We start from the raw sequence: 56,180 nt of genomic DNA on the forward strand, positions 1-56,180 counted from the left end.
CCGAGATACACCATGGTCTTCTTCAGCGGGTTACCCATCGTGTCCTCCGGTTCGAACGTTTCGGGCTGGTCTTGTCACAGGTTAACCCCGGGCGGGGCGCGGTCCCGTGATTGCGGAACCGATCCGCAGGTGTGTCGCGCCGGCGGCGATGGCCTCGGCGAAGTCGCCGGTCATCCCGGCGGAGATCCACGTCGCGTCGGGAGCGACGGTCCGCACGTCGGCGGCGATGTGGTGCAGACGGACGAAGGCGCTCGCGGGGTCCTCGTCGAGGGGCGCGACGGCCATCACGCCCCGGAGCCGCAGCGAGGGCAGGCTGAGCACGTGCTCGGCCAACGCCACCGCCGACGCCGGCGCCACCCCTCCCCTGCCCTCGTCCTCGGTGAGGTTCACCTGCACGAGCACGTCGAGCACCTCGTCGGTCTCTGCGGCACGATGCAGGGCATCGGCGAACCGGTCACGGTCCACGGAGTGCACGACGTCGGCGCTCCGCCTGATCGCCGCGGCCTTGTTCGTCTGTCCCTGTCCGATGAAGTGCCACTTGAGGTCGAGCGCGGAGAGCTCGCCCGCCTTGGCGGTGAGCTCCTGCTGTCGGTTCTCCCCCACCGCGTGCACCCCGAGTGCGTGCAGATCGCGCACCAGCGAAGCGGGGTGGAACTTCGTGACGACGATCCGGGTGATCTCCGCGGGAGACCGCCCGGCGGCACGCGCGGCGTCGGCGATCCTGTCGTCGATCGCCGACAGCCGCGCGGCCAGATCCGATGGCGCCGAGGCGCCGACCGGTGTCGTCACTTCAGGAATTCGGGGATGTCAATGTCGTCGTCGGCGAAGGCCGGCTCGATGCTCGTCGCCGGCGTGCGCGGTGCCGCGGGCGCCGGGGCGGGCTCGGGCGTGCTCTTCTCGGCCGCAGGCTCGCTGGTCTCCGACAGCGCCACCTCGGGAAGGGACGCGGTCGAGGGACGCGAGACGACCATCGGGTCCAGACGCAGCGAGGGCTCCCCGCCGTCGAAGCCCGCGGCGATCACGGTCACCCGCACCTCGTCGCCGAGCGTGTCGTCGATGACCGTACCGAAGATGATGTTGGCCTCGGGGTGCGCGGCCTCCTTGACGAGGTCCGCCGCGTCGTGGATCTCGAAGATGCCGAGGTTCGAGCCACCCTGGATCGAGAGCAGCACCCCGTGGGCGCCTTCGATGGAGGCCTCGAGCAGCGGCGACTCGACGGCGAGCTCCGCCGCCTTGATCGCGCGGTCGGCGCCGCGGGCCGAGCCGATGCCCATCAGGGCGGATCCGGCGCCCTGCATGACCGACTTCACATCGGCGAAGTCCAGGTTGATGAGACCGGGGGTCGTGATGAGGTCGGTGATGCCCTGCACACCGGCGAGGAGGACCTGGTCGGCGGTCGCGAACGCCTCGATCATCGAGATGCCGCGGTCGCTGATCTCGAGCAGACGGTCGTTCGGGACGACGATGAGGGTGTCGACCTCTTCCTTCAGCTTCGCGACGCCCGCCTCGGCCTGGCTCTGGCGGCGACGCCCCTCGAAGGAGAACGGCTTCGTGACGACACCGATGGTGAGCGCACCGATCGACTTCGCGATGCGGGCGACGACGGGAGCGCCACCCGTTCCGGTGCCACCGCCCTCTCCGGCGGTGACGAAGACCATGTCGGCGCCGGTCAGCGCCTGCTCGATCTCCTCCGCGTGGTCCTCTGCGGCACGACGACCCACCTCGGGGTCGGCACCGGCACCGAGGCCGCGGGTGAGCTCGCGGCCCACGTCCAGCTTGACGTCGGCGTCGCTCATGAGCAGCGCCTGGGCGTCGGTGTTGACGGCGATGAACTCGACTCCGCGGAGACCGAGCTCGATCATGCGGTTGACGGCGTTGACGCCGCCACCGCCGACGCCGACGACCTTGATCACGGCGAGGTAGTTCTGGTTCTGGCTCATGGCCGGCCTCCGATTAGTAGAGCCTGGAAGGGGGAACCTTAAACCTCAACTAGAGGTGTAAAGTATTTCCCGGTATTGCGTTCTCTCAGATCGAAGGTAAGCGCCGCCCGCCCGCGCGCCCGCAACGCCGTGGGCGTGTCGCGCCATTCCTGCGGAAAGCGTTCAGCCGACGACCGCGACGTCGGGCGAGGTCACGTCGATCGACGAGGCCGTGGGGTTCTTCACGAGCGCCGCGGAGAGCGCGAGCGCCTTCAGCGCGCTGTCTTCCTCGCTCCCCCACACGACCGTGAGGCCGGAGTCGAGGGTGAGGGTCACGTCGTCCGCCGTCGAGGCACGGACGCCGGTGAGGGCGCTGCGGATATCGGCGGGGAGGGCACGCACGACGAGCCCGGCGCTGCGGAACGCCGAGGAGTCCACGCCGCCCTCGACCTCGACGAGCGGCTGACCTGCCGGGCGCTCCTCGGTCGTCGAGAGCGCGACGCCCGCGGCGTCCACGAGGGTGAAGCCGGCACCGGACTCGATCACGCCGATCGGTGTGCGCTCGACGATGCGGACCGTGAGGTCGTGCGGGGGTCTCGCCTCCAATGCGTAGGTCTCGATGAGCGGGAAGGCCAGCAGCGCGGCCTTGACCTCACTGGTGTCGACGAGCGCGAGCGGCGTTCCCATCTGGTCCGCCAACGCACCCTCGATCACCGCCGGATCGATCGTGGTCGTCCCGGTGACCGTGATGCGCTCGACCGCGAAGAGCGGACTGTAGGCCGCCGCGACGCTTCCGCCGATCAGCAGCACGATCGCGCCGACGACGCTCAGCCAGGTGATGCGGCGCCGACGCGAGCGCTGGGTGAACCGACGGATCTCCGCGCGGAGGGCCTTGCGACGCGCGCGCGCAGCCCGCCAGACGTCCATCGAGGAGCTCGGGACGTCCGCTTCCTGCTCCCCCTCGACCCCGGGGGCGACGAGATGGTCCTGGACAGCCTCGTCCGCCGGCGACGGAGCGGCACGGCGGCGGCGGAGGCTGCGCGCGGATGCGGCGTCCGTCTCCTCCGGTGCATCCGGGGCGCTCGGGAGCGGGGGCGGCCGGCGCATGGGCTACGCCCCGTCGGTCCGGCGCAGCGAGTCCAGCACCTGCGGGATGATCTGATAGACGTTGCCGCAGCCGAGGGTCACGACGAAGTCGCCGTCGGTCGCCACGGATGCCGTGTAGTCGGCCGCCTCCTGCCAGTCGGCGACGAAGTGCACGCGGGAGGGGTCGTGGAACGCGCCGCTCACCAGCTCGCCGGTGACGCCGGGCACCGGATCTTCCCTGGCACCGTAGACGTCCAGCATCACGGTGTGGTCGGCGAGCTCCTCCAGGACGTCCGCGAACTCCTGGTACATGTGCTGCGTCCGCGAGTAGGTGTGCGGCTGCTGGATCGCGATCAACCGTCCGGAGCCGGCGATGCTGCGCATGGCTTCGAGCGCCGCACGCACCTCGGTCGGGTGGTGGGAGTAGTCGTCGTAGACCGTGACCCCGCGCTCCTCGCCATGACGCTCGAGACGACGGACGGTCCCCGCGAAGCCTTCGACGGCGCGCACGGCGTCGCGGAGCGGGTGGCCGAGCGCGAGCAGCACGGCGACCGCCCCGGTGGCGTTGATCGCGTTGTGCACGCCGGGGACGGCGAGCTGCATTCGCTCGGTCTCGCCGCCGTGCGAGACGACCGCGGCGACGGGACCTGCCGTGACGATCTCGCTGACCCGGACGTCGGCACCCTCGGCCTGACCGAACGTCAGGACCCGCGGGTGGGACAGTCCTGCCAGCACCCGGAGCGCGCCAGGGTCGTCGCTGGAGATGACGACCGCCTCCGACGCGGCGTCCGCGAAGCGCACGAAGGCGTCGTGGAAGGCCTCGTCCGAGCCGTAGTGGTCGAGGTGGTCGGGGTCGACGTTCGTGATGAGCGCCACCGCCGTGTCGTAGAGGAGGAAGGTGCCGTCCGATTCGTCGGCCTCGATGACGAAGAGGTCGCCGCTCCCGGTGGCGCTGGACGTGCCGAGCTGCTCGATCACGCCGCCGTTGACGAAGTGCGGATCGGCGCCGAGGTCACGCAACGCGGTGACGATCATGCCCGTCGAGGTCGTCTTGCCGTGCGCACCCGCCACCGAGACGAGGCGTCGCGTGCCGATCAGCCAGTGCAGCGCCTGGGACCGGTGGATGACGTGGAGGCCCCGCTCCTTGGCGGTGACGAACTCGGGGTTCTCCGGCCAGATGGCGCCGGTGTGCACGACCGTGTCGGCGTCGCCGAGGTGGGCGGCATCGTGACCGACGTGCACCGTCGCGCCCGCGGCGGCCAGCGCCCGCAGGTTGTCGCTGTCGGCACGGTCGCTGCCGGAGACGCGGATACCCGCGTCGAGGAACATCTTGGCGAGTCCGCTCATCCCGGATCCACCGATGCCGATGAAGTGCGCGGAGGTGATCGTGTCGGGGATGGGGAGGGAGAGGTCGGGTCTGATCATGTCCGCTTCAGTCTACTTTTCGTTCGCGTCCGGGCGGCGGCGTCACGCCGCACCGAGGGCACGATCGATCATCGCCACGACGTTCTCGGTCCCGGTGCGGGTGCCCACGGTCTCCGCGGCCTCCGCCATCCGCCGGATGCGGTCGGGATCGCCGAGCAGCGGCACGACGATCCGCCGGACGGCGTCGCCGTCGAAGGTCGCGTCGTCGAGGAGCTGCGCGGCACCGGCGGCCACGGCCGATCCCGCGTTCAGACGCTGCTCCCCGTTGCCCACCGAGTACGGCACGTACAGCGCGGGGATGCCGAGCGCGCTGATCTCGCTGACCGTCGCCGACCCCGAGCGCGACACGATGAGGTCGGCCAGGGCGAACGCCAGATCCATGCGGTCGACGTACCGCCGGAGGGCATAGCCGGCGACGCCCGGATCGGGAAGGTCGCTGCGCTCCCCCGTCACATGCAGCAGTTGCCAGCCCGCGGCGAGGATGTCGCGCCAGGAATCCGCCAGAGCGTCGTTCAAGCGCTGCGCTCCGAGCGAGCCGCCGAAGACGAGCAGCACGGGGCGATCGGGGTCGAGCCCGAAGTACTCCGCGGCCTCGGCGCGCCGTGCCACCCGGTCGAGCGTGATGACCTCGCGCCGCAGCGGCATGCCGACCACCTCGCTTCCGCGGAGGGGCGTCCCGGCGAACGCGACGCCCACGCCCGCGGCCGCACGGGCACCGAGCACGTTCGCCAGCCCGGGCTTCGCGTTGGCCTCGTGGACGACGAAGGGCACGCGCTCGCGACGCGCGGCGACGTAGGCGGGTGCGGAGGCGTAGCCGCCGAAGCCGACGACGACGTCGATGCCGCGCTGCCGGATGTGCGCGCGCACCTGCGCGATCGCCCGACGGAATCGCGCGGGGAACGCGGCGGCCTGCGCGTTCGGCCGCCGCGGGAACGGCACCTTGTCGACGATGAGCAGCTCGTAGCCGCGCTCGGGGACGAGGCGGGACTCCAGGCCTTCGGCCGTGCCGAGCACGAGGACCGTCGCGTCGGGGTCGCGCTCGCGGAGCGCGTCGGCGACGGCGAGCAGCGGATTGACATGGCCGGCGGTGCCACCGCCGGCGAGGAGGTACGAAGTCACCTCGCGACCCTACCCCGCTCGGCTGACTGCTTCTCGGCGACCGGGATGGTCCGCGCGAAGGCCAGCAGCACACCGCAGGCGATGAGCACGGCGAAGAGCGCCGTCCCTCCCTGGGACATGAAGGGAAGGGGCACACCCATCACCGGGAAGACCCCGATGACGACGCCGATGTTCAGGACGGCCTGGCCGACGATCCAGACCGTGATCCCCCCGGCCGCGACGCGGATGAAGGGGTCCGAGGTCTTGCGGATCACGTGGAACGCGCCCACCGTGAAGAACGTGAAGAGGGCGAGCACGACGATGCAGCCGATCAGCCCCAGCTCCTCGCCGACGATCGCGAAGATGAAGTCGTTGCCGGCGGCGGGCAGCCACCCGTACTTCTCCTGGGAATTGCCGAGACCGAGGCCGAAGACACCGCCGGAGGCCATGCCCCAGATGCCGTGGATCGACTGGTAGCAGTCCGTGTAGTACAGCGCCATGTCGTCGCAGGTGGCGGTGATGCGGCGCATGCGGTCCTCGCTGGAGAGCGCGTACGCCAGCACCGCGACCACGCCCAGGATCATCGGGATGATGAACAGCCGCAGCTTCACGCCGGAGAAGAAGAGGCAGCCGAGGAGGATGAGGACCATCACCATCGCGGTGCCGAGGTCCTTGCCCGCGAGCACGGTGCCGATCGCCAGCGCGCCGACCGGCACGACGGGGATGAAGACGTGGTGCCAGGTGCCGAGCATGGTCTGCTTGCGCAGCAGCACCGCGGCGATCCACAGGGCGAGCGCCAGCTTGAGGAACTCGGACGGCTGCATCTGGAAGCCCGCCACCTGGATCCAGTTCCGGTTTCCGCCGTCGGCGATGCCGAGCGGCGTGAACACCAGGAGCTGGAGGGCCACCGCGCCGAACAGCGCCGGCCAGGCCATGCGCTTGAGGAACTCCACGGGGAAGCGGCTGATGAGGAACATCATCGGGATGCCGAGCAGGGCGAACACACCCTGCCGGAGGGCGCCGTCCAACGGGTTCTGCGCGTTGGCCACGGCGGTGGCGCTCGTCGCGGACAGCACCATGACGAGGCCGAAGATCGTGAGGAGCAGGGCGGTCGACGCGATCAGCAGGAACTCGGTCGAGACCGGCGTGAACCGGCGCCCGAGCGAGACCCGGGCCGCGAGCCCGCCCGACTCAGACCGCGGAGGGCGAGCCACCTGCGTCATCGGTGCTCCCCCGATCGATCCATTCCTGCACCGCTTCGGCGAAGCGGTGGCCGCGATCCGCGTAGCTGGAGAACTGGTCGAAGGATGCGGCGGCGGGAGCGAGGAGCACGGTGCCCTCCCCGTCGACGATCCCCGCCGCGATCTCCACGACGCGGTTCATGACCTGTCCAGTGTCGCCAGCATCGACCTCGAAGACCGGCACCGTCGGCGCGTGTCGCTCGAATGCCGCGACGACGGCCGTGCGGTCCACTCCGATGACGACCGCCGCGCGCGCGGTCGAGCCGGCGTCCGCGACGAGATCGGCGATGTCGACGCCCTTGAGATCGCCGCCGACGACCCATACCGCGCCCGGGTACGCGCGCAGCGAGGAGGCGGCGGCGTGCGGGTTCGTCGCCTTGGAGTCGTCGATCCAGGTGATGCCGGCATGCCGCGCGACCACCTCGATGCGGTGCGCGTCCAGCCGGAAGCTCTGCAGCGCCCCGTGGATCGCCTCGGGCTCGATTCCGAGGGACCGGGCGAGAGCACTGGCGGCGAGGATGTTCTGCACGATGTGCGGGGCCGACAGGCCGGCGGCCTCCAGGTCGGCGACCGTCGTCAGCTCCAGGGCACTGCGGGCCCGGTCGTCGAGGAAGGCCCGATCGACGAGCAGCCCCTCCACGACGCCGAGGTCGCTCGGGCCGGGGATGCCCAGGTCGAAGCCGATGGCACGAGCGCCCTCGACGACCTCGGCCTCCTCGACCATCCGCCGCGTGGCCTCGTCGGCCTTGTTGTAGACGCAGGCGACGCGGGTGTTCCGATAGACCAGGGCCTTCGCGTCCCGGTACGCCTGGGCGCTGCCGTGCCAGACGAGATGATCGTCGGCGAGGTTGAGGCAGACCGCGGCGTGCGGGAAGAGCTCCCCCTCCGGGCGCGACAGGCCGAGATACCAGAGCTGGTGGCTGGAGAGTTCGACGACGAGCACGTCGAAGCCGGCCGGATCCCGGACCGCGTCGAGCACGGGGACGCCGATGTTGCCGCAGGGTGCGGCACGCAGCCCGCCGGCGACGAGCAGCGTCGCCGTGAGCTGGGTCGTGGTCGTCTTGCCGTTGGTGCCGGTGATGAGCACCCAGTCGGCCGGCGTGCCGTCCGCGCGGAGGACCTTGTCACGCACGCGCCAGGCGAGCTCGACGTCGCCCCAGAGCGCGATGCCCTCGTCCTGGACCCAACGGATGACGGGGTGCGACGGAGCGAAACCCGGGGAGGCGATGACGACCTCGGGCGCGAACGCCGTCAGCGCCTCGGGCACGGCGTCCAGCGGACCGAGCTCCAACCGGGCGCCGATGACGGGGAGCAGACGGGCGTACTCCTCCTCCGCCGACGCGCTGAGCACGAGGACGTCGGCACCGAGCTCGGCGAGGGTGTCGGCGACGGAGAAGCCGGTCATGGAGAGGCCGAGGACGGCGACGCGCAGGCCACGCCAGTCGGCGTGCCAGCTCGTCAGTCCGGCCAGGCGCTCAGCCGACACGGGTCAGCCATTCGACGTAGAAGAGACCGACGGCGGAGACGGCGAGCAGACCCGCGATGATCCACATGCGCACCACGATGGTGACCTCCGACCATCCCCGCATCTCGAGGTGGTGGTGGAACGGGCTCATGAGGAAGAGCCGCTTGCCGCGGGTGATCTTGAAGTAGGCGCGCTGCAGGATCACGGATCCGGAGGCGAGCACGAAGACACCGGCGATAATGAGGAGCAGCAGCTCGGTGCGGGTCATGACCGCCATCGCGGTGATGACGCCGCCGATGGCCATCGAACCCACATCTCCCATGAACACCTTGGCCTTCGGGGCGTTCCACCACAGGAAGCCGATGAGGCTGGCGGCGAACGACGCCGAGATGATGGCGAGGTTGAACGGGTCGCGCACCTCGTAGCAGCCGCCGAGGGAACCGGGGTCTCCGCCGATGCAGGGCTGCTTGAACTGCCAGAAGGCGATGAGGCTGTACGCACCGACGACGATCACGCCGGCACCGGCGGCGAGGCCGTCGAGGCCGTCGGTGAGGTTGACGCTGTTGGAGGTCGCGACCCCGATGATCGAGATCCAGGCGAGGTACAGGATCCAGCCGAGGATGACGCCGAACGCGAAGAGGTTCAGCCAGGTGATGTCGCGGAAGAGGGAGATGGACGCACTGGCCGGCGTCTGCCCCCACTTGTTCGGGAAGTTCAGCGCCACGATCCCGAACGGGATCACGACGATGAGCTGCCCGATCACCTTCCGCCATCCGGACAGCCCGAGGCTGCGCTGGCTGCGCACCTTCATGTAGTCGTCGATGAACCCGACCACGCCGAATCCCACCATGAGCCAGATGACGAGGATCGCGGACAGCGCCGGGGTCTCGCCGCTGACGAGGACGCCGGTGAAGTAGCCGACGATCGAGCCGAGGATGAAGATGACCCCGCCCATCGTGGGCGTGCCGCGCTTGGCCTCGTGGCTCGGGTTGCCGGCGGCTTCCGGGGTGCGGATGACCTGCCCCCAGCCCCACTTCCGGAAGAGCCGGAGGAAGACGGGAGTCAGGAAGAGAGTGAAGGCGAGCGAGATGGCCGCCGCCATGATGAGGGACCTCACGAGAACAATTCTCCCAGACGATCGCCGAGATGCCGGAGGCCCACGGAGTTGGACGACTTCACGAGGACCCGGTCGCCGTCGCGCAGCTCGGTGCGGAGGTACTCGAACGCGGCGTCCTGGTCCGGCAGATGCACGGCCTCGCTGTCCCACGATCCCTCGCCGACGGCGGCGAGGTAGAGCCGACGGGCCTCCGGGCCGACGACGACGATGCGCCGGATGTTGAGGCGCACCGCGAGGAGGCCGATGCGGTCGTGCTCCTCCCCCGCGCTCTCGCCGAGCTCGCTCATCGCGCCGAGGACGGCGACGGTGCGCTCGTCGGGGCCGGTGATCTGGGCGAGGGTCCGCAGGGCGGCTGCCATCGAGTCGGGGCTGGCGTTGTAGGCGTCGTTGATGATGCGGACGCGGTCGTTGCCCAGGGGCTGCATGCGCCAGCGTTCGGCGATCTCGACGGTCTCCAAGCGGGCGACGGCGTCGGCAGGGGCCACACCGAGCTCTACGGCGGCACTGATCGCGGCGAGGGCGTTCGTGACGTGGTGGGCCCCGAGGACGCGCAGCCGCAGCGGCAGCCGCTCCCCCGAGACCTCGATCACGCACTGCGTGCCGGAGGCCGAGACCTCGATGTCGCGCGCGTGCACGGCGGCCGCGGCGGACTGGCCGAAGCCGACGACCCGGAGGCCGCGGCTCTCCGCGAGCTCGCGCATCGCCCACACCCGGGCGTCGTCGGCGTTGAGCACGGCCGTGCCGGGCACGCGGGCCGCGGCGACGAGCTCGGACTTGGCCTTCGCGGTGGCCTCGATGCCGCCGAAGCCCCCGGCGTGCGCCATCCCGACCATGAGCACGACGACGAGGTCGGGCTCGACGAGGCCGGCGAGCCGCGCGATGCTGCCCGGCGCGGCGGCGCCGAACTCGCTCACGAGGAAGCGGGTGTCGTGCGTGACGCGGAGCATCGTCACCGGGGCGCCGACCTCGTTGTTGAAAGACTTCACCGGAGCGACGGTCTCGCCCTCGTCCTCGAGGATGCGGGCGAGGAAGTTCTTCGTCGTCGTCTTGCCGTTGGAGCCGGTGATGCCGACGATGCGCAGGTTCCCGCCAGCGCGTACGCGCGCCACGACCTCGCGGGCGAGGTCGCCGAGCGCGGCGACGGCATCCGAGACGACGATCTGTGAAACCGCGACGTCGACCGGGCGCTCGACGATCGCCAGCACCGCGCCGGCTTCGACGGCGGCGCCGACGAAGCGGTGTCCGTCCGTCTCGGCTCCGGGCTTGGCGACGAAGATCGACCCGGCCTCCATGGTTCGGGAATCGGTGTCGACGATGCCGTCGACCACCGTCTCCGGCGTGTGCTCTCCGGCCACGCGCAGCTCACCACCGACGGCGGCGGCGATCTCAGCGAGCGTCAGGGCGATCATGTCATCTCCATGCGCGGCTCTCGCCGGCTATCCGAACTTGGGGAGGAGCGCGTCCATCGGGACAGAGGACGGCATCACGCGATAGGTCTTCATCACCTGCGTCATCGCCTTCTGGAAGGCGGAAGCGGTGGCCGCGGACGATACAACCTTAGTCGGCTCGTCGAGGGTCACCACGACGACGTACTGGGGGTCGTCGACGGGAGCGAAGCCCACCATGCTGGTGTAGTAGACGCCCGCCTTGTAGCCGCCCTTGCCGTCGGAGACCTGTGCGGTACCGGTCTTGCTGGTCACGCGATAGCCGGGCACCTGGATGCGATCGGCGTTCCCGCCCTGCACGGCCACGTTCTCGAGCATGCGCGTCAGATCGGCCGCGGTCTGCTCCTTCACGATCTGCTCGTGCTTCGGCTTCGGGGTCTCCGTGACCGTCCCGTCGGGTGCGGTGCAGGACTCGACCATCGTCAGGTCGATCTTCTCCCCGCCGTTGGCGATGGCCTGGTACGCGCCGGCGAGCTGAGGAGCCGTCACGGTGAAGTACTGGCCGAACGTCGTCGTGTAGAGCGACTGGCTGTCCCAGTCGCTCACCGGGTGGAGGATGCCCCCCACCTCGGAGGGGAAGTCCAGCGTCTTCTGACCGACGCCGAATCGCTGCAGGTAGTCGTAGCGGACCTCGGGGGCGACCATCGTGCCGAACTTCGACAGCGCCGTGTTGGACGAGTCGATGAGTCCGCCGGCCAGCGTGTAGTTGTACGCGGGGTGGCTGAACGCGTCGTTGACCACGGCGCCGTTGGGGAAGGTCTCCCGCGACGAGGCCGTGACGGTGCTGAGCGGAGTGAGGCCGGCACCCTCCATCGCCGCCGCCGCCGTGATCGCCTTGAACGTCGAGCCCGGCTCGAAGTCGCGGTGGAAGATCTGACTGTAACGCGTCTCCGGCGTCGAGGAGTCCAGGTCGTTGGGGTCCATGGCGGGCCACTCGGCGGCGGCGCGGATCTTGCCGGTGCCCACCTCGACCACCGTCACGGTCCCGCCCTTCGCGCCCTGCTTCTGGGCCTCCTCGCCGACCATCTGCTGGAGGTACCACTGGAGGTCGCTGTTGATCGTGAGCTGCACGGTGCCGCCGTTCACGGCGTCGGTGACGGACTCGCTGCCCGGGATCACGACCCCGTCCTTGCCCTTGCGGTACGTCTTCTCACCGTCCACGGGCGCGAGGCACGACTCCTCGAGCTGCTCCACACCGGCTTTGGCCTCGCCCGTGTTGTCGAGGAAGCCCAGCACGTTGCCGGCGACCGCGCCGTTCGGATAGACCCGCGTCTCGCGCGGCTTCAGCGCCAGGTAGGACCCGAGGCCGAGGTCGCGGAGCGCGATGTACTGCTCGGTGTTCAACCCGGTCTTCAAGGGCGCGTACTGGCTGTTCGGGTTCTCGGCCAGGGCGTCCGAGACCCGCTTGCGGATCTCGTCGCCCGGCACGCCCGTGATCTCGGCGATCTTCTCGGAGGCCTCGGCCCACGGCAGCGCCGGGTCCTTCTCCTCCGTGAGTCGGATCACCTGCGGGCTGAGCTGGGCGTCGTACACCATGACGCTCGACGCGAGGACGGTGCCCTCCGCGTCGACGATGGAGCCGCGCTGTCCGGGGATCGTCGACCCGTCCCCGATGTGCTCGAGGGATTGGCTGACGTGCTCGTCGGCGCTCACGACCTGGATGTCGATGAGGCGGACGACGAACGCCACCAGCACCGAGAGGATGACCGCCAGTGCGACGACGGTGCGTCGCCGCGGTCCGCGCGTGGCTCGTGTCGTCATGGGATCTCTCCGTCGATCGGGATGGTCAGTGGGTCGTGGGGCTGGGGAGGCCGTCGGTGAGGGCGGGCGGCAGATCCGTCGCGGGCGGAGTGCCGCCTGTGGACTCCTCCGCGGTCTGCTCCGCCGCGGGCGTCTCCTCGGTGACGAGGACGTTGCCGACGGCCGCCGGTCCGTGGGGGTCGACCGTCGAGATCCCCTCCGCGCCGGCACCGGCGCCGAAGACCGCGCCGTCGCTGAGACGCAGATACGAGGGCGCTCCCGCGACGACCATGCCGAGGTCGGCCGCATTGCCGGCGAGCACCTGCGGAGAGCTCAGACCCGTGAGCTCCTCCTTCAGTGCATCCGTGCGGAGATCGAGCTCGCGCTGCTGGGAGGTCAGCCCGGCGAGGGTGAACGAGTCCTGCGTGATGGCCAGGGAGAGTCCGACCTGCGCGGCACCGATCGCCAGGGCTCCGCCGAGGGCCACGAGCGCGTAGGCGAGCTTCGGCTTCCGCCGCCGCGCCGGTGCCGTCACGGGCTGGAGGCGGCGCTCCGGGGTCTTCTCCGGGACGACTGGCTGCAGCGGCAGGGTCGGCTTGCGGACTGCGTTCATGCTCATGCGCTCTCCCGCACCTTCTCGGCGGCGCGCAGGCGCACCGGTATCGCACGCGGGTTGCGTGCGCGTTCTTCGTCGTCGGCGAGTTCCGCCCCCTTGGTCAGGATGCGGAATCGGGGGGCGTGCTCCGGCAGCTCGACAGGGAGACCGGCGGGCGCCGTCGAGGAGGACGCGGCGGCGAAGGCCTGCTTCACCAGCCGGTCCTCGAGGGACTGGTACGACATCACGACGATGCGACCGCCGACGGCGAGAGCGTCCATCGCGGAGGGGATGGCGTCCGCGAGCACGTTCAGCTCCGCGTTGACCTCGATGCGCAGCGCCTGGAACACGCGCTTCGCGGGGTGCCCCGCACGCTGTGCCGCGGCGGGCGTCGCCGCCACGAGGATGTCCACGAGCTCCCCGGAGCGGGTGATCGGCTGCTTCTGGCGGGCGTCGATGATGAAGCGGGCGTACCGTGCGGCGAGCTTCTCCTCGCCGTACCGCTCGAAGATGCGGCGCAGATTCCCCTCGCTGTACGTCGCGATGACGTCGGCGGCTGTGATGCCCTTCGTCTGGTCCATCCGCATGTCGAGCGGAGCGTCCTTGGAGTACGCGAAGCCGCGTTCGGCCTCGTCCAGCTGCAGCGACGAGACGCCGAGGTCGAAGAGTATCCCGGCGGCGCCCTGGGCGTGCAGACCGATCTCGTCGTAGACCGTGTGGACGAGCGTGACGCGGTCGCGGAACCGGGCGAGCCGCTCCCCCGCGATCTTCAGCGCGTCAGTGTCGCGGTCCAGGCCGATCAGGCGGATGCCGGGGAAGCGCTCGAGCAGCGCCTCAGAGTGCCCGCCCATGCCGAGGGTGGCATCGACGAGCACGGCGCCGTCCTCCCGGAGGGCCGGCGCGAGGAGCTCGACGCAGCGGTCGAGCAGGACGGGGGTGTGGATGTCGCGGAGGTTCATGATCTCTCTCGGGTCCGACCTTCGGCTCTGATCCCCCTCCGCTTCTCGACCCGGCACCGGGGAAGTGTGTCGGGGCGGGAGCGGCGGGGCATCACAGCCGTGGTCAGAACAGTCCGGGAATCACCTCCTGCTCCAGCTCGGCGTAGGACTCCTCGCCGGCGGCGAGGTAGGCGTTCCAGCTCTCCGCATCCCAGATCTCGGCGTGGGCGCCGACTCCGGTCACGATGAGCTCCTTCTGAAGACCCGCGTACTGACGCAGGTGGGCGGGGATGGTGATGCGGTTCTGGCTGTCGGGCATCTCCGCACTGGCACCGGAGAGGAACATGCGCATGAAGTCACGCGCCTGCTTGTTGGCGAGCGGGGCCTGACGGATCCGCTCGTGCATCGCCTCGAACTCGGCCGTGCTGAAGACGTAGAGGCACCGCTCCTGACCCCGGGTGACGACGATGCCGCCGCCCAGGTCCTCGCGGAACTTCGCGGGAAGGATGACCCGTCCCTTGTCGTCCAGCTTCGGTGAGTGCGTGCCCAGCAGCATCGGCCATCACCCCCTCTCCGTCCGGCCAACTCGAGGTGCGCCCCACTTTACTCCACTTTCCTCCACATTCCTACGACGAATCCCGCGTATCGCGCAGCGGTTCGCGACCCGCACGCTCGCGACCCCCGGGATTCCGCGGTGAAGCAAGGTGGAGGGCGAGTGGAGGGCCAGTGGAGGACTCAGACGGCGTCAACGGACCGAAGACACGAAAAAGCCCGGATGCTCAGCATCCGGGCTTCGTGGTGGAGGAGAAGGGAGGGGGCTCAGCGACCGTCCTGGCGCCGATCCCACCGGTCGTTCATGCGATCCATGAAGGAGGAGGAGTCCTGCCGCTTCGGGGCGGTGCGCGTGCGGGTCTCTGCCGGACCGCTGCGCCGGACCGGGGTGACGGCCAGCATCACTCCGCCGAGCATGGCCGCGAATCCGATGACGCCGACCACGATGCCCCAGACGTCGCCGAGGATGACACCCACGACCAGTCCGCCGATGCCGGCGAGCAGGAGGAGGGCCCCGTAGACGAGGTTGCGATAGCTCAGCGTGCGATCACCCGACGGCGCGCTCACGACATCGGCGTCATTGTGCAGGAGATGGCGTTCCATCTCATCGAGCAGTCGTTGCTCCTGTTCGGAGAGTGGCATCTCATCCCCCTCGGGTATCGTGCCCTCCAGTCTACGCGCGAGCAGCGTCCGGGGCTAGCGGTTCCCGCCTCACATCCTTTACGTATGCTGGGAGTCGTGCCGTCCCCCTCCCCCTCCGTCGCTGAGGCCGTAGCCGCGCGACTGGACCTCTTCCTCGACCGCATGCGAGCCGAGTCGGCCGAGTACGGCGAGGACGCCGCCGCCTTCCTCGCCGCAGCGGCGGACACCCTCTCCGGCGGCAAGCGCCTGCGTGCCCGGTTCTGTCACGCCGGGTGGCGTGCGGTCGCCCGGTTCCGCGATCGTCGCGCGGTCGAGGACGACCACCTGTGGGACGCCTGCGCCGCCCTCGAGATCTTCCAGTCGGCCGCTCTCGTCCATGACGACCTGATCGACAACTCGGACACCCGGCGAGGACGCCCGGCTGCCCACCGCGCACTCGAGTCCTCGCACCGCGCCGCCGGATGGTGGGGCGACGCCGCCGCCTTCGGGCGCGCCGGATCCGTCCTGCTCGGCGATCTCCTCGTGGCCTGGAGCGACGACCTCCTGGAGTCGGCGCTCGACGGGCACCCCGAGGCGAGGACCGTGCGGGCGGAGTATGCCCGGATGCGTCGCGACGTCACGACCGGGCAGTTCCTCGACATCGCCGAGGAGTCGGCGTGGAGCGTGAGCGACGACCGCGAGCACGCCGAGCGGGCGCTCCGCGTCGCGTCGCTGAAATCGGCGCGCTACAGCATCGAGCAACCGCTGATCCTCGGAGCGAGCCTGGCCGGCGCCGATGCCGAGCAGACGCGGGCGCTGCGCCGCTTCGGGCATCCGCTCGGTCTCGCCTTCCAGCTGCGCGACGATGTGCTCGGCGTGTTCGGCGACGCCGCGGTCACCGGGAAGCCCGCGGGCGACGACCTGCGGGAGGGCAAGCGGACCGTGCTCATCGCCTTCACCAGGGAGCGCCTGGACACCTCGGCCCGCCGGGTGCTCGACGAGATGCTCGGCGATCCCGACCTGTCGGCGTCCCAGGTCTCCTTCCTGCAGGAGACGATCGCCGGGACCGGGGCTCTGGACCGCGTCGAGACGATGATCGCCGACTACGCCAGGGACGCCGACCGCGCACTGACCGGCGCGCGCCTCGACGACGCAGCGGTCGGCGAGCTGCGCGACCTCGCCAGGGCCGCCACCGTGCGCTCCTCCTGAGCAGGCTCAGGCGAGCGTGCGCGCGAGCCGGCGCACCTCGCTCTTGTGCCCCGCGAGGAGAGAGGCGATCGGCGAACGCCCGAGGGTCTCGTCCTCGGCGAGCAGCCAGTCGATGAGCTCGTCGTCGGAGAACCCGGCGTCCTGCAGCACGATGATCGTTCCGCGCAGCGAGCTCAGCGGCTGTCCGTCCACGATGAACACGGAGGGGACCGCGAAGACACCGCTGCGGCGCGAGCCGACGAGGTAGTGCTCGTCGATCAGGCGTCGCACGCGACCCAACGGCTCGCCGAGGACCTCAACGAGGTCGGGCATGGTCAGCCACTCGAGCGCGGAATCAGGGGTTGCAGCGACGTTCTCAGACACGGTGCCACTATCTCACCTCCACGGCCCGGTCGCATGTTCGTCACTTCCGTCCCATTCGTCACACCCGTCACTTCTGTTGACATCTCTATACATCCGTGTCAGCGTGAAATGCTCGAAAAGGGGGCCCGACGTGATCCTGCAGACAGCCGTGGCCGGCGCTCTCGCCGCCACCCTGACGGCGACACCCGCCGCCGCACCCGCACCACCGCTCGCACCGCACGAACGCCAGCGCGTCGCTCCGACGCGCGTCGTCCCCACGCAGAACGTGCCGCCGGGGCACGTCGTGCAGCCGGGCGACACGGTCGCCGGCATCGCCGGTCGGTACGGGCTCCGGACCGCCGACGTCCTCAGCTGGAACGGGCTCTCGATGCGCTCCGTAATCTACCCCGGGCAGACTCTCTCCCTGCGGGCACCTGCGGCGGCTCCGGCCCCGGCCGCGACGCCCGCCCCTGCCGCGGCGAAGACGCACGTCGTCGCGGCCGGCGACACGGTGTTCGCCATCGCCCGGACGTACGGGACCTCGGTGAGCGCCGTCCTCGCCGCGAACGGCCTGCCCCAGGGTGCGATCATCTACCCGGGCCAGAAGCTCGTCGTGTCCGCGGGCGCACCCGCCGCCCCCGCGGCCGCTCCCGCCGCAGCGCCGTCGACGCCCGCCCCCGCACCGGCCGCCGCCACGCACACCGTGGCCGCCGGTGAGACGCTGTTCTCGATCGCCCAGAAGTACGGCACCACGACGCAGTCGCTCTTCGCCTGGAACGGCCTCGAAGCCTCCTCGATCATCTATCCCGGTCAGAAGCTCGCCGTCCAGGGTGCTCCGGCGCCGACGCCCGCCGCCGCCCCGAGCGGCCAGCGCACCGCCGCCCTGAATGCGGAGCAGGCGGCCAATGCCTCCCTCATCATCCGCATCGGCCGTGAGCTGGGCGCCTCCGACCGCGCGATCGCCACCGCGCTCGCGACGGGGATGGTGGAGTCGGGTCTGCGGAACCTCGACTGGGGAGACCGCGATTCGCTCGGCCTGTTCCAGCAGCGCCCCAGCACGGGCTGGGGCACGCCGGAGCAGATCATGGATGCGGAACGGAGCACGCGGGTCTTCTACGGCGGGACCGACGACCCCAACGGCGATGTCACCCGCGGCCTGTTCGACATCCCGGGGTGGGAATCCCTCTCCTTCACCGACGCGGCGCAGGCCGTGCAGATCTCCGCCTACCCCGAGCGCTACGGGCAGTGGGAGACGCAGGCGTACGCGTGGCTCGCCCAGCACGGGTGACAATTCCGGAAATCCGGATGCGTCGAGGGGTGAGGCGTTCCCGGGGCTTTCAGCCAATCGTCCATAGACTTCTGTCGTGACGACCAACCATCAGGCCGACCCCCTCATCGGGCGGCTTGTCGACGGTCGCTACCGCGTCCGCGCGCGGATCGCCCGCGGCGGGATGGCCACCGTGTACGTCGCCACCGACCTGCGCCTCGAGCGCCGCATCGCCCTGAAGGTGATGCACGCGCACCTCAGCGACGACTCGGCGTTCCAGAGCCGGTTCATCCAGGAGGCCCGCGCGGCCGCCCGTCTGGCCGACCCCCACGTCGTCAACGTCTTCGACCAGGGGCAGGACGGCGAACTCGCCTACCTCGTCATGGAGTATCTGCCGGGCATCACCCTGCGCGAACTCCTCCGCGAGCAGAAGCGCCTGACCGTCGCCCAGACGATCACGATCATGGACGCCGTCCTCGCCGGACTGTCCGCTGCGCACCGCGCCGGGATCGTCCACCGCGACGTCAAGCCGGAGAACGTGCTGCTCGCGGAAGACGGCCGCATCAAGATCGGCGACTTCGGCCTCGCCAGGGCCACCACGGCCAACACGGCGACCGGCCAGCAGCTGCTCGGGACGATCGCCTACCTCGCGCCCGAGCTCGTCACGCGCGGCACGGCCGACGCCCGCAGCGACATCTACGCGCTCGGCATCATGCTCTACGAGATGCTCGTCGGCGAGCAGCCCTACAAGGGCGAGCAGCCGATGCAGATCGCCTTCCAGCACGCCACCGAGTCGGTGCCCCGCCCCAGCGTGCGCAACCCCGCGGTCCCGGAACAGCTCGACGAGCTCGTGCTCTGGGCGACGGAGAAGTCGCCGGACGAGCGGCCCGACGACGCACAGCAGATGCTGGAGCGTCTGCGCGAGATCGAGCGCGAGATCGGCGTCGCCCCCGCGGTGACCCGGACGACCGGCTCCGCCCGCGACCAGGCGGACTCCGGCGACCTCACCAAGGTCATGCCGGGCACGATGGTGCTCCCGGAGCCGGCGACGGCGACCTCCCCGGGGATCGACAACGCCACCATCCTCCGTCGGCGGGCCTCGAAGCGTCGCGCCCGCGGCACCTTCCTGCTGTCCCTCGTGCTCCTGCTCGCGGTCCTCGCCGGCGGCGTGGGCTGGTGGTTCGGCTCCGGCCCCGGTTCGCTCATCGCGGTCCCCGATGTCGCGGGACAGACGTACGACGAGGCGGCGGCCGACCTCACCGAGGCAGGCTTCGAACCGACGCAGCGCGACGAGTTCTCCGTCGACGTCGACAAGGGCATCGTCATCGAGACCGATCCCGGCACCGGGGCCAGGGTCGACAAGGGCACCACGGTCGCCGTCGTCGTCTCCGCCGGCCCCGCCTCGCACGAGCTCGCCGCCGTCGCCGGGCAGTCGGCCGACGACGTCCGCGCGGCGCTGGAGGCGGCGAACCTGGAGATCACCGACGACGAGGAGTTCTTCACCGACGCGGCGAACGGCTCGGTGATCAACGTGCGCATCACCCCTCGGGACGGCGGAGACGCCTTCGGCTGCGAAGAGGGCTGCACGGTGCATGAGAAGGACACCGCGACCATGCAGGTCTCCCGCGGCGCCGTGCCCGACGTCACGGACATGACCGTCGCTCAGGCCACCGAGGCGCTGACCGGCAAGGGACTCAAGGTCGCCGAGGAGAGCATCTACCGCCCGAGCGACTCCATCGGCAAGGACCGCGTCATCGGATACGCGGACCGCGCCGAGGAGGGTGCCTGGCGACCGGGCGAGACCATCCAGCTCATCATCTCGCAGGGGCCGCCGCTCTTCGACGTCCCGGATGTGTCGGGCATGACGCGTAACGAGGCCACCGCCGCCCTGCGTGACGCCGGCTTCACGTGGAGCTACACGAGCAGCACCGGACTCCCCGACTCCGTCTGGGACCTCCTCGCGAACGAGAACACGAGGGTGGAGTCGTACAGCCCGTCCGAACCGCAGCGCAAGGGCACGAGCATCACGCTCACCATGGGCTTCGCCGGCTGAGACCGAGACGACGAAGGGGCCGGAACATCGTTCCGGCCCCTTCATGCATCCGCCTCGCGGATCAGCGCTTCTCGAGCTCCTCGGCCACGAGGAACGCCAGCTCCAGCGACTGCATGTGGTTCAGGCGCGGGTCGCACAGGCTCTCGTAGCGGGTCGCGAGCGCGGCCTCGTCGATCTGCTCCGACCCGCCCAGGCACTCGGTGACGTCGTCTCCCGTCAGCTCGACGTGGATGCCGCCGGGGAACGTGCCCACCGCACGGTGCGCCTCGAAGAAGCCGCGGACCTCGTCGACGACGTCGTCGAAGCGCCGCGTCTTGTAGCCGGTCGGCGTGGTGATGCCGTTGCCGTGCATGGGGTCGGTGACCCACAGCGGCTGCGCGCCGGATTCCCGGACGGCCTCCAGCAGCGGGGGCAGCGCGTCGCGGATGCGTCCGGCACCCATGCGCGTGATGAAGGTCAGGCGTCCGGGCTCGCGCTCCGGGTCGAGCTTGTCGATGAGCGCCAGCGCCGTCTCCGGCGTCGTGGTGGGACCCAGCTTCACGCCGATCGGGTTCCGGATCTTGGAGAAGTAGTCGACGTGCGCGCCGTCGAGCTCGCGCGTGCGCTCCCCGATCCACAGGAAGTGGGCCGAGGTGTTGTACGGGGTGTCCGTCCGGGAGTCGATGCGCGTCATCGGGCGCTCGTAGTCCATGAGCAGGCCCTCGTGCCCGGTGAAGAACTCGACGCGCTTGAGCTCGTCGAAGTCGGCGCCGGCGGCCTCCATGAACTTGATCGCCCGGTCGATCTCCGCGGCCATGCGCTCGTAGCGCTGGTTGGCGGGGTTCTGGGCGAAGCCCTTGTTCCAGGAGTGCACCTCGCGGAGGTCGGCGAATCCACCCTGCGTGAACGCCCGGATGAGGTTCAGCGTCGACGCCGCGGTGTGGTAGCCCTGCAGCAGACGACCGGGGTCGGCCTGACGCGAGCCCTCGGTGAAGTCGTAGCCGTTGACGATGTCGCCGCGGTACGCCGGGAGCGTGACCTCGCCGCGGGTCTCCGTGTCGCTGGAGCGCGGCTTGGCGAACTGCCCGGCCATGCGTCCCATCTTGACGACCGGCATCGAGGCGCCGTACGTGAGCACCACGGCCATCTGCAGCACCGTCTTGATGCGGTTGCGGATCTGCTCGGCGGTCGCGCCGGCGAACGTCTCGGCGCAGTCGCCGCCCTGCAGCAGGAAGGCCTGCCCCGAGGCGGCCCGGGCGAGACGGTCGCGGAGGTTGTCGACCTCACCGGCGAAGACCAGCGGCGGAAGGCTCGAGATCTGCCGGGAGACGTCGGCGACGCGGTCGGCGTCTGGCCACTGCGGCTGCTGCTTGATGGGAAGCGAGCGCCAGGCATCAAGGGCTTCGATGTGGTGCGGGAGCATGCGTCCAGCCTAGTGGGCGGCGACACCGCCGAGACGCGCCCTGGAGCCTATGTGACGCGGCTCGGGAGGCGGTCCTTGACGGTCGATGCGTAGACGTCCTCGTACTCCTGCTGACCGAGCCGCTGGAGCGCCACCATGATCTCGTCCGTGACCGAGCGGAGGATGTAGCGGTCGTTCTCCATCCCGGCGTACCGGGAGAAGTCGAGGGGCTCGCCGATGACGATCCCGACCCGCATGACGCGCGGGATCCGCCGGCCGATGGGCATGGCCGTGTCGGTGTCGACCATGATGACCGGGATCACGGGGACCTTGGCTTCGAGTGCCATCCGGGCGATGCCGGTGCGGCCGCGGTAGAGCTTGCCGTCAGGGCTGCGGGTGCCCTCCGGATAGATGCCGAGGAGGTCGCCCCCGCCGAGCACCTGGAGACCCGTGTTGAGCGATGCCTCCGAGGCCTTTCCGCCCGAGCGGTCGATGGGGAGCTGCCCGGTCGCCTTCATGAAGAAGCGGGTGGACCACCCCTTGAGGCCCCGCCCGGTGAAGTAGTCGCTCTTCGCGAGGAACGACATGGGCCGGTCGATCACGAGCGGGAGGAAGATCGAGTCCGCGAAGGAGAGATGATTGCTGGCGAGGATCGCCGCTCCGGTCGCGGGCACGTTCTTCCGCCCCACGATCCAGGGGCGGAACACGGCCTTGACCACGGGGCCGATCACGACGTACTTCATCAGCCAGTAGAACATCGAGGTGAAGTCTAGCGCCGTGTCGCGGATCGTCCCGCCGTTCCCCCTCGCGGCCTCGGGAAAGCGACTCAGTTTCATCCTGACCGCGACCCGGTGCCATGCCCTAGACTCGGACCAACGCCCGTGCCCGACCGGTACCGAAGGAGCTGCCGTGGTCCAGTTTGAAGTCCCCGCGATCGTCCCCGCCGATCCCGACGCGAACGTCGCCGACCTGCTTGCGAAGCGCGTCGAGGCGACTCCCGACCGGGCGCTGTTCTCCGTCCCGCAGGGCGACGGATGGCGCGACATCACCGCCGCCGACTTCGAGACCGCGGTGATCGCGCTCGCGAAGGGCTTCGCCGCCGCGGGCATCCAGCCCGGCGAGAAGGTGGGCTTCCTCGCCCGCACCACCTACGAGTGGAGCCTCGTCGACTTCGCCCTCTTCTACGCCGGTGCGGTGATGGTGCCGATCTACGAGACGAGCTCGCCGTCGCAGATCCAATGGATCCTCGAGGACTCCGGCGCCATCGCCCTCCTGGTCGAGTCGCCGGAGCACTTCGCCCGCGTCGACGAGGTGCGCGGCGACCTGCCGCTGCTCCGGGAGGTCTGGCAGCTGCACCTGGGCGCGATCGACACGCTCACCGCCCAGGGGGCATCGGTTTCGGACGAGGAGATCCAGCGCCGCCGGAACCTCGCCGTCGGCTCCGACATCGCCACCCTCATCTACACCTCGGGGTCCACCGGGCGGCCGAAGGGCTGCGTGCTCACCCACAGCAACTTCGTCGAGCTGTCCCGCAACTCCGCGAAGGCCCTCGACGAGGTCGTGCAGACGCCGGGGTCCTCCACCCTCCTCTTCATCACGACGGCACACGTCTTCGCCCGCTTCATCTCCATCCTCAATGTGCACGCGGGGGTGCGCACCGGTCACCAGCCGGACACGCGCCAGCTGCTCCCGGCCCTCGGCTCGTTCCAGCCGACCTTCCTCCTCGCAGTCCCCCGCGTGTTCGAGAAGGTCTACAACTCCGCCGAGCAGAAGGCCGAGGCGGGCGGCAAGGGCAAGATCTTCCGCGCCGCCGCCGACGTCGCGATCGAGCACTCCCGGCTGCTGGAGGAGGGCAAGAAGATCCCGTTCGGGACGAAGCTCAAGTTCGCGCTGTTCAACAAGCTCGTCTACTCCAAGCTCCGCGAGGCCATGGGCGGCAAGGTCGTCTACGCGGTGTCGGGCTCCGCTCCCCTGGGCGCCCGCCTCGGTCACTTCTTCCACAGCCTCGGCGTCGTGATCCTCGAGGGCTACGGTCTGACCGAGACGACCGCCCCCGCGACCGTGAACCTCGCCTCGAAGTCGAAGATCGGCACGGTCGGTCCCGCCCTTCCCGGCGTCGGGGTGCGTCTCGCCGACGACGGCGAGATCGAGGTGCGCGGCATCAACGTCTTCAAGGAGTACTGGAACAACCCGGAGGCCACCGCCGAGGCGTTCAGCGACGGCGGCTGGTTCCACACCGGCGACATCGGCAGCTTCGACGCCGACGGGTTCCTCACGATCACCGGACGCAAGAAGGAGATCATCGTCACGGCGGGCGGCAAGAACGTCGCCCCCGCGGCCCTGGAGGACCCGATCCGCGCGAACCCGATCGTCGGGCAGGTCGTCGTCGTCGGCGACCAGCGTCCGTTCATCTCGGCGCTCGTCACGCTCGACCCCGAGATGCTGCCGACGTGGCTCGCGAACAACGGTCTCGACGAGAAGATGACGCTGGCGGAGGCCTCGACCAACCCGCAGGTTCGGGCCGAGGTCCAGCGCGCGGTCGACGCAGCGAACGAGCGGGTGTCGCGTGCGGAGTCCATCCGCAAGTTCACGATCCTCGACTCGGAGTGGACGGAGGCCTCGGGCCATCTCACCCCGAAGCTGTCGATCAAGCGGAACATCATCATGAACGACTTCGCCGACGAGATCTCCGCGATCTACGACGAGCCCGTCGCCACCACCAACGTCGCGATCGGCGGCTGACGCCCTCGTCGGCCCACCCCCTTCTGACCGAACCGGCCCCTTGCGCTCGCGCGTAAGGGGCCGGTTCGTACGAGAAGGGGTGGGTCGACAGCTAGAACCAGGAGCTCTCGCGCACCTCGCGCATCGCGACCTTCCGCGTCTCCGGGTCGAGCCGGGAGAGGAAGAGCGTGCCGTCGAGGTGGTCGGTCTCGTGTTGGAGCGCCTGCGCGAGCAAGCCGTCGCCCTCGAGCACCACGGGCTGTCCGTCGAGGTCGATCCCCTCGACGCGGGCCCAGGGATGGCGCTGGGCGTCGTGCCAGAGTCCGGGAACGGAGAGGCAGCCCTCCCCCGTGGGCTCCGGCTCGCCGCGCACCTCCGTCAGCACGGGGTTGAGGACGTACCCGATCTCGCCGTCGACGTTGTAGCTGAAGGCGCGCAGCGCGACGCCGATCTGCGGGGCCGCCACGCCGGCGCGCCCCGGAAGCTCGACGGTCTCCAGGAGATCGGCGACCAGGGCGCGCACGCCGTCGTCGATCTCCTCGATGGGCGCGCACACCGTCCGCAGGACCGGGTCGCCGAAGATGCGGATCTCGCGAACCGTCATCAGGCGGCCTTCGTCCGGAGGCCCTCGACGAGGAGCGCGGCGAGTTCCCGCGCCGCCTTCCGGGTCTCGGGGAGGAGGTTCGCGAAGACGATCGTCCCGCCCGCGGCGATCTGCGGGTCGTACGGCACGCGCACGACGCTGCGGGCCCGCGACGCGAAGTGCGCCTGCAGCTCTCCGAGGCGGACGAGCGGCGTGCCCGGGGTCGACTGGTTGAGAACCACGATGGCGTCGCGCGCCTGCTGCGCATACCCGTTGGTCTCCAGCCACGTGAGCGTCTCGGAGGCCAGCCGTGCCTCATCGACGCTGAGACCGGAGACGATGACGATCTGGTCGGCGAGGTCGAGGGTGGCCGACATCACGGAGTGGACGATTCCGGTGCCGGTGTCCGTGAGCACGAGCGAGTAGTAGTGCGCGGCCACGTCGGCGACATCGCGGTAGTCGCTGTCGCTGAAGGCTTCGGCGACACGGGGATCGGCGTCCGACGCGAGCACGTCGAGGCGCGTCGCATCCCGAGCCACGATCGCGGAGATGTCGTGGTAGCCGCGCACGTCGTCCCGGATGCGGACGAGGTCGCGCACGGACTTGCCGTGCGCGGCGCGCTGCACCCGGTCGGCGAGAGTGCCCCGATCGGGGTTCGCGTCCACTGCGATGACACGGTCCTCCCGCGCGTCGGCGAGGGCCATGCCCAGGAGCGCCGTGACGGTGGTCTTGCCCACCCCGCCCTTGCGGGAGAGCACCGGCACGAAGCGGGCGCCGCCGGCGAGCGGGGCCGCGATGCGCGCGGTCAGCTCCTTGCGCTCGCGCGCACGGCGCCCGTCGCCGATGTTCAGCCGCCGACCGGACAACGTGTAGAGCAGGTGACTCCACCCGCCCTCAGGTTCGGGCTTGGCCACCCGGTGCGGGTCGAGGAGGCGATCGGTCGTGAGGAGGTCCGCGGACTCGCGAGCGGACTCCCCCAGCTCCCCCAGACGCTTCGCGGTGAGGGTCACATCCGTCCGGGGCGCCGGACGTGCGGGCACGGAGGCGGCGGGTGTGTCGTCGGCTTCGGGCATCGTGGTCTCCTTCTGCACGGGGACCTGCGGGGCCCGCGCCGGTTTCGCGGCCGGGACCTCCGCACGGTCGGCATCGGCCTTCGCGAGGAAGAGGGCGGCCGCCTTCTCTTCTGCGGCCCGCTCCGGCGCGGCAACCACGGCCGGCACCGGCTCCTCCACCACGACCGCGTCGATCACCTCGTGGATGCGCGGCGGGTCGAGGACGGGCGTCGGCGCGGAGGGGAGGGTGAGGTCGTCGACGACGAGATCGATGCCGACCTCTCCCTCCACCACGCCGTCGTCGGCGAGGTCGTCGTCCTCCTCCACCGGCAGGGTCACCCGCACCTGCGCGGTCCCGCCGAGGATACCGATGCCGGCGGTGTCGACGGACGCGGCGTCGTCGAGCACTCCCAGCGGACTGTCCTCGGGGTCGGCGTTCTTCTTCGCGGTCACGTGTCACTCCCAACCTGTGCGGGCCTCGGGATGCGCCCAGGGTGCGCGGCCTCGCCCGCACAAGATTAGTGCGCCGGTCGGATCACGACCAAAAGATCACCCGCGTCCACCTGCTGCGTCTCGGCGATGGCATGCCGCTCCACGACCCCGTCCACCGGGGCGGTGATGGCGGCCTCCATCTTCATCGCCTCGATCGACGCGACCGGCTCGCCGGCCCGCACGGTCGCGCCCACCTCGGCCTTGAGCGTGACCACGCCGGAGAACGGCGCGGCCACCTGGCCGGGCACCGACGTGTCGGCCTTCTCCACCTCGTGCGCGTCGACAGCGATCGAGCGATCGCGCACGAACACGGGCCGGAGTTGACCGTTCAGAGTCGTCATCACGGTGCGCATGCCCTTGTCGTCCGCCTCGCCGATGGCTTCGAGACCGACGTAGAGCTGTACCCCTCGGTCGATCTCGATGAGGTGCTCCTGGCCGGGGACCAGCCCGTAGAGGTAGTCGCTCGTGTCGAGCACGGACAAATCGCCGTACTGCTCGCGCCGCTCCGCGAACTCGGCCGTGGGGGCGGGGAAGAGCAGCGTGTTCAGGCGTGAACGGCGCTGCGCGCTCGTCCCGGCCAGCTCCGCCTCGTCCTGCTCCGTCAGCGCCGTGAGCCCCGTGCGCACGGAACGCCCCGCGAGCACCTTGGAGCGGAAGGGCTCCGGCCAGCCACCGGGGAGGTCGCCGAGCTCTCCGGCCATGAACCCGACCACGGAGTCCGGCACGTCGTACTTCCCGGGGTTCGCCTCGAAGTCTGCGGGGTCGGCCTTCACCGCGGCGAGGTGCAGGGCGAGATCGCCCACGACCTTCGACGACGGGGTGACCTTCGGCACGCGTCCGAGGATGCGGTCCGCGGCAGCGTACATGTCCTCGATGAGCTCGAAGTCGTCCGCGAGGCCGAGAGCCTTCGCCTGCTGCCGGAGGTTCGACAGCTGTCCGCCGGGGATCTCGTGGTGGTACACGCGCCCCGTGGGCCCCGGCAGCCCGGACTCGAACGGCGCGTACTGGCGACGCACCGCCTCCCAGTACGGTTCCAGGTCGGAGACCGCGGCGAGGGAGATCCCGCTGTCCCGCTCCGTGTGGGCGAGGGCGGCCACGAGCGACGACAGCGACGGCTGACTGGTCGTGCCGGACAGCGGGGCCGACGCGGCGTCCACCGCATCGACGCCGGCGGCGCTGGCCGCGAGGAGGGTGGCGAGCTGTCCGCCCGGAGTGTCGTGGGTGTGCAGGTGCACGGGCAGGTCGAAGCGCTCCCGGAGCGCCGAGACGAGCTTCGCGGCGGCGGCGGGACGGAGCAGTCCCGCCATGTCCTTGATCGCGAGGATGTGCGCACCCGCGGCGACGATCTGATCCGCGAGGCCCAGGTAGTAGTCGAGGGTGTAGAGCTCCTCGGCCGGATCCAGCAGATCGCCGGTGTAGCAGAGCGCGACCTCCGCGACGGCCGTCCCCGTGGCGCGGACCGCCTCGATCGCGGGGCGCATCTGCTCCACGTCGTTGAGCGCGTCGAAGATGCGGAAGATGTCGACGCCGCTCGCCGCCGCCTCCGCGACGAAGGCCTCGGTCACCGCCGTCGGGTACGGCGTGTAGCCGACCGTGTTCCGGCCGCGCAGCAGCATCTGGATCGCGACGTTCGGAAGGGCCGCGCGCAGCTTGTCGAGCCGCTCCCACGGGTCCTCGCCCAGGAAGCGGAGCGCCACGTCGTAGGTGGCGCCGCCCCAGGCCTCGACCGACAGCAGCTCCGGTGTCAGCCGGGCGAGGTACGGAGCGGCGGCGACGAGGTCCTTCGTGCGGACGCGGGTCGCGAGCAGCGACTGGTGCGCGTCGCGGAACGTCGTGTCCGTGATCGCGAGCGCGCTCTGCGCACGCAGACCGCGCGCGAACTCCTCCGGCCCGACCTCGAGCAGCCGCTGCCGGGAACCGGGCGCCGGTGCGGCGGCCAGGTCGATCGGCGGCAGTTTGGTCGCGGGGTCGATGACGCCGGGATGCGCACCGTGCGGCTTGTTCACCGTCACGTCGACGAGCCAGTTGAGGATCTTGGTCCCGCGGTCCTTCGACTCGCGGCCGCGGAGCAGCTCCGGGCGCTCGTCGATGAAGGACGTGCTGACGTCGCCCCGGATGAACGCCTCGTCGTCGAGCAGCGCCTGGAGGAAGGGGATGTTCGTGGAGACGCCGCGGATGCGGAACTCGGCGAGGGCACGGCGCGCGCGGGCGACGGCGGCCGGGAAGTCGCGTCCGCGGCACGTGAGCTTCGCCAGCATCGAGTCGAAGTGCGGGCTGATCTGAGCGCCCTGGTGCACGGTGCCGCCGTCCAGGCGGATCCCCGCGCCGCCGGGCGAGCGGTAGGTCGTGATCTTCCCGGTGTCGGGACGGAAGCCCTGCGTCGGGTCCTCCGTGGTGATGCGGCACTGCAGTGCGGCACCGCGCAGGTGCAGGTTCTCCTGCTGCAGTCCCAGCTCGGCGAGGCTCTGCCCCGCGGCGATGCGCATCTGGCTCTGCACGAGGTCGACATCGGTGACCTCCTCGGTCACCGTGTGCTCGACCTGGATGCGCGGGTTCATCTCGATGAACACGACCTCGCCGGCGCGCTCCCCCGCCGTCTCCAGGAGGAACTCGACGGTCCCCGCGTTCTCGTAGCCGATCGAGCGGGCGAACGCGACGGCGTAGCCGTGCAGGGCCTGGCGCACGTCGTCGTCGAGGTTGGGGGCGGGAGCGATCTCGACGACCTTCTGATGCCGCCGCTGCACCGAGCAGTCCCGCTCGAACAGGTGCACCGTCTCACCGGTCTTGTCCGCGAGGATCTGCACCTCGATGTGCCGGGGCCGCACGACGGCCTGCTCGAGGAACATGCGGGGGTCGCCGAAGGCGCTGCCGGCCTCCCGCATGGCCTCGGCGAGGGCAGGGCCGAGATCGCCCATCGTCTCGACGCGCCGCATGCCGCGGCCGCCTCCCCCGGCCACCGCCTTGGCGAAGAGGGGGAACCCGATCTCCTCCGCCTGGGCGACCAGGGCGTCGACGTCGTCCGAGGCCTCGGTGGACCGGAGCACGGGGACGCCCGCTTCGACGGCGTGGCGCTTCGCCTCCACCTTGTTGCCGGCCATCTCGAGGACCTTCGCCGGCGGCCCGATGAACACGATGCCGTTCGCCGCGGCCTTCTCCGCCAGCTCGGGGTTCTCCGAGAGGAAGCCGTAACCGGGGTAGATGGCGTCGGCGCCGGCCTCGGTCGCGACGCGGATGATCTCGTCGACATCGAGGTAGGCGCGGACCGGATGGCCGCGCTCGCCGATCTCGTAGGCCTCGTCGGCCTTGAGCCTGTGGACCGAGCCGCGGTCCTCGTGCGGGAAGACGGCGACGGTGCGCGCCCCCACCTCCACGGCCGCTCGGAATGCCCGGATCGCGATCTCGCCACGATTCGCCACAAGGATCTTCTGGAACATGCACACCTCTGAGAGCTCGATGCACGGCCGAAGCACGCACATGGGGCGGGGCTGAGTGTTCCCCCAGCCTAGGGGAAGGTAACGTGGAGTCCGTGCACGTACTCAGCGTCAGCTCTCTCAAGGGAGGCGTCGGCAAGACGACCGTGACACTCGGGCTGGCCTCCGCGGCTTTCGCCCGGGGTGTCCGGACGCTCGTCGTCGACCTCGACCCGCAGTCCGACGTCTCCACCGGGATGGACATCCAGGTCGCGGGACGACTCAACATCGCCGATGTGCTGGCGAACCCGAAGGAGAAGACCGTCCGTCAGGCGATCACCTCCAGCGGCTGGGCCAAGGTCCACCCCGGCACGATCGACGTGCTGATCGGCAGTCCGTCCGCCATCAACTTCGACGGCCCGCACCCGAGCGTCCGCGACGTGTGGAAGCTCGAGGAGGCCCTCGCGGCAGTTGAGGCCGACTACGACCTCGTGCTCATCGACTGCGCCCCGTCGCTGAACGCCCTGACGCGAACGGCGTGGGCCGCCAGCGACCGCGTCATGGTCGTCACCGAGCCCGGCCTCTTCTCCGTGGCCGCGGCGGACCGTGCGCTCCGCGCGATCGAGGAGATCCGCCGGGGCCTCTCCCCGCGCCTCCAGCCGCTGGGCATCGTGGTCAACCGCGTCCGTCCGCAGTCGATCGAGCACCAGTTCCGCATCAAGGAGCTGCGGGACATGTTCGGTCCCCTCGTGCTCTCACCCCAGCTGCCCGAACGCACCTCGCTCCAGCAGGCCCAGGGCGCCGCGAAGCCTCTGCACATCTGGCCCGGCGACTCCGCACAGGAGCTCGCCGCCGACTTCGACCAGCTCCTCGACCGCATCATCCGCACGGGCCGCGTCCCGGTGCCGGAGAACGGACCGCAGAGCTGACCCCGCGGAACGACGAAACGGCCATCCTCTTCGAGGGTGGCCGTTCTTCGTGAAGCGGGAGGGGACGCGTCAGGCGGTGCGCTTGGCGCGACGGGCCGACAGCTCGTCGACGGGGTCCGGTGCGGTCGGATCGAACGCGACGAGCGTCGACTCCACCTCGCGGAGGACCTTGCCCACCGCGATGCCGAACACGCCCTGGCCGCGGCTGACCAGGTCGATCACCTCGTCGTTCGACGTGCAGAGGTAGACGGAAGCGCCGTCGCTCATGAGGGTCGTGCCGGCGAGGTCGCGGATACCCGCACGGCGGAGCTCGTCCACCGCGGTGCGGATCTGCTGCAGGGAGATACCGGTGTCGAGCAGGCTCTTGACGAGCTTGAGCACGAGGATGTCGCGGAAGCCGTAGAGGCGCTGCGATCCGGAACCGTTCGCACCGCGCACGGTGGGCTCCACGAGCTCGGTGCGGGCCCAGTAGTCCAGCTGACGGTAGGTGATGCCGGCGGCACGGGCCGCCACGGCGCCGCGGTAGCCGACCTCGTCGTCCATCGCGGGCAGACCGTCCGTGAAGAGGAGTTCGGTCACGAACCGCGGGTCGCCTGCGAGCTCATCCGCATTCATCTGAAATCCTCCCTGGAACGGTTATCTCCACGGTAGAGCAGGGTCCCGGCACCGGCAACGACATCCGTGCGACGCCGAAGGTGTGTCGCAATCACTTCGTTACGAAAGGATCCGGGTGAGCGCGTCCTTCACGAAGAGCGTCCGCACGTCGTCGATCCGCGTGGCCAGCTCCGGGGCCAATTCGTTGGCGCGAGCACGGGACGCCGCGTCCGTGCGACGCAGCAGCGTGGAGAGCGCCGACTCGATGAGCGACACCTCGCGCTCGGCGCCCTGCCGCAGGGAGCGCAGGTGCCGAGGCTCGATGCCATGCCGATCGAGGGCGACGAGCCCGCGGAGCAGCGCGACGGTGGATTCCGGGTACGTCTCCTGGGCGGTGATGACACCCGTGCTGATCGCGTCGTTGAGCAGCTGTGGTCCCGCGCCCGCCGCGGCGAGCAGTTCCTCGCGGCGGTAGCGACGCGGCGCGGGGGCGATGGAGGGCGGCGGCGCGAGCGCGGCGGTCTCGCCGGACGCCTCCGCCTCATCGAGCTGCTCGCGGATCACGCTGAGCGGAAGGTAGTGATCCCGCTGCAGCGTGAGGCCCAAACGCAGCCGCTCGATGTCGGACGCGGAGAACTTGCGGTAGCCGGATTCGGTGCGGGAGGGGCGGACGATGCCCTGCACCTCGAGGAACCGCAGCTTGCTGGAGGTCAGGTCGGGGAACTCCGGGGTGAGGCGGGCGAGCACCTGACCGATACTCAGCAGGCCCGCGGACGCCGAGCGTTCGCGGGCGGGAGTCGCCGCCATCAGGCGTTCGCCGCGCGGTCGAGCGGAGAAGCGAAGAAGTTCAGACGGAACTTGCCGACGCGCAGCTCGGAGCCGTCCGCGAGGGCGCTGCGATCGACGCGCTCCCCGTTCACGTAGGTGCCGTTGAGGGAGCGCTGGTCGATGATCTCGAACGTCGTCCCGGTGCGGGTGATCTCCGCGTGACGACGGGACACCGTGACGTCGTCGAAGAAGATGTCGGCCTCCGGGTGACGACCGACGGTGGTGACGTCGGTGTCGAGGAGGTATCGGGCGCCGGCGAGGGCGCCGGAGCGGACGAGCAGCAGGGCGGAGCCCGAGGGCAGCGCCGCGATGGCCGACTGCTCGACATCGGTCAACTCCACGCCGAACGGCACGAACGACAGATCGGAATCGTGTCCGAACGTCTGCGTCACATCGTGTCTCGGCTCGCCGGAGCGATGGATGGCGGCTTCACCGGCCGGTCGGCTGTCGCTGTCTGTCACTGTGCCCTCCTGGTCGTCCAGACTATCCGATCCGAAGGGGTGCGCGGGAGGCCGCTTTCGCACTCAGCGGTCCCATACCGGGGATTCATAGGCTGGACTCGTGAAGACCACAGCCCTGCGCCGCACGGCGGCCCCGATCGCCCTCGCGGCCACCCTCCTCGCCGCGTTCCTCGTCCTCTTCTCCCCGCTGTCGGCCTCGGCCCACGACGCCCTCGTGTCGTCGTCGCCCGCGGCGGACAGCAGCGTGGAGACCCTGCCGTCGGAGCTGACCCTGACGTTCAGCGCCAAGCTCATCGACGGGGAGGGTGCGACGGAGGTCGTCGTCACCGACCCGGAGGGCGAGTCCGTGACCGACGGCGCCCCGACGGTCGACGGCGCGATCGTGACCCAGCCCCTGACCGGTTCGGGACCCGCCGGCGAGTACCACGTCGTGTGGAAGGTCGTCTCGAGCGACGGTCACCCGACCTCTGAAGAGTTCTCCTTCACCGTCACCGTCGGCGACGAGGGCGCCGCGACGGACGAGCCCACCACCGCTCCCCCGACGGCGGCACCGACGACGGAGCAGACCGCCACCCCCGAGGCGACCGCGACGACGCCGGACGCCGGAGAAGACGCCGGAGCCGCTCCGGCATGGATCTGGGTGCTCGTGATCCTCGGCGCGCTCGCGGTGCTCGCCCTCGTCCTCTGGCTCACCCTGCGCGGTCGTCGGCGCCCCGCTCGGACCGATTCCGACGCCCCCTCGGAGCGATAGGCTTAAGGCATGCCACATTACGACGTCGTCATCCTTGGTGCAGGTCCTGGCGGATACGTCGCTGCGGTTCGCAGCGCACAGCTCGGCCTGTCCACCGCGATCATCGAGGAGAAGTACTGGGGTGGTGTCTGCCTCAACGTCGGCTGCATCCCTTCCAAGGCGCTCCTGAAGAACGCGGAGATCGCGCACACCCTGAACCACAAGGCCGACTTCTTCGGGATCTCCGGAGAGTTCACGATCGACTACGGCAAGGCGTTCGACCGCAGCCGCGTCGTCGCGGACGGCCGGGTCAAGGGCATCCACTTCCTCATGAAGAAGAACAAGGTGACCGAGTACGACGGCCGCGGCACCTTCACCGGCCCCAAGGCCATCTCCGTCGCGAAGGCGGACGGCTCCACCGAAGAGGTCACGTTCGACAACGTGATCATCGCGACCGGCTCCAAGGTGCGCCTGCTCCCGGGAGTGCAGCTCAGCGACAACGTCGTGACCTACGAGGAGCAGATCCTCTCCCGTGAGCTGCCGAAGTCCATCGTGATCGTCGGCGCCGGCGCCATCGGCATGGAGTTCGCCTACGTGATGACGAACTACGGCGTGAAGGTCACGATCATCGAGTTCCTCGACCGCGCCCTCCCCAACGAGGACGCCGACGTGTCGAAGGAGATCACCAAGCAGTACAAGAACTACGGCGTCGACATCCTCACCTCCACCAAGGTCGAGTCGGTCGTCGACAACGGCTCCTCCGTGACCGTCTCGTACACGGGCAAGGACGGCCAGCAGGCGTCGATCGAGGCCGACAAGGTGCTCATGTCGGTCGGGTTCGCCCCGAACGTCGAGGGCTTCGGACTCGACAAGACGGGTGTGAAGCTCACGGAGCGCGGCGCGATCGACATCGACGACCACATGCGCACGAACGTCGAGGGCATCTATGCCATCGGCGACGTCACCGCCAAGCTGCAGCTCGCCCACGTCGCCGAGGCGCAGGGCGTCGTCGCGGCCGAGACCATCGGCGGCGCCGAGACCATGACGCTGGGCGACTACCGCATGATGCCGCGGGCGACGTTCTGCTCGCCGCAGGTGGCCTCGTTCGGACTCACCGAGCAGCAGGCCAAGGACGAGGGGCGCGAGATCAAGGTCGCGACCTTCCCGTTCATGGCCAACGGCAAGGCGCACGGCCTCGGCGAGCCGGTCGGCTTCGTCAAGCTCATCGCCGACGCCGAGCACCTGGAGCTCATCGGCGCGCACATGATCGGCCCCGACGTGTCGGAACTGCTGCCCGAGCTGACCCTTGCGCAGAAGTGGGACCTCACGGCTCTCGAGCTGGCCCGCAACGTGCACACGCACCCGACACTGTCGGAGGCGCTGCAGGAGGGCTTCCACGGCCTCGCCGGCCACATGATCAACTTCTGATCCGACGCCTCGAGAAGGCCCGGTCCGCGCATCGCGGATCGGGCCTTCTCGCGTCACAGACCGCGCATGGTGATGAGGCCGGTCGTCCACCCGCGCAGCGTCGAGGAGCCGAGCACGCCGACCAGACCCTCCCGCGCGGCGACGACCGGCGCGGTCGCCGGAGCACCCATCGCCATGAAGAACGCGGAACGACGATGCGCCTTCCGCGTGGTCCGCTGGACCTCCCGGGCGAAGCCGTCCAGGACCGGGACGGCGGCCCGGTCGGTCCGGCGCAACGCGGCCGCCAGCCGGAGCGCATCCGCCCAGCCGAGGTTCATGCCCTGACCACCGATGGGGCTCACCTCGTGCGCGGCGTCCCCAAGCAGGACGATCCGTCCGCGGTGCAGCCGCCGAGCCGCGTGCTGAGCGGCGCGGAACGACGACACCGCCGCCGCGGGGTCCACGTCGAGGAGGTGCCCCGTCCGGCGCCCGACGATGTCCGCCAGCTCGGCGGCGGACGCCACCGTCCGGCCGCCGTCTTCGCGCACCACCCAGCGGCGCCGTCCACCCGGCAGCGGGAAGGACTCGACGAGGCCGTCCGGCTCGAAGTACAGCACGGCGCGATCGTCGGTCTGCGGATCGTCGACGTCGAGCATCGCGTAGCCGGCACTCCCCGACCGCCGACCCCAGCCGGCGCCGAACGCCGCCCGCAGAGGACTCCGCACACCGTCGGCGACCACCACGACCGATGCCGTCTCCTCGACGGGCCCGTGCTCACCGTCGATCCCGACCCGGACGAGCGGACCGTCGTTATGGACGGACCGGACGGCGGAGCCGAACTGCAGCGCATCGGGTCGCAGCGTCCGCAGGCGGTCGCGCAGCAGCTCCTCGGTGCGGGGCTGCGCGAGCGTGAGGATGGGACGCTCGGGAGGGAAGGTCAGGGCGGCGAGCCGTCGCCCGCGGCTGCGGATCTCGCCGCTCGACAGGCGGAGCGCCGCGGAGCGGACGTCGGCGCCCACTCCGGCGGCGTCGAGGGCATCGAGCCCCGGACGATGGATCCCGATCGCCCGCGTCTGCAGGCCCGGCTCGGCGCGACGCTCGCATACGCGCACCCGACGACCGTCCTGCGCGACGAGACAGGCGAGGAGCAGCCCGACCGGACCGCCCCCGACCACGAGGACGTCATGGTCGACCATCCGCGCCCTCCCAGCGCAGCTCCAGACGAGCGGGCAGGTGCGAGCGCACCTCCCAGCCCGGCGGGGCGACGTCCGCGAGCTCCTGCGGAGTGTACGAGCGGCGGATGCTCAAAAGACCGTCGACCCGGATGAAGGACCCGGCGAGGAGGTTCCGCGCGAACGGCCAGGTTCCTACCGCGAACGCCCCGTAGGCCAGGCGGCTGCGGGCGATGTCGTGGTGGGAGATGAGTCCTCGGTCACCCACCAGCGCACGGGAGTCGTCGAGCACCGCGTGCAGTGCTGCGGCGTCGAGGTGGTGGAGGACGTGGTTGGAGAGCACGACGTCATAGGTGTCGCCCGCCGCCACGAGGTCGCCGGAGAGCGCATGGCGATAGTGGATGCCTGCGCCGTCGTCGTGCGCCGAGGCCCAGCGGATCGCACGCTCGTCGGCGTCCAGAGCGGTGATGTCGGCGCGGAGGCCGTCGCGTCGCAGTCTCCGGCCGAGGTCGCGGCACAGGTCTCCCCCACCGGCACCGATGTCGAGGATGCGCAGCGGACGCCCGGCCACCGCCCGCGGGCGGATGTCCCGCCGATACAGCCGACCGGGGCGGGAGACGACCGCGTTCACGGCGCTGAAGCGCCGGTACGTGCGACCGAGTGCCTCCTCGTCGGCGGCGGGGTCGTCCATGAGCTCGACGAGGTCGACGGCGCGCGCCGACAGATCCACGCTCACGGTGCGGGTGCGACGACGGTCAGCAGCGCGCTCTCGGCGGTGAGCCCCGGGCCGAAGGCCATCGCCGCCACGCGGTCGCCGGGTTCCGCATCCTCCTGCTCGAGGATGCGCTTCAGTACGAACAGCACGGTCGCACTCGACATGTTCCCGTACTCCCGGAGCGTCTCCCGCGCCGGTCGCAACTGCCCGTCACTCAGCGCCATCCGCTCCTGCACGCGGTCGAGGATGCTCCGTCCGCCGGGATGGATCGCCCAGTGGCGCACCCGGTCGCCCACCCGCCCCGCGGCGAAGGCCTCCGCCAGGCCGTCCTCCCGCCCGTAGAGCGGGGCGAGCGCTCCGATGATCGACTCCCCGATGATCTGCGGGACGGCGGTGGAGAGGATCATCTCGAAGCCGGAGTCGCCGATCGTCCAGGCCATGTCGTCCACGCCCTCCGGCACGATCGCCGTGTGGAAGCCGTCGAGCCGGAGCGCGGGGACGGTCGTGGGAAGGTCCCGTGCCGTCACGATCCCGGCTGCCGCCCCGTCGGCGAACAGGGAGGAGGCGACGATGGTGTCCGGGTCCTCGGAGGATCGCAGGTGCAGGGTGCACAGTTCGACGCTGACGACGAGGACGACAGCGTTCTTGTCGGCCGCGCAGAACTGGCCGGCGGCGCGGAGGGCCGGCATCGAGGCGTAGCACCCCATGAAGCCGAAGTGATAGCGCTGGACGGCGTCGGACAAGCCGAGCCCGCGCACGATCTCGTACTCGGGGCCCGGGGCGTGGAAGCCCGTGCAGGAGACCGTGATGACGTGCGTCACGTCCGCCGGGCTCAGGTCGGGGTCCGCCTCGAGGGCGCGGCGCGCGACCTCGACGAAGAGACGGGAGGCCTCGCGCGTGTAGACGTCGTTGCGTGCCCTCGTACCCGGCGCCAGCAGCTGCCCGGAGACGCGATCGTAGAACAACGGGTCGTCCGGGGAGGCGTCGTCGGCCAGCTCCGCGATCACGGTGTGCCGCGTGTCGATGCCGGAGACGTTGAACGACGTCGCCACGATGCGCTGCGCCAGCCGTCCCAGGCCGGGCTGGGCGGCGAAGACGTCGCGCACCTGCTCCTGCACGAGGACGGTCTCGGGGACGATCGTCTGCAGCGATCGGAGCACGGGCGGTCGACTCATGTGGTCACTCAACCACCCTGCAACCGCACGCGGAAAGGGGTTGCATCCGAGGAGTCGGCGGCCTAGAAGCCGAGAGCCCGGGCGAGCTTCGAATCGGAGCCCGCCTCACGGCCGCCGGCGGCGTGCACCGCACGCTCGACCGCCGCGAAGAACGCCGCACGACCGGCGTCGTCGGAGGGGCCTGCGGGGCCGAGCTCGACCTCCCACTCCCGCCAGGTTCGGCGAGTCCCGCTGCGCAGGTCGGTCGCGCGCACGTGGTCGTCCACGAACTCCGCCACGACGCCGTCCGGTCCGGTGAGGAGGTAGGCCGTTCGGTCGTTCTCGATGCGTGCGAGAGGCTCCAGCGGCGCAGTGGTCCAGGCGGCGATCGCTGCGCGCACCGCCGTCGGGACCTCCTCGCCGCCGAGGGGCCAGCCCTGCTCGACCCGGCCGTCGCCCTGCCGCGGGCCCTTGATGTGCCAGCCCTCGTCCGGTCCCCCGGAACGACGGCGCACCGCGACGCCGGCACGGGCCAGCGTTCCGTCCGCGGTGTCCAGGTAGCAGGCGTCGAGAGCGCGATGCTCACCGGGCGAGACCGCATCGACGCCGGGGATCGCCGTCCAGTCGGGCAGGGGCGTCCCGTCGTCGACGTCGTACTTGCGCTCGACCTCGACGGTGCGAGAGGGCTCAGTCATCCTCGAGCGTGAGGTCTTCGAGGGCTTCCTCGAACCAGTAGTCGATCTCGGTGGGGCCGTCGCCCTCTCCCGTGTTCTGCGGCTCGCCGCGGCGGTTGTAGACCACCTGCGTCTCGCTGTAGGGGACGATCAGCTTGTCGTCCGCTTCGTCGTCGAGGGGGATGATCTGCCCGTCCAGCGGGCCGCCGTGAAGTCGCGCGAGTGCCATGTGCCCAGGGTAGCGCCGCCCTCCCCCTTTCGGGGCGACCTGCGCGGTCAGCCGCCGAGGACGCCGAGGACGGCCCCCGCGATCATCCACGGCCCGAAGGCGATGCGGGTCCTCCGATCGGCCCGGCCCGCGGCGAGGAGCACGAGCGCGTAGACCGCTCCGAGCACGAAGGCGGACACCGCGCCGAGGAGGAAGGCCCCCCAGCCGTGCCAGGCGAGGACGAGCCCGATCACCAGGGCGAGCTTCACATCGCCTCCGCCCATGCCCGCCCGGCTGAGCAGCCGCAGGGCCGCATAGAAGCCGCCGAGCACGAGAGCTCCGAGCAGGCCCCGCCCCAGAGCGGCGGCGTCGGCGGTGACGACGGCGTCGGCGACCGCCGCCAGGAGCAGCAGGAACAGGGTCGGCAGCACGATGCGGTTCGGGAGCCGGTGCGTGCGCGCATCGATCACGGTCAGCAGGATGCCGATCGCGAGGAGGCCGCCGTGCACGAGGCCGAGGAGGGCGAGACGGATGTCCATCCCGGCAGGGTAGGGAGATCCGGGACGGCGCGGAGCGCCCTGTGGACAACCCGGAGGGCGATGTCGGATGTACGAACTAGCGTCAGTCGCGTCACTTGCTTTATTCGTACATATCTTCGAGGATGGACACATGGGGATCGGGCTCGATGCGATGACCGCGCTCTCTCCGACCAGCGACACCCGCGCCGGAGAGGTCCTGCGACTGCGCCGCGAGATCAGCCGGATGCAGCGGCGGCGCAGCGAGCACACCCTCCTCCCCCTCGATCCCGCCTTCGCCGCGCTGCTGCCGGACGAGGGACTGCAGACGGGCACCTCGTACACCGTCTCCCCCTCGCCCGCCCTCGTGCTCGCCCTGCTCAGCGCCTCCTCCGGCCGCGGGCACTGGTGCGCGGTGATCGGCATGCCCACCCTGGGGGTCGAGGCCGCCGCCGCCTACGGCATCGATCTGAGCCGCCTGATCCTCGTCCCCGACCCGGGGGACCGCTGGCTCGCCGTCGCATCCGCGCTGGCCGAGGTGGTGCCCCTGGTCGTCGTGCAGCCCACGACGAGGGCACGCGACGCCGATGTGTCCCGACTCAGCGCCCGTCTGCGCGACCGCGGGTCCACGCTGCTCGTGGCGGAGGAACCGGGTGCGGGGCGCTGGGCGCAGAGCGAGGGGACCATCCGGCTCCACGACCCGGACTGGCATGGGCTCGGCGAGGGGTGGGGGCTGCTCTCGGACTGCACGGTGACGGTCACGGCGCGGACCAGGCACAGCCCTCGCGCCTCGAGCGTGCGCGTCCGACTGCCCGGCGGACACGGAGCCGTGGAGACCGCGGCCGCGGAGCTGACCGCTCTGCCACCGCTCGTTCCCTCTGCGACGGGCAGCGCCGTGGCGACAGACGATGCTGTGGCCGGGTCGTCCGACCTCCTCTTCTGGGCGGAGGCAGGATGAACGCCCCGCTCCGCGTCCTCGTGCTCTGGTTCCCCGATTGGCCGCTGCGAGCGGTGCTGGGCGGAGGCCCGCATCCGCCGACGGCCCTGGTGCAGGCGAACACGGTCGTCGCCTGCACCGCATCGGCCCGCGCACACGGCGTCCGCATCGGCCAGCGCCGCCGCGTCGCCCAGGGCCTCCTCTCCTCCTTGCAGGTCCTCCCCCACGACGCCGAGAAGGACGAGCGCGCCTTCGTTCCCGTGCTGCAGCTCATCGAGAAGCACGCCCCGGGCGTGACGCTGCTGCGCCCCGGCCTCGCGATCCTGCGCGCCCGCGGCATCGCCCGCTATCACGGCGGGGAGACCGAGGCGGCGACAGCCCTGTCCGCGGTCCTCGCCGCTGCCGGCTTCCCCGAAGTGCGTGTCGGCGTCGCCGACGGACCCTTCACCGCCGAGATCGCGGCCCGAGGAACGGCGTCCTGCACGGTCGTGCCCCCGGGCGGCTCCCGGGAGTTCCTGGCCCCCTACCCCGTGCAGGTGCTCCGCGACGAGCAGATCAGCGATCTCCTCCTCCGCCTCGGCGTGCGCACTCTCGGCGAGTTCACCGCGCTCGCCCCTCTCGACGTCCGCGACCGCTTCGGCGAGCATGGTGCCCGCCTGCAGGCCCTCGCCGCCGGCGCCGACTCCCGGCCCCTGGCTCCCCGGCCGCCCGACCCCGAACTGGCCAGGACCATCGAGTTCGAGTCCCCTCTCGGGGGCACCGACCAGGTGGCCTTCGCCGTGCGGCAGACCGCCGATGCCGTGATGCTCGCTCTGGCGGACGCGTCGCTCGTGTGCACCGAGGTGCGGATCGACCTGACCGACGACGACGGCGCCGTCCACTCCCGCACCTGGCTGCACCCGACGAGCTTCGACGCCGCCGACCTCGTGGACCGCGTGCGCTGGCAGCTGGAGGCGCTGGCCGCCCTGACCGCGAGCGCGCCCGTCGACGAGGCGAGGGCGTTCGGGGGCATCGTGGCCGCCCGCCTCCTCCCCGTCGCGGTGGATGATGCGGCCCACCACCAACCGGGGCTCTTCGGCTCGGGTACCGATGAGCGACTGCATCACGCGGTCTCCCGGGTGCAGACCATGCTGGGGCATCAGGGCGTGGTCACCGCCGCCCTCTCCGGAGGGCGCTGGCTCGCCGATCGTCAGGTGCTCACGCCGTGGGGCGAGCGCCCGGTCCCGCCTCGTGATCCACGGTCCCCCTGGCCGGGGAGCCTCCCCGACCCTCTCCCCTCCGAGGTGTTCCGCCCACCGCGCCCCATCGGCGTCGTCGCCGCGGACGGGAGCACGATCGACGTCGACGATCGCGGCGCCCTCACGCATGACCCCGCTCGCATCGACGGGGCGACCGTGCAGGCCTGGGCCGGGCCGTGGCCCGTGCACGAACGGCGGTGGAGCACGGGCGGCGGCAAACGAGGCCACCGGCTCCAGATCGTCGACGACCGCGACCGCGCCTGGCTGGTCTTCCTGGCCGGCGAGCGCTGGTGGGCCGAGGGGAGGTACCGCTGATGGGCTGGCACAATCCGCCGTTGACCTGGGATCAGCTCGAGCGCACCCTCAGCGGAGAGCCCACGCCCGAAGCGACCTCCGCACCGCGGGGACTCCGCCCGGATCCCGGACCGGTGAGTCGTCCGCGGAAGCTCGTCCCCCCGACCCTCCCGGAGCGCCCGGAAGAGGCGGTGCCCTATGCCGAGCTGCACGCGCACTCGTCCTACTCCTTCCTCGACGGGGCGTCCTCCCCCGAGGATCTGCTCGCGGAGGCCGAGCGTCTCGGCCTGAGCGCGCTCGCGCTCACCGACCACGACGGGTTCTACGGCGCCGCGCGCTTCGCCGAGCTGGCGGAGCTCATGGAGCTGCGGCTGCAGACCGTCTACGGCGCCGAGCTCTCCCTCGATCTGCCCTCCGCTCCGCAGGGGGCCGCCGACCCGCCGGGCACGCATCTGCTCGTGCTCGCCCGGGGCCTCGAGGGGTACCACCGCCTGTCGGGGGCGATCACCGCGGCCCAGCTCCGCGGCGGAGAGAAGGGACGCCCGGTCTACGACCTCGACGAGCTCGCGGCGACCGCCGACGGACACTGGACGATCCTCACCGGCTGCCGCAAGGGGGCGGTACGGCAGGGGCTGGAGGCCGGGGACGCCGCCGCGCCGCTGCGCCACCTCGTCGACCTCTTCGGACGCGACAACATCGCCGTCGAGCTCTTCGACCACGGCGATCCGCTGGACACCCGGCGCAACGACGACCTGGCCGACCTCGCCCGCCGGATGCGGCTGCCCGTCGTGGCGACCAACAACGTGCACTACGCCCGCCCGGATCAGGCCCCTCTCGCCGAGGCGGTGGCCGCGGTCCGCGCGGTCCGGAGCATGGACGAGCTCGACGGCTGGCTCCCGGCCCATGGCGGCGCGCACCTGCGCAGCGGCGCGGAGATGACGGCGCGCTTCCGGCGGTACCCCGGTGCGATCTCGCACGGCCTGGAGCTGGCCGCGGCCTCGGCCTTCCCGCTCCGGATGGCGCGCCCGGCCCTCCCCCGCCAGGACGTGCCGACGGGACACACCCCGATGAGCTGGTTGCGGCACCTGGTCTGGGAGGCGGTCCCGTCGAAGTATCCGCGGCTGGACGAGGACGGCCGTCGGCGCATCGCCCGCGAGCTCGACGTGATCGAGGAGAAGGACTTCCCCGGATACTTCCTCATCGTGCACGGCATCGTGGCGGAAGCCCGGCGACGCGGCATCCTCTGCCAGGGCCGGGGTTCCGCGGCGGCGAGCGCGGTCTGCTACCTGCTGGGCATCACCGCAGTCGATCCGATCCTCTACCGTCTCCCCTTCGAGCGCTTCCTCGCCACCACCCGCACGGAGGAGCCGGACATCGACGTGGACTTCGACTCACGGCGCCGAGAGGAGATCATCCAGTGGGTCTATCGGGAGTACGGCAGGGAGCGGGCGGCCCAGGTGGCGAACGTCATCCAGTACCGTCCGAAGAACGCGGTCCGCGACATGGCCAGAGCCCTGGGGCACTCCCCGGGGCAGCAGGACTCCTGGTCGCGGCAGGTGGACGGCTGGGGATCGGGACTCGAACCCGTCGAGGGCCACGACATCCCCGAGACCGTGCTCGACTACGCAGCCGAGCTGCTGAAGGCTCCGCGGCACCTGGGGATCCACTCGGGCGGCATGGTCCTCACGGCCCGGCCGGTCGGCGAGGTGGTGCCGGTCGAGCACGCCCGCATGGAGGACCGCACCGTCATCCAGTGGGACAAGGACGACGCCGCCTTCATGGGGCTGGTGAAGTTCGACCTCCTCGGCCTGGGCATGCTCGCGGCGCTGCAGCACTGCTTCGACCTGGTCCGGGAGGCGACGGGCGAGGAGTGGACGCTGGAGACCCTGCCGAAGGAGGAGGCCGGCGTCTATGACATGCTCTGCCGGGCCGATTCGATCGGCGTCTTCCAGGTGGAGTCCCGCGCGCAGATCGGGTTGCTCCCCCGGCTGCAGCCGCGGCGCTTCTACGACCTCGCCATCCAGATCGCCCTCATCCGCCCCGGACCCATCCAGGGCGGCGCCGTGCACCCGTTCGTCCGTCGGAAGATGGCGAAGGACAAGGTGGACGAGGCCAACCGGGAACGGGAGGCCAGGGGCGAGCCCCCGGAGGAGTTCCCCATCCCCTACCCGCACAGCGACCTGGAGGACATCCTCGAGCGGACACTCGGCATCCCCATCTTCCAGGAGCAGCTCATCCAGATGGCCACGGCCGTCGGCGACTGCACGGCCGACGAGGCCGACCTGCTGCGCCGGGCGATGGGGTCGAAGCGGGGTCTGGAGAAGATCGAGAAGGTCAGGGACAAGCTGTACGCCGGGATGACCCGCCGCGGGCTCGTCGACGAGGCCGCCGACCGGATCTACGCGCAGATCCAGGCGTTCTCGAACTTCGGCTTCGCGGAGTCCCATTCGCTGTCCTTCGCCCTGCTCGTCTACGCGAGCTCATGGTTGAAGCTGCACTATCCGGCCGCGTTCCTCGCGGGCCTGCTGCGGTCGCAGCCGATGGGCTTCTACTCCCCCGCGACCCTCACGGCGGATGCCCGTCGACACGGGGTGGAGGTCCGGCGCCCGGATCTCCACCTCTCCGGCGCCACCGAGACCCTCGAACCCCTCACGCCCGACGTCGCAGGGACGACCGGGAGGGACGACTGCCTGGCCGACCCGCAGCCGCCCGTGCATCGGTTCGACCGGAGCGCACCGGACGAGTCCGCGGCGCACCGGCGGGACGGACGGTACGCGGTGCGCCTGGGGCTCAGCGGCATCCGCGGGATCGGAGTGCCGATGGCAGAGCGCATCGTCGCCGAGCGGGAAGCGCACGGCCCTTACCGCGATCTGCACGACCTCGTGCGCCGGACCGACGCCACGGCCGCGCAATTGGAGGCCCTCGCCACCGCCGGAGCCTTCGCGTGCCTCGGGTTGGAGCGCCGGGAGGCCATCTGGCTCGCCGGGGCTGCCGCGGAAGACCGCGCCCGATTCCTCCCGGGGACCACGGTGGCGGTGCAGCCGCCGCTGTTCGCCGACCAGACCAGCTACGAGCGCCTCTCGGCCGATCTCTGGGCCACGGGCATCTCGACCGACGACCACCCGATGACGCACTTCCGCGACGACCTCCGGGCTCGCGGTGTCCTGACGGCCGCAGACCTGCAGCGCCACGAGACCGGACGACGCGTCGAGGTGGCCGGTCTCGTCACCCATCGACAGCGCCCCGCCACGGCCGCCGGCGTCACCTTCGTCAACCTCGAGGACGAGAGCGGGTTGGTGAACGTGATCTGCTCGACGGGGGTCTGGGGCCGGTTCGGTCGCATCGCCCGGGAGTCCCCGGCGCTCATCATCCGCGGCATCCTCGAGCGCTCCCCGGAGGGGGTCGTCAATGTGCTCGCCGACGCCTTCGAAGACCTCCGCACGGGGGTCATGCACCGCTCGCGGGACTTCCGATGACTCCGGTGCGGGAGGGGCCCCGGCCCCCGGCGGTCACCAGAAGCGTTCGGGCTCCTCCGGCGGGGGACGGTCCGATCCACCCCAGCGATCCGCCTCGGCCTTGGCCGCGTTGACCGCCGCATCCGCGCCGCGCAGAGCAATGCCCGCGCCGCTGGCCGACGGCCCGATGGGGTCGATGAGCAGCGACGTCCGCGGAGCGACGCCCACCGCCACCGTGCAGTCGAGGACACGGCCGATCCAGTGCGTCACCTCGGCTCGGGGCTCCTCGGCGCGGCGGTAGCGGATACCCGTGTCCAGGTCGAGCAGCGAGAGGACGACGGGCTCCTGCGTCTGGGGGTCGACGAGTTCGGAGACCTCGACCCGGTGCCCGACCGGGAGTGCGACCTGACCGGCGAAGACGAGCATCCTGTCCATGCCCCCACCCTACGGAACGGTCCGTATCGGCGACAGGGCCGGGAGCCGCGCAGAATTTTCGAAGAAACTTTTGTCCCCCAAATGGCGGACAAGAGGATTAAGGGATATTCTGCTCTTCGTAGCGGGGGCTACCGGCTGAATCTCTGGGGGATCGGCCGTAGAGACAGCGAGACTTCGCCGCCTCCCCAACCGTCCGGGTAGGACGGTGAGCCCTCTCGGCAGCACCGGGTTGGGGCGGTCCCGTCGAGAGGGCATACCCCGCGGCTAGCCATCGTCCCGCTGAGCGTCAACCCCGGCGAGGGCACGCACCGCTCGGACTACGGTCGTTCGTCATGACGCCTCTCCCCTGTCTCGAACGCCGCCCCGGCGCACCTACTGCCGGAGGCCATCAGTCCTCGGCGGGCTCGTCGAGGCCGTCCTCATCCAGCGGCACTTCGATGCGCTGCTCCGCGGCGTCCGCCGGGTCCGCCTCGATGGGGTGCGGCTCCGGTGCTGAGGGAGTCGGCGCTTCCGGGTCCTCGGGAACCTCCTCCGCAAGCCGCTCCTGCTCCTGCAGGTCGGCCTCGGGCTTCACATCGTCGATCGGATGGTCATTGAGCGACATGGCTCCTCCTCCTTCGGTGTGGATGCCTCCAGCCTGCCGAGGCCGCACGACAGCGGCAAGGGGCTTGACCCGACGGAGCCGACCATGAAGAAGAAGAGCACACGAGGCCGGGTACGCATCGGCGTCTCCGGGTGGCGGTACGCCCGGTGGCGCGGCGACTTCTACCCGCGCGGCCTCCCGCAGCGTCGAGAGCTGGAGCACATCGGATCGCAGTTCCCCACCGTCGAGCTCAACGGCTCGTTCTACTCTCTGCAGCGGCCCGAGAGCTACCGCCGGTGGGCCGCGAGCGTTCCCGACGACTTCGTGTTCGCGGTCAAGGGCTCACGCTACGTCAGCCACATGCTGCGACTGCGGAACGTCGAGCAGGCACTGGGGAACTTCTTCGCGTCGGGCGTCCTCGCCCTCGGTCCCCACCTCGGCCCGATTCTGTGGCAGCTCCCCGAGCGCCAGCGCTTCGACCCGGAGCTCCTGGAGTCCTTCTTCGACGCGCTTCCCCGGACGACGGCCGACGCTCTCGCGCTCGCCCGGCGGCATGACGAGCGGCTGCAGGACCGGGCGTGGCTGGAGATCGATGCCGACCGCCCGCTCCGCTATGCCCTCGAACCGCGTTCCGCTTCCTTCGCCGACCCCTCGAGCCTGAGGCTCCTGCAGCAGCACGGGGCTTCCCTCGTCATCGCCGACACCGCAGGCAAATGGCCGCGATTCGATGCCCTCACCGCCGACTTCGTCTACATCCGTCTCCACGGCGCGCAGATGCTCTATCACAGCGCCTACACCGAGACCGAGCTGCGGGAGTGGGCGGCGCTCATCCGCGGGTGGGCCGACGGGACCGGCGCCGACGACGGGAGGCCACGCGACGTCTTCGTGTACTTCGACAACGACGCCCGCGGGCACGCGCCTCACGACGCGCTGGCGTTGAGCGCGCTCGTGGCGGACGCGCCTTCCTGACGCGGCGAGCGCGGCGGCTACCGGTCGCCGACGTGACCCGGAGCGGTGAGCGACAGCACCCGCTCGACGAACGCCGCGTACTCCTCCATGTAGTGCGCGAGGAACTTCTCGGTGTCAGCATCGTGCACCTGACCGTCGGCGCCGAAGACCTCGGGCCGGAACGTGATGTACGCCTCCGGGGCGTTCAGCTGCGGCGCGTTGAGGAAGCTCAGCACGCTCCGCATCGACGACTGCATGACCGCGGTGCCGATGGCTCCCGTCGAGGCGCCGATGATGCCGGTGGGTTTGCGTGCGAACGAGTTGTGACCCCAGGGTCGCGAGCCCCAGTCGATGGCGTTCTTCAACGCCCCGGGGATCGAGCGGTTGTACTCCGGCGAGACGAGCAGCAGACCGTCCGACCCTTCGATCGCGCTCTTGAACGCGGTGACCGCAGCGACGGGTTCGAGCTCGTCGTCGCGGTTGTAGAGGGGGAGGTCACGGATCGGGATCTCCACGAGTTCGAGGTCCGGCGGGGCGAGCCGTACGAGCGCCGTGGCCAGGACGCGATTGATCGAGTCCGATGCGAGGCTGCCGATGAGGTAGCCGATCCGATGGGTCATGGTGAGGTCCCCTCGTCTCCGTGCATCTCCAGGATATCGCCGGGGTGGGGGCTTGCCACAAGGCCCCCCTCGGGAGGCAGAATCGACGGCTCGCGTGCCCCCGCATGCCCTCGCGAAGGAGATGTCCCGTGCTCGACCCCTTTGATCTGTCCGACGACCACGCGGCGAAATCCGCAGACGACCTCATCGCCGCCGACCGCGCCCACCTCCGGCGCCTCGGCGCCGCTCTGTCCCGGGAACGGGACGCCCTGACCGCTCGTCTCGCCCTCGTGCGCCGGCAGGCCGCCGACGCGGGCGTCACGGCGGTCGATCGCGACCTGGAGATCCGCCGCCTCAGCGCGACGCTGCGCCTGCGGGAGCGCTACGGCATCGACATGTGCCTGGGCCGGATGACCCCCGCGGCCGGACGGCCGGTGTACATCGGTCGCGCCGGGGTGTCCGATGCGGACGGCACCCGCCTGCTGGTCGACTGGCGGGCTCCGGCAGCGGAACCGTACTTCGCCGCGACCTGGGAAGACCCCCGGGGCCTCCTCTCCCGGCGACGGTACCGGTGGAACCGAGGCAGGATCACGGACTACTGGGACGAGGCGCTGTCGCCGGAGGGCCTCGACGGCGCCGCCTCCCTCGACGACCAGTCCGCTTTTCTCGCGAGCCTCGACGCACACCGGACCGGGCGCATGCGGGACGTGCTGGCGACGATCCAGGCGGATCAGGACGCCATCGTGCGCGCCCCTTCGCCCGGCGCTCTGGTCGTGGACGGCGGCCCCGGCACCGGGAAGACCGTCGTCGCGCTGCACCGGGCGGCGCACCTCCTGTACGCCGAGCCGCGGCTGACCACCGGCGCCGGGGGCATGCTGCTCGTGGGACCGAACCCGCAGTACCTCGGCTATGTCGAGGACGTGCTGCCGAGCCTCGGGGAGGACACGGTGCGGTTGTGCACCCTGCGTGATCTCACTCCCGAGGGCGCGGGTGCGATCGCGGAGACGGATTCCCGCGTGGCCGAGCTCAAGCAGCGCCTCGACCCGGAGCTGGTGATCGCGGCGGCGGTCTCCGCCCTGACCCGGCCGCCGCTGCACGCGCTCCGCCTCGAGGCGCCGTGGGCCGATCTCTGGGTGAGCCGAGAGGACTGGGCCGATCTGTTCGCCCGTGCGGATCCCGCGTCGCCGCACAACGAGGCTCGCGACGAGGTGTGGGAGGAGGTGCTGGAGATGCTCGTCGACCAGGTCCGCAACCCGGAGATCCCGGAGTCCTCGATCCGCCGGTGGCTGCGGCAGGACGACGAGCTCACGGGGACGTTCCGGCGGGCGTGGCCGCTGCTGTCCCCGGCCGCGGTGGTCGCCGCTCTCTGGGCGTCGCCGACGCTGCTCGCGCAGTGCGTCCCGGACCTCCCGTCCGAGGAGGTCGCCCTGCTGCACCGGGCCGAGGGGGCGCCGTGGACGGATGCCGATCTCCCGCTGCTGGATGCCGCACACCGCCGGATCGGCGACCCCGACCTCGTGCGCGAGCAGCACCGCCGACAGGTCACGGCCGCCGCGGCGCGGGAGCAGATGTCCGCCGTGGTGGACCACCTCGTCGCAAGCGACGACAGCGAGATGAAGGTGATGTCCATCCTGCGGAGTGAGGATGCGCGGAACGTCCTCGCCGGCGCGGACGTGCCTCCCCCACTCCCAGCGGACGAACTCGCCGGCCCCTTCGGGCACATCGTCGTCGACGAGGCGCAGGAGCTCACCGACGCGCAGTGGCGCATGCTGATCGCCCGGTGCCCCTCTCGGAGCTTCACGGTCGTGGGCGACCGGGCCCAGGCGCGGAGGGCGTTCACGGAGTCGTGGGAGGATCGCCTCGAACGCCTCGGTCTGCGGAACGTGCGGGTCGCCTCGCTCCGGGTGAACTACCGGACGCCTGCCGAGGTGATGGCGGTGGCCGCACCGACCATCCGCCAGGCTCTGCCCGACGCCAACGTCCCGGTGTCCGTGCGGGAGAGCGGCATCCCGGTCCGGCACGGGGCCGTGGCCGAGCGCGACGAGGTGGTGGCGGAATGGCTCGCAGCGAACCCGGAGGGAGTCGCCGCCGTCATCGGCGACCCGGGGTTCGCTCCGCGGCCGCGGGTGCGCGCGCTGAGCCCGGAAGGGGCGAAGGGACTCGAGTTCGATCTCGTCGTCCTGGTGCGCCCGGAGGCGCTCGGCGAGGGCCGGACGGGAGCGGTCGACCGCTACGTGGCAATGACCCGTACGACGCGGGAGCTCGTGGTCCTGCGGTGAGCACCCCCTGGTCCTGGCGGACCGGGCGCTCTAGCCTGGGGCGATGACGAACGGCGAGGGGGCGGCACCGCATTGCCCGGAGGACGATGTCGTGATGCTCGCCATCCCCGGTGGCTGGAGGTGCCCGGATTGCGGACACCTCCAGCAGGCGCAGGATGTCGAGGAGCCGGAGGCTCCGGACGAGTTCACACCGCGGCGGTGACGATCAGGCGTCGTCGGGTGCGCCGCCGTCGGTGATGGTGCCGGTCGGCTCGCTGTGCTCGATCTCGTGGCGGGCGCCGTGCTCCGCCGCGAGAGCTTCCCCCTCCTCGATCGCCTCGTCGCGGCTGGTGTAGCTGCGAGAGAGCTCGGGGGCGCCGTCCACCTCGTTGACCCATTGCCCGTTCTTCGACCGGGTGACGACTGCCGTGATGGCCATCAGACGTCCCCCGGCCCCAGGTCGCCCTGTCCTTCTTCGCCGAGATCGGCGAGGACCGGGTCCTCTCCCTGGCTCTCCGGCTGCGGCGCGGAACCCGGCAGGTCCTCCGCCGGCACCTCGTCGTCGGGGTCCGGGATCTCGTCGGGATCACGGCCGGTGGCGGTCGACGCCTCCAGATCCTCCGGTGCCGCACCGTCGTCGAGGGCTTCCGTGCGCTCCCATTCCGCCTGCGCGGGATCGTTGCTCGGGTCGGCCTCGGTGGTCGCGTCGCCGTCGCGCAGCGGCTGACCGCCGACATCGTCGGGTGTCGATTCCATGTCTCCTCCTTCGAATCGGGCTGCCCCCAGTCTCCCGGCTGGAATCAGAGTCGCCGAGGGGCTTGAGGAGACCTCGCCGAGCCGCTAGGTTCCGGAGCCGGATGGGACGGTCAGGAGCGGGTCAGGCGTAGCCGAGATCGGGAGCACCCACCCAGAAGAGGCCCTCCCTCGCGCCGGCCGGGAGCAGGCCTTCTATCCATTCGGCGACGACCACGAGGACGGCTTCCTCCAGGCGATCCCGCGTCCATCCGCGCGGGCGCGAGGGCACCGCGGGCTCCCAGCCGTCCGCGGTCCACTCCACACCGAACAGGTGGCGCTGGTCGTCGAACAGCCGGTCCAGGTCGAAGGCGTCGGCCCCGTCGAACCGCGCCCAGACGTCGAAGGGGCCCTCGCCGTCCTGGTCGACGAAGACGTCGATGAGGATCGCTTCCACACCGCTCTCCGCTTCGACGGCGGCCCGATGTAGGTCACCGAGCGCGGCGGCGACGCGCTCGCTCTCCCCGTCGAGCACGGTTCGCAGGGCGCGGGCGTAGGGCTCGGTGCCGTCCGCCTGCTCTGCTGTCTCCGGAGCGCTCATGGAAGGTGTCAGGCCTCGGAGTCGAGGAGCTCGAGGAGCTTCCGCAGCTCGTCCCTGATCTCCGTGTGGTCATACTGCCCGGCGCGGCTCTCCCCCGAGATCACGCCGGAACGACGCACCTTCCGGAAGTCGCCGAACGGAAAGCTGTACGCCTTCTTCGTCTCGAGGTTCTCGCTCTTGTCGATGCCGAGATGCCAGTGGGCGAACTCCGTCCACCCGTGCTCGTCGATGAAGCGGTTCTCTTCTTCGGCGCTGGGCGCCGCCTCTGACCAGTCGTCGCGTTCGTCCCGCACGACCTTGCCGTCGCGGACGAGGGAACGCGCGAGCTTCAGCGCCGGTCGGTTCAGTTCGATAGCCATGACTCCGACGTTAGGACGCGAGGCTGTGGCGTCGCACCCCCTTGACCCGTTCCACTGCGGCGGACGGAAAGCGGCGGCCTCCGGCTCAATCGCCGATCTGCGTGCGCACCGTCCGTCCTGCGAGCAGGACGTACAGGCCCACCGAGACCAGGAGCCCGACCGGCACCGAGAGGTCGAGCCCGCCCAGTGCCGCGCCGAGCGGGCCGGTCCACACCGTCGTCGACAGGAACATCGCGGTGGCGAAGCCACCGGCGACCACGGAGACGAGACCCGGGATGCCGAAGCCGCCGGTGTACCAGAACCTGCCGCCGGGCCGCTCGTCGAACAGGTCGGTCCCGGAGTACCGGTTGCGGCGCAGGACGATGTCGGCGACGTAGACGCCCATCGTGGGCACGGAGATGATCAGCAGGAACTGCAGCATCAGGTTGACGGCGCTGATCAGGTCGGATGCCACGACGAGCACGATCGTGAACGCGCAGCCGAGCGCACCGATGAGGATCGCGGAGGGGATGCGGCGGATCGGCACGCCGATCGACTGCAGGGCCATGCTCGCCGTGTAGGTCGTCATGCCGTTGAGCGAGATGCAGTTCACCAGGACGCCGAGCACGAACAGCGGGGCGAGCCACACCGGCAGCTTCTCGAGCAGGGAGTACTCGATGCCGTTCGCGAGACTGTCCGGCCCGATGGAGCCGCCCAGCACGACGCCGAAGGCGGTGATGAGCACCGCGGGGAAGAGCTGCCCCAGCGCGGTCGCGCCGATGATGCCGGACGCTTTGGTGTCGCGTGGCAGATAACGGGCCATGTCGGCGCTGTTGCTGAACGACAGCGGCGACGATGCCATCAACGCGAACGCGATCGTGACGCTCACCCACAGCGGCAGTCCGCTGAGCGGCGCGGGCTGCGCGAACCCCCAATCCAACGCGGGGGCGATGAAGCCGATGACGAGTGCGAAGATCACGAACAGCCCGATCGAGATCGCCAGGCAGGCCTTCAGGATGAGGGCGTGACCGTACACGGCGACGACCACGGTGATCGTCGAGACCACGACCGCCACCAGGATCGATGCCGCGATCGGATCGGGGAAGCCCCACCGCACGAGCAGTTCGCCGCCGATGAATGACGCCGCCACCCAGTTCAGCGCGACGAAGACGCCCGAGATGAACCAGCCGTAGAACGCGATGACGATCTTGTTGCCGTGGATGCCGTAGATCGCTCGCTGGACCACCGAGCCGGAGGTGCCGGCTGCCGGTCCGGAGATGGCGACGATACCCGGCAGCAGAGCGAGCGCGCTCGATGCCAGAATCACGAGCAGCGCCTGCCAGATCTCCAGGCCGAGCACGAGCGTCATCGAGGCGCCGACCGTGATGTTCAGCACGCTGACGCCCGGTGCGCTCCAGACGAAGAACAGATCGCGCGCTCTCCCGTGTCGTTGGGCGTCGGTGATGAGTTCGATGCCCCGCGTCTCGGGGGTGCTCGCGGAGTCGACGAAGTCGGATTCGGATCCGGGCGCGACGGCACCAGGAGCGGGGATGGCGGATGTGTCGGACATGACGGTCCTTCCAGGACGGGCACCCTCCTGCGTCACTGCAGGGGGCGTTCGGGATTCAGGAGCGGGAGCTCATGGCCGCCGGTAGGCGACCTCGCCGTGCACGAGGGTGAGCAGCACGGCACCGGTGAGCAGGTCGTCGGTCGGCGCGGACAGCGGGTCGATGTCCAGCACGGCGACGTTCGCGAAGAAACCGGGCGCGATCCGGCCGTAGGCGTCGTCGATCGCACCGACGTGGGCCGCGCCGGACGTCGCCGCAGCGAGTGCCTGCGCGGCGGTGAACGCACGCTCGGGGTGGTACGGCGGCAGCGCGCGGTCGATCGAGGATCGCCCGGACATCGCGATGAACAGGTTGTGCAGAGCCTCGTGGGGTGCGGTGGGGGCGTCGGTACCCAGCGCGATGGGAACATCGACGTCGCGGAACCAGTTCCACGGGAAGCCGTCCTCGGCGCGCTGATCTCCGAGCATCGCCATCCAGTTGTCCAGGATGGCGGGGTCGCAGTGCACCGGCTGCATGGATGCCGCGATGCCGTGCGCGCGCATCCGTGCGACCGTCTCGGGCGCGACCGACTCCAGGTGCTCGATGCGCGGGCGGCGGGCGGTGCCGGTGCCGTTCGCCCGCTCGCAGGCCTCGACGAGGTCGACGGCCAGTGCGCTCGCCGCGTCTCCGATCGCGTGCATCGCGAGCTGCAGGCCGGCGCGGTCGGCGGCGATCGCGACCGGCGTCGCGGCCTCGCGGCTCCAGATCGGGTGGGCGTTCGAGCCGTCGGCGTACGGGCGCACCATCGCGGCGGTGCACGCGTCGATCACGCCGTCGAGGATGAACTTCACTCCGACGACCTTCAGCCATGGCGTGCCCGTGGCCTCGAGCTCGTCACGCAGCTGGACCGCACGCTCGACCTGGGCGAGATCGGATGCCGGGTCGCCGGTGGAGCTCAGCCACCAGTGCGCGGTGACCGGGAACGGCAGCCGACCGTCGCGGTCGAGCCGACGCCGCAGCGCCGCCATCGACTGCTCTGTCATCCCCATGTCGGCGGCACCGGTGACGCCGGCCGCCAGATACGCGGCGAAGGCGAGCTCCAGGTGGCCGTCGACCTCCTCCTCGGTCCGGATGCCGTCGAGATAGTCCGCGAGCAGATCCATGGCCGCGGTCTCGAGCAGGAACCCGGTCGCCTCTCCGTCGCCGTCCCGCACGACCTGGCCGCCGATCGGGTCGACGGTGTCGCGGTCGATTCCGGCAGCGCGCAGCGCGGCTGTGTTCACCCAGGTGCTGTGGAGGTCGTTCGCGTCGAGGAGGACCGGGATGTCGTCGATCACCTCGTCGATCATCGCCGCGGTCGGCTGGGTGACGCCGTCAGGCAGAGCGTCGAACAGCCAGCTGACGCCCTCGATGATCGTCGCGTCCGGGTTCATCGCCCGCGCCTCGAGCAGCCGCTGCTGGATCTGTGCCACCGAGGTGCAGTCGCGGAGTTGCACCTTGCCCTGCGCGTGGCCGAACATCGCCAGGTGCGCGTGCGCCTCGATGACACCGGGCATCACGAACGCCCCGCCGAGGTCCACGACCGCGGCACCCTCCCCTGCCGCGGAGCGGACCTCCGTCTCCGTGCCGACAGCGAGGATGCGATCGCCGCGCACGGTGAACGCGGACTGCACCGGAGCATCCGCGAGCCCGTCGAAGACGGTGGCGTTGCGATAGACGGTGGCGGTGTCGGTCATGGTGGTCCCTTCGATCGGGTCAGAGCGCCAGCGCCAGATGCGGGCGGGTGGCGGCTTCAGCCGGAGTGCCGTCGAGCACGTCGGCCCGGCGACCGACGGGGTCGAGCACGACGGTGGCCAGGCTGGCCCACCGCTGTCCCATCGGAAGCGCGAGGTCGGGTACGCATGTCACCGGAGGCTCGCCGTCGCCGGTCACGAGCATGGCGCGCAGCTGCTCGGCATCCGATGGCGCGCCGACCGACAGCAGTCGGTCTCGCAGGAACTCCCATCGCAGACCGGAGTCGGGCTGGTACAGCCAGGTCTTCTCGTGCGCCGCCGGCGCTTCGGTGAGGAAGTGGTTGGTGCGTAGCCAGGTGCCTTCGGTGATGGCGGGCGCGGAGAACACGCCTTCGGGGCTGATGTCGAGCAGCACCGCGTCGCCCGCGGCGTCGAAGAGCGCGAACGAGCCGGAGCTCGTGACCGGCGCCTCGCGCACCAGTTCGACGGCGTGCGCGACACTGGAGGCCTCCTCGAGCACGAGAGCGGCGAGCACGTGCATCGGGATGCCCTCGGGCCGGTCGGACCGGTGCCCCAGGATGTTGAAGTGCAGCGCGACGCCGGCGCTGTTCAGGCCGATCTTGCCGAGGATGCCGCATTCGGTGAGCCCGGCGTAGTCGTGGACGCCGCGCGAGATGATCGTGTGCCAGTACGGCGCGATCTCCATGTGCCAGTCCCACGTCTGCACGCCGAGGGTGCGCGCGCGGCCGTCCGCATCGCGGATCGAGCGCACGATGGTCGAGCACTCCCCCGGCGGTACGGCGACGCTGCGGGAGAGGATCTCCGTTCGCCCGTTCAAGGCTGCGACGCGCCAGATCTCGGCGTCCGCACCGGCGGCGATGCCCTCGATCTGCGCGCGCAGCACCGGACGGTGGGCGTCGACTGCGTCGAGCAGCCGCTCGGCGTCGTCGCGCACGGTCTTCTCGTCGACGGCGCCGAGGCGGAAGAGCCGATCATACGCGTCGATCGTGCCGGGCAGAGTCTCCCGCAGCTGCCTGCCGCGCTCGACGCCGCGCCGGAACGGATCCGAGCCATCGGCCATGATCTGCAAGCGCCGCTCCGGACGCGGGAAGGGCGACGTCACGAGAGTTCCTCTCCGGGAAGAGCGGGAGTGCGCGGCGGTGCAGTACGGCGCTCGCCGGTCGCCTCGAACGCGGCGGCGAGGCGCAGCAGGGCGGTGTCGTCCCAGCCGCGGCCCGCGATGCTCAGCCCCACCGGCATCCCGATGTCTGCCGTCGTGCCCATCGGCACCGTGACGGTCGGGATGCCGAGGTGACGGATCGCGAGGTTCCCGTTCGCGACCC

The 56,180-nt window shown here is 70.7% G+C and carries 54 protein-coding genes (2 of these 54 only partly in view); 13 read left to right on the top strand and 41 right to left on the bottom strand.

What is annotated here, in order from left to right:
- The 15 genes from ACFU8V_RS12805 to ACFU8V_RS12875 all read right to left on the bottom strand — a co-directional run.
- A protein-coding gene (locus tag ACFU8V_RS12805) for a cell division protein SepF (RefSeq protein WP_025105082.1) crosses the window boundary here: on the bottom strand, window positions 1–38 show its 5' portion. Its footprint begins 436 nt before the window's first position; the window shows 38 of its 474 coding nt (coding positions 1–38); its start codon is at window positions 36–38; its stop codon lies off the left edge, out of view.
- 43 nt (window positions 39–81) lie between these two features.
- Window positions 82–789 (bottom strand): YggS family pyridoxal phosphate-dependent enzyme, encoded by a 708-nt coding sequence (locus ACFU8V_RS12810; protein WP_378871596.1) that lies wholly within the window; start codon window positions 787–789, stop codon window positions 82–84.
- Window positions 786–1,940 carry a cell division protein FtsZ gene (gene ftsZ / locus ACFU8V_RS12815; RefSeq protein ID WP_025105084.1) on the bottom strand — a complete coding sequence of 385 codons (1,155 nt, stop codon included), beginning with the start codon at window positions 1,938–1,940 and terminating at the stop codon, window positions 786–788. The genes ACFU8V_RS12810 and ftsZ overlap by 4 nt, the downstream gene beginning before the upstream one ends.
- 162 nt (window positions 1,941–2,102) lie before the next feature.
- Complete coding sequence (locus tag ACFU8V_RS12820) at window positions 2,103–3,026, bottom strand: FtsQ-type POTRA domain-containing protein (protein WP_025105085.1); 924 nt, start codon at window positions 3,024–3,026, stop codon at window positions 2,103–2,105.
- 3 nt (window positions 3,027–3,029) lie between these two features.
- Entirely contained in the window at window positions 3,030–4,430 is a 1,401-nt protein-coding gene (gene murC / locus ACFU8V_RS12825; RefSeq protein ID WP_025105086.1) for a UDP-N-acetylmuramate--L-alanine ligase, read from the bottom strand.
- A 42-nt stretch (window positions 4,431–4,472) separates the two neighbouring features.
- Entirely contained in the window at window positions 4,473–5,549 is a 1,077-nt protein-coding gene (locus ACFU8V_RS12830) for a glycosyltransferase (RefSeq protein ID WP_378871601.1), read from the bottom strand.
- Window positions 5,546–6,751, bottom strand: coding sequence for a putative lipid II flippase FtsW (ftsW, locus tag ACFU8V_RS12835; protein WP_025105088.1), 1,206 nt, complete (start codon window positions 6,749–6,751; stop codon window positions 5,546–5,548). The genes ACFU8V_RS12830 and ftsW overlap by 4 nt, the downstream gene beginning before the upstream one ends.
- Complete coding sequence (gene murD / locus ACFU8V_RS12840; protein ID WP_249521069.1) at window positions 6,720–8,255, bottom strand: UDP-N-acetylmuramoyl-L-alanine--D-glutamate ligase; 1,536 nt, start codon at window positions 8,253–8,255, stop codon at window positions 6,720–6,722. Before murD ends, ftsW begins: the two co-directional genes overlap by 32 nt.
- Complete coding sequence (gene mraY, locus ACFU8V_RS12845; RefSeq protein ID WP_025105090.1) at window positions 8,245–9,351, bottom strand: phospho-N-acetylmuramoyl-pentapeptide-transferase; 1,107 nt, start codon at window positions 9,349–9,351, stop codon at window positions 8,245–8,247. Before mraY ends, murD begins: the two co-directional genes overlap by 11 nt.
- Window positions 9,348–10,760 (bottom strand): UDP-N-acetylmuramoyl-tripeptide--D-alanyl-D-alanine ligase, encoded by a 1,413-nt coding sequence (gene murF, locus ACFU8V_RS12850; protein ID WP_378871606.1) that lies wholly within the window; start codon window positions 10,758–10,760, stop codon window positions 9,348–9,350. Before murF ends, mraY begins: the two co-directional genes overlap by 4 nt.
- 27 nt (window positions 10,761–10,787) lie before the next feature.
- Window positions 10,788–12,557, bottom strand: a complete 1,770-nt coding sequence (locus tag ACFU8V_RS12855; protein WP_025105092.1) for a penicillin-binding protein 2 — start codon at window positions 12,555–12,557, stop codon at window positions 10,788–10,790.
- A gap of 25 nt (window positions 12,558–12,582) precedes the next feature.
- Window positions 12,583–13,155, bottom strand: a complete 573-nt coding sequence (locus ACFU8V_RS12860; protein WP_025105093.1) for a hypothetical protein — start codon at window positions 13,153–13,155, stop codon at window positions 12,583–12,585.
- A complete protein-coding gene (gene rsmH / locus ACFU8V_RS12865; protein ID WP_062766897.1) occupies window positions 13,152–14,090 on the bottom strand; it encodes a 16S rRNA (cytosine(1402)-N(4))-methyltransferase RsmH in 939 nt (312 codons plus the stop codon). The genes ACFU8V_RS12860 and rsmH overlap by 4 nt, the downstream gene beginning before the upstream one ends.
- A gap of 103 nt (window positions 14,091–14,193) precedes the next feature.
- Window positions 14,194–14,625 (bottom strand): division/cell wall cluster transcriptional repressor MraZ, encoded by a 432-nt coding sequence (gene mraZ / locus ACFU8V_RS12870; protein ID WP_025105095.1) that lies wholly within the window; start codon window positions 14,623–14,625, stop codon window positions 14,194–14,196.
- A 263-nt stretch (window positions 14,626–14,888) separates the two neighbouring features.
- A complete protein-coding gene (locus ACFU8V_RS12875; RefSeq protein WP_378871612.1) occupies window positions 14,889–15,263 on the bottom strand; it encodes a DUF3040 domain-containing protein in 375 nt (124 codons plus the stop codon).
- 162 nt (window positions 15,264–15,425) lie between these two features.
- Between ACFU8V_RS12875 and ACFU8V_RS12880 the strand changes: the two genes are divergently transcribed.
- Window positions 15,426–16,451, top strand: a complete 1,026-nt coding sequence (locus ACFU8V_RS12880; RefSeq protein WP_378871884.1) for a polyprenyl synthetase family protein — start codon at window positions 15,426–15,428, stop codon at window positions 16,449–16,451.
- A 6-nt stretch (window positions 16,452–16,457) separates the two neighbouring features.
- Here the strand turns inward: ACFU8V_RS12880 and ACFU8V_RS12885 are convergent, their stop codons facing one another.
- On the bottom strand, window positions 16,458–16,814 hold the full coding sequence (locus ACFU8V_RS12885; protein WP_025105098.1) for an Rv2175c family DNA-binding protein: 357 nt from the start codon (window positions 16,812–16,814) through the stop codon (window positions 16,458–16,460).
- Window positions 16,815–16,944: 130 nt separating this feature from the next.
- Between ACFU8V_RS12885 and ACFU8V_RS12890 the strand changes: the two genes are divergently transcribed.
- Window positions 16,945–18,081 carry a LysM peptidoglycan-binding domain-containing protein gene (locus ACFU8V_RS12890; protein ID WP_378871615.1) on the top strand — a complete coding sequence of 379 codons (1,137 nt, stop codon included), beginning with the start codon at window positions 16,945–16,947 and terminating at the stop codon, window positions 18,079–18,081.
- A 76-nt stretch (window positions 18,082–18,157) separates the two neighbouring features.
- Entirely contained in the window at window positions 18,158–20,113 is a 1,956-nt protein-coding gene (gene pknB, locus ACFU8V_RS12895) for a Stk1 family PASTA domain-containing Ser/Thr kinase (RefSeq protein ID WP_249521064.1), read from the top strand.
- A 61-nt stretch (window positions 20,114–20,174) separates the two neighbouring features.
- Here the strand turns inward: pknB and ACFU8V_RS12900 are convergent, their stop codons facing one another.
- A complete protein-coding gene (locus ACFU8V_RS12900) occupies window positions 20,175–21,515 on the bottom strand; it encodes a class II 3-deoxy-7-phosphoheptulonate synthase (RefSeq protein WP_029989865.1) in 1,341 nt (446 codons plus the stop codon).
- A gap of 47 nt (window positions 21,516–21,562) precedes the next feature.
- Complete coding sequence (locus tag ACFU8V_RS12905; protein ID WP_029989867.1) at window positions 21,563–22,252, bottom strand: 1-acyl-sn-glycerol-3-phosphate acyltransferase; 690 nt, start codon at window positions 22,250–22,252, stop codon at window positions 21,563–21,565.
- Between the two features lie 151 nt (window positions 22,253–22,403).
- On the opposite strand from ACFU8V_RS12905, the gene ACFU8V_RS12910 reads away from it, so the two are divergent.
- Entirely contained in the window at window positions 22,404–24,236 is a 1,833-nt protein-coding gene (locus ACFU8V_RS12910; RefSeq protein WP_025105101.1) for a long-chain fatty acid--CoA ligase, read from the top strand.
- Window positions 24,237–24,327: 91 nt separating this feature from the next.
- Here the strand turns inward: ACFU8V_RS12910 and def are convergent, their stop codons facing one another.
- The 3 genes from def to ACFU8V_RS12925 all read right to left on the bottom strand — a co-directional run bounded on the left by def (window position 24,328) and on the right by ACFU8V_RS12925 (window position 29,776).
- Window positions 24,328–24,819 carry a peptide deformylase gene (def, locus tag ACFU8V_RS12915; RefSeq protein WP_085607896.1) on the bottom strand — a complete coding sequence of 164 codons (492 nt, stop codon included), beginning with the start codon at window positions 24,817–24,819 and terminating at the stop codon, window positions 24,328–24,330.
- Window positions 24,819–26,303, bottom strand: coding sequence for a MinD/ParA family protein (locus ACFU8V_RS12920; protein ID WP_378871622.1), 1,485 nt, complete (start codon window positions 26,301–26,303; stop codon window positions 24,819–24,821). The genes def and ACFU8V_RS12920 overlap by 1 nt, the downstream gene beginning before the upstream one ends.
- Window positions 26,304–26,368: 65 nt before the next feature.
- Window positions 26,369–29,776 (bottom strand): pyruvate carboxylase, encoded by a 3,408-nt coding sequence (locus ACFU8V_RS12925; protein WP_062766917.1) that lies wholly within the window; start codon window positions 29,774–29,776, stop codon window positions 26,369–26,371.
- Window positions 29,777–29,868: 92 nt separating this feature from the next.
- On the opposite strand from ACFU8V_RS12925, the gene ACFU8V_RS12930 reads away from it, so the two are divergent.
- Window positions 29,869–30,681 carry a ParA family protein gene (locus ACFU8V_RS12930; RefSeq protein ID WP_025105105.1) on the top strand — a complete coding sequence of 271 codons (813 nt, stop codon included), beginning with the start codon at window positions 29,869–29,871 and terminating at the stop codon, window positions 30,679–30,681.
- Between the two features lie 69 nt (window positions 30,682–30,750).
- Here the strand turns inward: ACFU8V_RS12930 and ACFU8V_RS12935 are convergent, their stop codons facing one another.
- The 3 genes from ACFU8V_RS12935 to ACFU8V_RS12945 form a co-directional block, all read right to left on the bottom strand.
- Entirely contained in the window at window positions 30,751–31,296 is a 546-nt protein-coding gene (locus ACFU8V_RS12935; protein WP_025105106.1) for a MerR family transcriptional regulator, read from the bottom strand.
- 99 nt (window positions 31,297–31,395) lie between these two features.
- Window positions 31,396–32,082, bottom strand: a complete 687-nt coding sequence (locus ACFU8V_RS12940) for a MerR family transcriptional regulator (RefSeq protein WP_062633956.1) — start codon at window positions 32,080–32,082, stop codon at window positions 31,396–31,398.
- A complete protein-coding gene (locus tag ACFU8V_RS12945) occupies window positions 32,082–32,564 on the bottom strand; it encodes an FHA domain-containing protein (protein ID WP_025105108.1) in 483 nt (160 codons plus the stop codon). The genes ACFU8V_RS12940 and ACFU8V_RS12945 overlap by 1 nt, the downstream gene beginning before the upstream one ends.
- 100 nt (window positions 32,565–32,664) lie before the next feature.
- Here ACFU8V_RS12945 and ACFU8V_RS12950 point away from each other — a divergent pair, with 100 nt between their 5' ends.
- Both ACFU8V_RS12950 and lpdA read left to right on the top strand, forming a co-directional pair.
- The gene (locus ACFU8V_RS12950) at window positions 32,665–33,315 is read left to right on the top strand and encodes a copper resistance protein CopC (protein WP_378871629.1); all 651 of its coding nucleotides are present in this window, start codon (window positions 32,665–32,667) and stop codon (window positions 33,313–33,315) included.
- Between the two features lie 9 nt (window positions 33,316–33,324).
- The gene (gene lpdA / locus ACFU8V_RS12955; protein ID WP_025105110.1) at window positions 33,325–34,722 is read left to right on the top strand and encodes a dihydrolipoyl dehydrogenase; all 1,398 of its coding nucleotides are present in this window, start codon (window positions 33,325–33,327) and stop codon (window positions 34,720–34,722) included.
- Window positions 34,723–34,775: 53 nt separating this feature from the next.
- Here the strand turns inward: lpdA and ACFU8V_RS12960 are convergent, their stop codons facing one another.
- The 6 genes from ACFU8V_RS12960 to ACFU8V_RS12985 all read right to left on the bottom strand — a co-directional run bounded on the left by ACFU8V_RS12960 (window position 34,776) and on the right by ACFU8V_RS12985 (window position 39,163).
- Entirely contained in the window at window positions 34,776–35,897 is a 1,122-nt protein-coding gene (locus ACFU8V_RS12960; protein WP_378871632.1) for an FAD-dependent oxidoreductase, read from the bottom strand.
- Window positions 35,884–36,609, bottom strand: coding sequence for a methyltransferase domain-containing protein (locus tag ACFU8V_RS12965; protein ID WP_378871635.1), 726 nt, complete (start codon window positions 36,607–36,609; stop codon window positions 35,884–35,886). The genes ACFU8V_RS12960 and ACFU8V_RS12965 overlap by 14 nt, the downstream gene beginning before the upstream one ends.
- Window positions 36,606–37,763, bottom strand: coding sequence for a type III polyketide synthase (locus ACFU8V_RS12970; RefSeq protein WP_378871638.1), 1,158 nt, complete (start codon window positions 37,761–37,763; stop codon window positions 36,606–36,608). The genes ACFU8V_RS12965 and ACFU8V_RS12970 overlap by 4 nt, the downstream gene beginning before the upstream one ends.
- Before the next feature lie 62 nt (window positions 37,764–37,825).
- A complete protein-coding gene (locus tag ACFU8V_RS12975) occupies window positions 37,826–38,437 on the bottom strand; it encodes a CYTH domain-containing protein (protein WP_378871641.1) in 612 nt (203 codons plus the stop codon).
- Window positions 38,430–38,645 carry a response regulator gene (locus tag ACFU8V_RS12980; RefSeq protein WP_378871644.1) on the bottom strand — a complete coding sequence of 72 codons (216 nt, stop codon included), beginning with the start codon at window positions 38,643–38,645 and terminating at the stop codon, window positions 38,430–38,432. Before ACFU8V_RS12980 ends, ACFU8V_RS12975 begins: the two co-directional genes overlap by 8 nt.
- A gap of 47 nt (window positions 38,646–38,692) precedes the next feature.
- Window positions 38,693–39,163, bottom strand: a complete 471-nt coding sequence (locus ACFU8V_RS12985; RefSeq protein ID WP_102209626.1) for an A24 family peptidase — start codon at window positions 39,161–39,163, stop codon at window positions 38,693–38,695.
- A gap of 130 nt (window positions 39,164–39,293) precedes the next feature.
- On the opposite strand from ACFU8V_RS12985, the gene ACFU8V_RS12990 reads away from it, so the two are divergent.
- The 3 genes from ACFU8V_RS12990 to ACFU8V_RS13000 are packed head-to-tail and all read left to right on the top strand — an operon-like array spanning window position 39,294 to window position 45,084.
- Complete coding sequence (locus ACFU8V_RS12990; protein ID WP_378871647.1) at window positions 39,294–40,097, top strand: hypothetical protein; 804 nt, start codon at window positions 39,294–39,296, stop codon at window positions 40,095–40,097.
- The gene (locus ACFU8V_RS12995; RefSeq protein WP_025105118.1) at window positions 40,094–41,629 is read left to right on the top strand and encodes a DNA polymerase Y family protein; all 1,536 of its coding nucleotides are present in this window, start codon (window positions 40,094–40,096) and stop codon (window positions 41,627–41,629) included. Before ACFU8V_RS12990 ends, ACFU8V_RS12995 begins: the two co-directional genes overlap by 4 nt.
- Window positions 41,629–45,084, top strand: a complete 3,456-nt coding sequence (locus ACFU8V_RS13000; protein WP_378871650.1) for an error-prone DNA polymerase — start codon at window positions 41,629–41,631, stop codon at window positions 45,082–45,084. The genes ACFU8V_RS12995 and ACFU8V_RS13000 overlap by 1 nt, the downstream gene beginning before the upstream one ends.
- A 33-nt stretch (window positions 45,085–45,117) precedes the next feature.
- Here ACFU8V_RS13000 and ACFU8V_RS13005 read toward each other — a convergent pair whose 3' ends face one another.
- Together ACFU8V_RS13005 and ACFU8V_RS13010 are read right to left on the bottom strand one after the other, a co-directional pair.
- Window positions 45,118–45,498 carry a hypothetical protein gene (locus tag ACFU8V_RS13005; RefSeq protein WP_025105120.1) on the bottom strand — a complete coding sequence of 127 codons (381 nt, stop codon included), beginning with the start codon at window positions 45,496–45,498 and terminating at the stop codon, window positions 45,118–45,120.
- A 388-nt stretch (window positions 45,499–45,886) separates the two neighbouring features.
- On the bottom strand, window positions 45,887–46,102 hold the full coding sequence (locus ACFU8V_RS13010) for a hypothetical protein (protein WP_378871653.1): 216 nt from the start codon (window positions 46,100–46,102) through the stop codon (window positions 45,887–45,889).
- Between the two features lie 84 nt (window positions 46,103–46,186).
- Here ACFU8V_RS13010 and ACFU8V_RS13015 point away from each other — a divergent pair, with 84 nt between their 5' ends.
- Window positions 46,187–47,050 carry a DUF72 domain-containing protein gene (locus ACFU8V_RS13015; protein WP_378871656.1) on the top strand — a complete coding sequence of 288 codons (864 nt, stop codon included), beginning with the start codon at window positions 46,187–46,189 and terminating at the stop codon, window positions 47,048–47,050.
- A 17-nt stretch (window positions 47,051–47,067) separates the two neighbouring features.
- On the opposite strand, the gene ACFU8V_RS13020 is transcribed toward ACFU8V_RS13015, so the two are convergent.
- Window positions 47,068–47,649, bottom strand: a complete 582-nt coding sequence (locus ACFU8V_RS13020; protein WP_338566346.1) for an NADPH-dependent FMN reductase — start codon at window positions 47,647–47,649, stop codon at window positions 47,068–47,070.
- Window positions 47,650–47,777: 128 nt separating this feature from the next.
- On the opposite strand from ACFU8V_RS13020, the gene helR reads away from it, so the two are divergent.
- Entirely contained in the window at window positions 47,778–49,907 is a 2,130-nt protein-coding gene (gene helR / locus ACFU8V_RS13025) for an RNA polymerase recycling motor ATPase HelR (protein WP_378871659.1), read from the top strand.
- A 43-nt stretch (window positions 49,908–49,950) separates the two neighbouring features.
- A complete protein-coding gene (locus tag ACFU8V_RS13030; protein WP_162817585.1) occupies window positions 49,951–50,109 on the top strand; it encodes a hypothetical protein in 159 nt (52 codons plus the stop codon).
- Between the two features lie 3 nt (window positions 50,110–50,112).
- Here the strand turns inward: ACFU8V_RS13030 and ACFU8V_RS13035 are convergent, their stop codons facing one another.
- The 8 genes from ACFU8V_RS13035 to ACFU8V_RS13070 all read right to left on the bottom strand — a co-directional run.
- Window positions 50,113–50,325, bottom strand: coding sequence for a DUF2188 domain-containing protein (locus tag ACFU8V_RS13035; RefSeq protein WP_029989879.1), 213 nt, complete (start codon window positions 50,323–50,325; stop codon window positions 50,113–50,115).
- Entirely contained in the window at window positions 50,325–50,642 is a 318-nt protein-coding gene (locus ACFU8V_RS13040; RefSeq protein ID WP_062764545.1) for a hypothetical protein, read from the bottom strand. Before ACFU8V_RS13040 ends, ACFU8V_RS13035 begins: the two co-directional genes overlap by 1 nt.
- Window positions 50,643–50,763: 121 nt before the next feature.
- Complete coding sequence (locus ACFU8V_RS13045; protein WP_366215465.1) at window positions 50,764–51,219, bottom strand: DUF6389 family protein; 456 nt, start codon at window positions 51,217–51,219, stop codon at window positions 50,764–50,766.
- 8 nt (window positions 51,220–51,227) lie between these two features.
- Entirely contained in the window at window positions 51,228–51,578 is a 351-nt protein-coding gene (locus ACFU8V_RS13050) for a hypothetical protein (RefSeq protein ID WP_303708935.1), read from the bottom strand.
- Window positions 51,579–51,663: 85 nt separating this feature from the next.
- Window positions 51,664–53,127 (bottom strand): purine-cytosine permease family protein, encoded by a 1,464-nt coding sequence (locus ACFU8V_RS13055; RefSeq protein WP_378871665.1) that lies wholly within the window; start codon window positions 53,125–53,127, stop codon window positions 51,664–51,666.
- Window positions 53,128–53,196: 69 nt separating this feature from the next.
- Window positions 53,197–54,840, bottom strand: coding sequence for an amidohydrolase (locus ACFU8V_RS13060; protein ID WP_378871668.1), 1,644 nt, complete (start codon window positions 54,838–54,840; stop codon window positions 53,197–53,199).
- 19 nt (window positions 54,841–54,859) lie between these two features.
- Window positions 54,860–55,960, bottom strand: a complete 1,101-nt coding sequence (locus ACFU8V_RS13065; RefSeq protein WP_378871671.1) for a C45 family autoproteolytic acyltransferase/hydolase — start codon at window positions 55,958–55,960, stop codon at window positions 54,860–54,862.
- Window positions 55,957–56,180 carry the 3' end of an amidase gene (locus ACFU8V_RS13070; RefSeq protein WP_378871674.1) on the bottom strand. The gene runs 1,498 nt beyond the window's last position, so only the last 224 of its 1,722 coding nucleotides appear in the window; its start codon lies off the right edge, out of view — the gene reads right to left on this strand; it ends in the stop codon at window positions 55,957–55,959. The genes ACFU8V_RS13065 and ACFU8V_RS13070 overlap by 4 nt, the downstream gene beginning before the upstream one ends.

This window comes from Microbacterium sp. NPDC057658 (genome assembly GCF_042799975.1).
Taxonomy (GTDB): Bacteria; Actinomycetota; Actinomycetes; order Actinomycetales; family Microbacteriaceae; genus Microbacterium.

Excerpts from the sequence above, each read along its gene's own strand:
- mraZ (WP_025105095.1), bottom strand. The coding sequence starts at position 14,625 with ATGCTGCTGGGCACGCACTCACCGAAGCTGGACGACAAGGGACGGGTC.
- ACFU8V_RS12875 (WP_378871612.1), bottom strand. The coding sequence starts at position 15,263 with ATGCCACTCTCCGAACAGGAGCAACGACTGCTCGATGAGATGGAACGC.
- ACFU8V_RS12820 (WP_025105085.1), bottom strand. The coding sequence starts at position 3,026 with ATGCGCCGGCCGCCCCCGCTCCCGAGCGCCCCGGATGCACCGGAGGAG.
- ACFU8V_RS12925 (WP_062766917.1), bottom strand. The coding sequence starts at position 29,776 with ATGTTCCAGAAGATCCTTGTGGCGAATCGTGGCGAGATCGCGATCCGG.
- ACFU8V_RS13020 (WP_338566346.1), bottom strand. The coding sequence starts at position 47,649 with ATGACCCATCGGATCGGCTACCTCATCGGCAGCCTCGCATCGGACTCG.
- murC (WP_025105086.1), bottom strand. The coding sequence starts at position 4,430 with ATGATCAGACCCGACCTCTCCCTCCCCATCCCCGACACGATCACCTCC.
- ACFU8V_RS12985 (WP_102209626.1), bottom strand. The coding sequence starts at position 39,163 with ATGGACATCCGTCTCGCCCTCCTCGGCCTCGTGCACGGCGGCCTCCTC.
- ACFU8V_RS12990 (WP_378871647.1), top strand. The coding sequence starts at position 39,294 with ATGGGGATCGGGCTCGATGCGATGACCGCGCTCTCTCCGACCAGCGAC.
- def (WP_085607896.1), bottom strand. The coding sequence starts at position 24,819 with ATGACGGTTCGCGAGATCCGCATCTTCGGCGACCCGGTCCTGCGGACG.
- ACFU8V_RS12935 (WP_025105106.1), bottom strand. The coding sequence starts at position 31,296 with ATGAATGCGGATGAGCTCGCAGGCGACCCGCGGTTCGTGACCGAACTC.
- ACFU8V_RS12855 (WP_025105092.1), bottom strand. The coding sequence starts at position 12,557 with ATGACGACACGAGCCACGCGCGGACCGCGGCGACGCACCGTCGTCGCA.
- ACFU8V_RS12900 (WP_029989865.1), bottom strand. The coding sequence starts at position 21,515 with ATGCTCCCGCACCACATCGAAGCCCTTGATGCCTGGCGCTCGCTTCCC.
- ACFU8V_RS13045 (WP_366215465.1), bottom strand. The coding sequence starts at position 51,219 with ATGAGCGCTCCGGAGACAGCAGAGCAGGCGGACGGCACCGAGCCCTAC.
- ACFU8V_RS13060 (WP_378871668.1), bottom strand. The coding sequence starts at position 54,840 with ATGACCGACACCGCCACCGTCTATCGCAACGCCACCGTCTTCGACGGG.
- ACFU8V_RS12975 (WP_378871641.1), bottom strand. The coding sequence starts at position 38,437 with ATGACTGAGCCCTCTCGCACCGTCGAGGTCGAGCGCAAGTACGACGTC.
- ftsZ (WP_025105084.1), bottom strand. The coding sequence starts at position 1,940 with ATGAGCCAGAACCAGAACTACCTCGCCGTGATCAAGGTCGTCGGCGTC.
- ftsW (WP_025105088.1), bottom strand. The coding sequence starts at position 6,751 with ATGACGCAGGTGGCTCGCCCTCCGCGGTCTGAGTCGGGCGGGCTCGCG.
- ACFU8V_RS12995 (WP_025105118.1), top strand. The coding sequence starts at position 40,094 with ATGAACGCCCCGCTCCGCGTCCTCGTGCTCTGGTTCCCCGATTGGCCG.
- ACFU8V_RS13005 (WP_025105120.1), bottom strand. The coding sequence starts at position 45,498 with ATGGACAGGATGCTCGTCTTCGCCGGTCAGGTCGCACTCCCGGTCGGG.
- ACFU8V_RS12860 (WP_025105093.1), bottom strand. The coding sequence starts at position 13,155 with ATGAGCATGAACGCAGTCCGCAAGCCGACCCTGCCGCTGCAGCCAGTC.
- ACFU8V_RS13055 (WP_378871665.1), bottom strand. The coding sequence starts at position 53,127 with ATGTCCGACACATCCGCCATCCCCGCTCCTGGTGCCGTCGCGCCCGGA.
- ACFU8V_RS13050 (WP_303708935.1), bottom strand. The coding sequence starts at position 51,578 with ATGGCTATCGAACTGAACCGACCGGCGCTGAAGCTCGCGCGTTCCCTC.
- rsmH (WP_062766897.1), bottom strand. The coding sequence starts at position 14,090 with ATGAACCTCCGCGACATCCACACCCCCGTCCTGCTCGACCGCTGCGTC.
- ACFU8V_RS13040 (WP_062764545.1), bottom strand. The coding sequence starts at position 50,642 with ATGGAATCGACACCCGACGATGTCGGCGGTCAGCCGCTGCGCGACGGC.
- ACFU8V_RS12960 (WP_378871632.1), bottom strand. The coding sequence starts at position 35,897 with ATGGTCGACCATGACGTCCTCGTGGTCGGGGGCGGTCCGGTCGGGCTG.
- ACFU8V_RS12940 (WP_062633956.1), bottom strand. The coding sequence starts at position 32,082 with ATGGCGGCGACTCCCGCCCGCGAACGCTCGGCGTCCGCGGGCCTGCTG.
- ACFU8V_RS12905 (WP_029989867.1), bottom strand. The coding sequence starts at position 22,252 with ATGTTCTACTGGCTGATGAAGTACGTCGTGATCGGCCCCGTGGTCAAG.
- ACFU8V_RS12980 (WP_378871644.1), bottom strand. The coding sequence starts at position 38,645 with ATGGCACTCGCGCGACTTCACGGCGGCCCGCTGGACGGGCAGATCATC.
- ACFU8V_RS13035 (WP_029989879.1), bottom strand. The coding sequence starts at position 50,325 with ATGGCCATCACGGCAGTCGTCACCCGGTCGAAGAACGGGCAATGGGTC.
- ACFU8V_RS13015 (WP_378871656.1), top strand. The coding sequence starts at position 46,187 with ATGAAGAAGAAGAGCACACGAGGCCGGGTACGCATCGGCGTCTCCGGG.
- ACFU8V_RS13030 (WP_162817585.1), top strand. The coding sequence starts at position 49,951 with ATGACGAACGGCGAGGGGGCGGCACCGCATTGCCCGGAGGACGATGTC.
- lpdA (WP_025105110.1), top strand. The coding sequence starts at position 33,325 with ATGCCACATTACGACGTCGTCATCCTTGGTGCAGGTCCTGGCGGATAC.
- ACFU8V_RS12970 (WP_378871638.1), bottom strand. The coding sequence starts at position 37,763 with ATGAGTCGACCGCCCGTGCTCCGATCGCTGCAGACGATCGTCCCCGAG.
- ACFU8V_RS12880 (WP_378871884.1), top strand. The coding sequence starts at position 15,426 with ATGCGAGCCGAGTCGGCCGAGTACGGCGAGGACGCCGCCGCCTTCCTC.
- murF (WP_378871606.1), bottom strand. The coding sequence starts at position 10,760 with ATGATCGCCCTGACGCTCGCTGAGATCGCCGCCGCCGTCGGTGGTGAG.
- ACFU8V_RS13010 (WP_378871653.1), bottom strand. The coding sequence starts at position 46,102 with ATGTCGCTCAATGACCATCCGATCGACGATGTGAAGCCCGAGGCCGAC.
- ACFU8V_RS13000 (WP_378871650.1), top strand. The coding sequence starts at position 41,629 with ATGGGCTGGCACAATCCGCCGTTGACCTGGGATCAGCTCGAGCGCACC.